This window comes from Spirillospora sp. NPDC127506, assembly GCF_040302145.1.
GTDB lineage: Bacteria > Actinomycetota > Actinomycetes > Streptosporangiales > Streptosporangiaceae > Spirillospora.
On sequence record NZ_JBEORG010000006.1, the window covers coordinates 1 to 56,525 of the forward strand.

The 56,525-nt window shown below is 73.6% G+C and carries 48 protein-coding genes and 2 rRNA genes (1 of these 50 running past the window's edge); 28 read left to right on the forward strand and 22 right to left on the reverse strand.

Translation table 11 applies throughout. From position 1 onward, the window contains the following. Both ABTW95_RS08470 and rrf read left to right on the forward strand, forming a co-directional pair. Nucleotides 1–203, forward strand: a 23S ribosomal RNA gene (locus ABTW95_RS08470); the annotation flags it as partial. Nucleotides 204–353: 150 nt separating this feature from the next. Continuing rightward, a 5S ribosomal RNA gene (gene rrf / locus ABTW95_RS08475) occupies nt 354–470 on the forward strand. Between the two features lie 119 nt (nt 471–589). Here the strand turns inward: rrf and ABTW95_RS08480 are convergent. Then, nucleotides 590–1,522 (reverse strand): LysR family transcriptional regulator, encoded by a 933-nt coding sequence (locus ABTW95_RS08480; protein ID WP_500225682.1) that lies wholly within the window; start codon nt 1,520–1,522, stop codon nt 590–592. A gap of 132 nt (nt 1,523–1,654) precedes the next feature. Between ABTW95_RS08480 and ABTW95_RS08485 the strand changes: the two genes are divergently transcribed. Next, nucleotides 1,655–2,905 carry an MFS transporter gene (locus tag ABTW95_RS08485; RefSeq protein WP_500225685.1) on the forward strand — a complete coding sequence of 417 codons (1,251 nt, stop codon included), beginning with the start codon at nt 1,655–1,657 and terminating at the stop codon, nt 2,903–2,905. A gap of 28 nt (nt 2,906–2,933) precedes the next feature. Here ABTW95_RS08485 and ABTW95_RS08490 read toward each other — a convergent pair whose 3' ends face one another. Then, nucleotides 2,934–3,431, reverse strand: coding sequence for an FBP domain-containing protein (locus tag ABTW95_RS08490; protein WP_396450592.1), 498 nt, complete (start codon nt 3,429–3,431; stop codon nt 2,934–2,936). Nucleotides 3,432–3,504: 73 nt separating this feature from the next. Between ABTW95_RS08490 and ABTW95_RS08495 the strand changes: the two genes are divergently transcribed. Further along, a complete protein-coding gene (locus tag ABTW95_RS08495; RefSeq protein ID WP_500225689.1) occupies nt 3,505–4,074 on the forward strand; it encodes a TetR/AcrR family transcriptional regulator in 570 nt (189 codons plus the stop codon). A 42-nt stretch (nt 4,075–4,116) separates the two neighbouring features. Here the strand turns inward: ABTW95_RS08495 and ABTW95_RS08500 are convergent, their stop codons facing one another. The 4 genes from ABTW95_RS08500 to ABTW95_RS08515 form a co-directional block, all read right to left on the reverse strand. Next, nucleotides 4,117–5,769, reverse strand: a complete 1,653-nt coding sequence (locus ABTW95_RS08500; protein WP_396450628.1) for a DNA repair helicase XPB — start codon at nt 5,767–5,769, stop codon at nt 4,117–4,119. Between the two features lie 170 nt (nt 5,770–5,939). Further along, on the reverse strand, nt 5,940–6,344 hold the full coding sequence (locus ABTW95_RS08505) for a hypothetical protein (RefSeq protein ID WP_396450596.1): 405 nt from the start codon (nt 6,342–6,344) through the stop codon (nt 5,940–5,942). A gap of 94 nt (nt 6,345–6,438) precedes the next feature. Beyond that, nucleotides 6,439–8,802 (reverse strand): helicase-associated domain-containing protein, encoded by a 2,364-nt coding sequence (locus ABTW95_RS08510; RefSeq protein WP_500225695.1) that lies wholly within the window; start codon nt 8,800–8,802, stop codon nt 6,439–6,441. Between the two features lie 103 nt (nt 8,803–8,905). Beyond that, a complete protein-coding gene (locus tag ABTW95_RS08515; protein WP_396450600.1) occupies nt 8,906–9,523 on the reverse strand; it encodes a TetR/AcrR family transcriptional regulator in 618 nt (205 codons plus the stop codon). A 169-nt stretch (nt 9,524–9,692) separates the two neighbouring features. Between ABTW95_RS08515 and ABTW95_RS08520 the strand changes: the two genes are divergently transcribed. Continuing rightward, entirely contained in the window at nt 9,693–10,175 is a 483-nt protein-coding gene (locus tag ABTW95_RS08520) for a GNAT family N-acetyltransferase (RefSeq protein ID WP_396450601.1), read from the forward strand. Nucleotides 10,176–10,244: 69 nt separating this feature from the next. Here the strand turns inward: ABTW95_RS08520 and ABTW95_RS08525 are convergent, their stop codons facing one another. Further along, entirely contained in the window at nt 10,245–10,736 is a 492-nt protein-coding gene (locus ABTW95_RS08525) for a hypothetical protein (protein ID WP_500225698.1), read from the reverse strand. Between the two features lie 229 nt (nt 10,737–10,965). Between ABTW95_RS08525 and ABTW95_RS08530 the strand changes: the two genes are divergently transcribed. After that, nucleotides 10,966–11,619 carry an HAD family hydrolase gene (locus ABTW95_RS08530; RefSeq protein ID WP_396450604.1) on the forward strand — a complete coding sequence of 218 codons (654 nt, stop codon included), beginning with the start codon at nt 10,966–10,968 and terminating at the stop codon, nt 11,617–11,619. A gap of 157 nt (nt 11,620–11,776) precedes the next feature. Continuing rightward, the gene (locus ABTW95_RS08535; RefSeq protein WP_396450606.1) at nt 11,777–12,172 is read left to right on the forward strand and encodes a cold-shock protein; all 396 of its coding nucleotides are present in this window, start codon (nt 11,777–11,779) and stop codon (nt 12,170–12,172) included. Between the two features lie 83 nt (nt 12,173–12,255). Here ABTW95_RS08535 and ABTW95_RS08540 read toward each other — a convergent pair whose 3' ends face one another. After that, the gene (locus tag ABTW95_RS08540) at nt 12,256–13,653 is read right to left on the reverse strand and encodes an MFS transporter (protein ID WP_500225702.1); all 1,398 of its coding nucleotides are present in this window, start codon (nt 13,651–13,653) and stop codon (nt 12,256–12,258) included. 170 nt (nt 13,654–13,823) lie between these two features. On the opposite strand from ABTW95_RS08540, the gene ABTW95_RS08545 reads away from it, so the two are divergent. Together ABTW95_RS08545 and ABTW95_RS08550 are read left to right on the forward strand one after the other, a co-directional pair. Then, the gene (locus tag ABTW95_RS08545) at nt 13,824–14,681 is read left to right on the forward strand and encodes a DUF3027 domain-containing protein (RefSeq protein ID WP_396450609.1); all 858 of its coding nucleotides are present in this window, start codon (nt 13,824–13,826) and stop codon (nt 14,679–14,681) included. Between the two features lies 1 nt (nt 14,682). Beyond that, on the forward strand, nt 14,683–17,688 hold the full coding sequence (locus ABTW95_RS08550) for a sacsin N-terminal ATP-binding-like domain-containing protein (RefSeq protein WP_500225707.1): 3,006 nt from the start codon (nt 14,683–14,685) through the stop codon (nt 17,686–17,688). Here ABTW95_RS08550 and ABTW95_RS08555 read toward each other — a convergent pair. Continuing rightward, a complete protein-coding gene (locus ABTW95_RS08555; protein WP_500225710.1) occupies nt 17,685–18,035 on the reverse strand; it encodes a DUF2530 domain-containing protein in 351 nt (116 codons plus the stop codon). The genes ABTW95_RS08550 and ABTW95_RS08555 overlap by 4 nt on opposite strands. 161 nt (nt 18,036–18,196) lie before the next feature. On the opposite strand from ABTW95_RS08555, the gene ABTW95_RS08560 reads away from it, so the two are divergent. From ABTW95_RS08560 to thpR, 3 genes are all read left to right on the forward strand, one after another. Beyond that, nucleotides 18,197–18,664 carry a MarR family transcriptional regulator gene (locus tag ABTW95_RS08560; protein ID WP_396450614.1) on the forward strand — a complete coding sequence of 156 codons (468 nt, stop codon included), beginning with the start codon at nt 18,197–18,199 and terminating at the stop codon, nt 18,662–18,664. Between the two features lie 529 nt (nt 18,665–19,193). Continuing rightward, nucleotides 19,194–20,441, forward strand: a complete 1,248-nt coding sequence (locus ABTW95_RS08565) for an MFS transporter (RefSeq protein WP_396450630.1) — start codon at nt 19,194–19,196, stop codon at nt 20,439–20,441. 52 nt (nt 20,442–20,493) lie between these two features. Next, nucleotides 20,494–21,117, forward strand: a complete 624-nt coding sequence (gene thpR / locus ABTW95_RS08570; RefSeq protein ID WP_396450616.1) for an RNA 2',3'-cyclic phosphodiesterase — start codon at nt 20,494–20,496, stop codon at nt 21,115–21,117. Here thpR and ABTW95_RS08575 read toward each other — a convergent pair. From ABTW95_RS08575 to ABTW95_RS08585, 3 genes are all read right to left on the reverse strand, one after another. After that, complete coding sequence (locus ABTW95_RS08575; RefSeq protein WP_500225717.1) at nt 21,054–23,231, reverse strand: hypothetical protein; 2,178 nt, start codon at nt 23,229–23,231, stop codon at nt 21,054–21,056. The genes thpR and ABTW95_RS08575 overlap by 64 nt on opposite strands. A gap of 128 nt (nt 23,232–23,359) precedes the next feature. After that, complete coding sequence (locus ABTW95_RS08580; RefSeq protein ID WP_396450620.1) at nt 23,360–24,370, reverse strand: hypothetical protein; 1,011 nt, start codon at nt 24,368–24,370, stop codon at nt 23,360–23,362. 50 nt (nt 24,371–24,420) lie between these two features. Further along, nucleotides 24,421–24,573: a hypothetical protein gene (locus ABTW95_RS08585; RefSeq protein ID WP_396450622.1), complete on the reverse strand. Its 153-nt coding sequence runs from the start codon at nt 24,571–24,573 to the stop codon at nt 24,421–24,423. A gap of 16 nt (nt 24,574–24,589) precedes the next feature. On the opposite strand from ABTW95_RS08585, the gene ABTW95_RS08590 reads away from it, so the two are divergent. Next, nucleotides 24,590–25,498 (forward strand): class II glutamine amidotransferase, encoded by a 909-nt coding sequence (locus ABTW95_RS08590; protein WP_500225723.1) that lies wholly within the window; start codon nt 24,590–24,592, stop codon nt 25,496–25,498. Between the two features lie 183 nt (nt 25,499–25,681). Here ABTW95_RS08590 and serC read toward each other — a convergent pair whose 3' ends face one another. Together serC and ABTW95_RS08600 are read right to left on the reverse strand one after the other, a co-directional pair. Further along, nucleotides 25,682–26,818, reverse strand: coding sequence for a phosphoserine transaminase (gene serC, locus ABTW95_RS08595; protein ID WP_396450625.1), 1,137 nt, complete (start codon nt 26,816–26,818; stop codon nt 25,682–25,684). Between the two features lie 44 nt (nt 26,819–26,862). After that, complete coding sequence (locus ABTW95_RS08600) at nt 26,863–27,198, reverse strand: hypothetical protein (RefSeq protein WP_396450627.1); 336 nt, start codon at nt 27,196–27,198, stop codon at nt 26,863–26,865. Between the two features lie 102 nt (nt 27,199–27,300). Between ABTW95_RS08600 and ABTW95_RS08605 the strand changes: the two genes are divergently transcribed. After that, on the forward strand, nt 27,301–30,183 hold the full coding sequence (locus tag ABTW95_RS08605; protein WP_500225728.1) for an ABC transporter substrate-binding protein: 2,883 nt from the start codon (nt 27,301–27,303) through the stop codon (nt 30,181–30,183). A 100-nt stretch (nt 30,184–30,283) separates the two neighbouring features. On the opposite strand, the gene ABTW95_RS08610 is transcribed toward ABTW95_RS08605, so the two are convergent. Further along, nucleotides 30,284–31,387: a citrate synthase 2 gene (locus tag ABTW95_RS08610; RefSeq protein ID WP_396451360.1), complete on the reverse strand. Its 1,104-nt coding sequence runs from the start codon at nt 31,385–31,387 to the stop codon at nt 30,284–30,286. A 183-nt stretch (nt 31,388–31,570) separates the two neighbouring features. On the opposite strand from ABTW95_RS08610, the gene pdxH reads away from it, so the two are divergent. Continuing rightward, nucleotides 31,571–32,236: a pyridoxamine 5'-phosphate oxidase gene (pdxH, locus tag ABTW95_RS08615; RefSeq protein ID WP_396451362.1), complete on the forward strand. Its 666-nt coding sequence runs from the start codon at nt 31,571–31,573 to the stop codon at nt 32,234–32,236. A gap of 122 nt (nt 32,237–32,358) precedes the next feature. Continuing rightward, the gene (locus tag ABTW95_RS08620) at nt 32,359–33,594 is read left to right on the forward strand and encodes an MFS transporter (RefSeq protein WP_396451364.1); all 1,236 of its coding nucleotides are present in this window, start codon (nt 32,359–32,361) and stop codon (nt 33,592–33,594) included. Nucleotides 33,595–33,634: 40 nt separating this feature from the next. Here ABTW95_RS08620 and ABTW95_RS08625 read toward each other — a convergent pair whose 3' ends face one another. After that, complete coding sequence (locus ABTW95_RS08625) at nt 33,635–34,339, reverse strand: UdgX family uracil-DNA binding protein (protein ID WP_396451366.1); 705 nt, start codon at nt 34,337–34,339, stop codon at nt 33,635–33,637. A gap of 98 nt (nt 34,340–34,437) precedes the next feature. Between ABTW95_RS08625 and ABTW95_RS08630 the strand changes: the two genes are divergently transcribed. The 3 genes from ABTW95_RS08630 (at nt 34,438) to ABTW95_RS08640 (ending at nt 38,666) form a co-directional block, all read left to right on the forward strand. Further along, nucleotides 34,438–35,139, forward strand: a complete 702-nt coding sequence (locus ABTW95_RS08630) for an iron-dependent transcriptional repressor DtxR (protein WP_396451368.1) — start codon at nt 34,438–34,440, stop codon at nt 35,137–35,139. 192 nt (nt 35,140–35,331) lie between these two features. Beyond that, nucleotides 35,332–37,668, forward strand: coding sequence for an ATP-binding SpoIIE family protein phosphatase (locus ABTW95_RS08635; RefSeq protein WP_500225731.1), 2,337 nt, complete (start codon nt 35,332–35,334; stop codon nt 37,666–37,668). A 2-nt stretch (nt 37,669–37,670) separates the two neighbouring features. Then, complete coding sequence (locus ABTW95_RS08640) at nt 37,671–38,666, forward strand: zinc-dependent alcohol dehydrogenase family protein (protein ID WP_500225733.1); 996 nt, start codon at nt 37,671–37,673, stop codon at nt 38,664–38,666. Nucleotides 38,667–38,709: 43 nt separating this feature from the next. On the opposite strand, the gene ABTW95_RS08645 is transcribed toward ABTW95_RS08640, so the two are convergent. Further along, entirely contained in the window at nt 38,710–39,558 is an 849-nt protein-coding gene (locus ABTW95_RS08645) for a class I SAM-dependent methyltransferase (RefSeq protein WP_396451374.1), read from the reverse strand. A 149-nt stretch (nt 39,559–39,707) separates the two neighbouring features. Beyond that, nucleotides 39,708–39,869, reverse strand: a complete 162-nt coding sequence (locus tag ABTW95_RS08650) for a hypothetical protein (RefSeq protein ID WP_396451376.1) — start codon at nt 39,867–39,869, stop codon at nt 39,708–39,710. Between the two features lie 107 nt (nt 39,870–39,976). Between ABTW95_RS08650 and ABTW95_RS08655 the strand changes: the two genes are divergently transcribed. From ABTW95_RS08655 to ABTW95_RS08675, 5 genes are all read left to right on the forward strand, one after another. Then, a complete protein-coding gene (locus ABTW95_RS08655; protein WP_396451377.1) occupies nt 39,977–40,375 on the forward strand; it encodes a hypothetical protein in 399 nt (132 codons plus the stop codon). Nucleotides 40,376–40,460: 85 nt separating this feature from the next. After that, on the forward strand, nt 40,461–42,491 hold the full coding sequence (locus ABTW95_RS08660) for an MFS transporter (protein WP_500225741.1): 2,031 nt from the start codon (nt 40,461–40,463) through the stop codon (nt 42,489–42,491). Nucleotides 42,492–42,601: 110 nt separating this feature from the next. Continuing rightward, nucleotides 42,602–43,735 (forward strand): acetyl-CoA C-acetyltransferase, encoded by a 1,134-nt coding sequence (locus ABTW95_RS08665; protein ID WP_396451380.1) that lies wholly within the window; start codon nt 42,602–42,604, stop codon nt 43,733–43,735. Between the two features lie 68 nt (nt 43,736–43,803). Further along, the gene (locus ABTW95_RS08670; RefSeq protein ID WP_500225744.1) at nt 43,804–44,598 is read left to right on the forward strand and encodes an enoyl-CoA hydratase/isomerase family protein; all 795 of its coding nucleotides are present in this window, start codon (nt 43,804–43,806) and stop codon (nt 44,596–44,598) included. A gap of 108 nt (nt 44,599–44,706) precedes the next feature. After that, entirely contained in the window at nt 44,707–44,958 is a 252-nt protein-coding gene (locus tag ABTW95_RS08675) for a hypothetical protein (RefSeq protein WP_500225745.1), read from the forward strand. Between the two features lie 208 nt (nt 44,959–45,166). Here the strand turns inward: ABTW95_RS08675 and ABTW95_RS08680 are convergent, their stop codons facing one another. Further along, nucleotides 45,167–45,811 (reverse strand): dihydrofolate reductase family protein, encoded by a 645-nt coding sequence (locus ABTW95_RS08680; protein WP_396451386.1) that lies wholly within the window; start codon nt 45,809–45,811, stop codon nt 45,167–45,169. A 158-nt stretch (nt 45,812–45,969) separates the two neighbouring features. Here ABTW95_RS08680 and ABTW95_RS08685 point away from each other — a divergent pair, with 158 nt between their 5' ends. Further along, the gene (locus ABTW95_RS08685) at nt 45,970–46,767 is read left to right on the forward strand and encodes a hypothetical protein (protein ID WP_396451387.1); all 798 of its coding nucleotides are present in this window, start codon (nt 45,970–45,972) and stop codon (nt 46,765–46,767) included. A gap of 103 nt (nt 46,768–46,870) precedes the next feature. On the opposite strand, the gene ABTW95_RS08690 is transcribed toward ABTW95_RS08685, so the two are convergent. Further along, nucleotides 46,871–48,556 carry an LLM class flavin-dependent oxidoreductase gene (locus ABTW95_RS08690; RefSeq protein WP_500225746.1) on the reverse strand — a complete coding sequence of 562 codons (1,686 nt, stop codon included), beginning with the start codon at nt 48,554–48,556 and terminating at the stop codon, nt 46,871–46,873. Between the two features lie 182 nt (nt 48,557–48,738). On the opposite strand from ABTW95_RS08690, the gene ABTW95_RS08695 reads away from it, so the two are divergent. After that, nucleotides 48,739–49,770 (forward strand): CaiB/BaiF CoA transferase family protein, encoded by a 1,032-nt coding sequence (locus ABTW95_RS08695; RefSeq protein WP_396452197.1) that lies wholly within the window; start codon nt 48,739–48,741, stop codon nt 49,768–49,770. Between the two features lie 57 nt (nt 49,771–49,827). Next, nucleotides 49,828–52,698: a helix-turn-helix transcriptional regulator gene (locus ABTW95_RS08700; RefSeq protein ID WP_500225925.1), complete on the forward strand. Its 2,871-nt coding sequence runs from the start codon at nt 49,828–49,830 to the stop codon at nt 52,696–52,698. A gap of 271 nt (nt 52,699–52,969) precedes the next feature. Here the strand turns inward: ABTW95_RS08700 and ABTW95_RS08705 are convergent, their stop codons facing one another. Next, nucleotides 52,970–53,791, reverse strand: coding sequence for a class I SAM-dependent methyltransferase (locus tag ABTW95_RS08705; protein WP_396452201.1), 822 nt, complete (start codon nt 53,789–53,791; stop codon nt 52,970–52,972). Nucleotides 53,792–53,982: 191 nt separating this feature from the next. Next, a complete protein-coding gene (locus tag ABTW95_RS08710; RefSeq protein ID WP_500225749.1) occupies nt 53,983–55,917 on the reverse strand; it encodes an acyl-CoA dehydrogenase family protein in 1,935 nt (644 codons plus the stop codon). Nucleotides 55,918–56,063: 146 nt separating this feature from the next. Here ABTW95_RS08710 and ABTW95_RS08715 point away from each other — a divergent pair, with 146 nt between their 5' ends. Further along, nucleotides 56,064–56,525: the 5' portion of an IclR family transcriptional regulator gene (locus tag ABTW95_RS08715; RefSeq protein WP_396452204.1), read on the forward strand. Its footprint extends 297 nt past the window's final position; 462 of the gene's 759 nt are visible here — the first part of the coding sequence; the start codon lies at nt 56,064–56,066; its stop codon lies off the right edge, out of view.

The following is a 56,525-nucleotide window of genomic DNA, read 5'->3' on the forward strand; positions in this document are numbered from 1 at the left end:
CCCGCCAGGGGCACGGCTGGTTGGCTACGTCCGGTAGGGATAACCGCTGAAAGCATCTAAGCGGGAAGCCTTCCTCGAGATGAGTTCTCCCACCCCGTTGTGGGTGTAAGGCCCCCGGTAGACGATCGGGTTGATAGGCCGGAGATGGAAGCGCGGTGACGTGTGGAGTCGACCGGTACTAATAGGCCGAGTGGCTTGAACACACACAACGTTCAAAGCAAGTCGCTGTGATGTTCGCGTCCCTGTGTGGTTCTCAGGAAACAACCTGGGTGCCGCAGAGTATAAGAGAATACCGAGCCTGGCCGGCTTGGACGGGTCTTCCCGCACCTGTGAAGGGGTGTCGGGGTTGGTCGTTCGGTGGTTTTGGCGAAGGGGAAACACCCGGTCCCATTCCGAACCCGGAAGTTAAGCCCTTCAGCGCCGATGGTACTGCATGGGAGACTGTGTGGGAGAGTAGGACGCCGCCGGACTCATATTGCAGAATGGCCCCGCCGACATCGGCGGGGCCATTCTCGTATCTGCGAGAAAACCTTCCCGCCCTCGACCGGCCAATGGCCGGGGGCCGCCCGTGGTCTCACTGTCCCTCCGGCTATCTCGGCCTCGCCCAGGACGGCAGCCAGACTGGCCCCGGAAGCGCCGGCAGGCCCGCGAAGTACTCGATGATCGCCCGGAGTCCCGGATGCGGATTCGCCTTCGGCAGCATCAGGGAGAGCGGGTAGGCGAGCGTCGGCTTCGCGATCGGGATGCGGCGCAGGTCGTAGTTCGCCGGCCAGATGTACCGGTCGCGCGCCGCGACGAGGGTCGCGACCTCCGCGGATTCCGCGAGGGTGTCCAGGAGCACCTCGTTGCCGAAGTTCGGGCCTGTCGCGTCGACGCGGAGGTCGAAGTCGGTGACGAGTTCGTCGTAGAACTCCGCCCATTCGCTTCGGGGGACGATGCCAGGCACCCAGATCCGGAGGTTGCGCAGCCGGTCCGGTGTCAGCGTCCGTGCGGACGCGAGCGGGTGCCCGGGGCCGACGAGCAGTTCCAGCGGCGAGTCGAAGGCGTGGATCATGTGGACGTCCCGCGGCAGCGTGGCCGGATCGGTGACGGTACGGAACGAGGCGTCGACGTCGCCGGCCTGCACGGCGGCGGCCGCCATGTGCGGGTCGTCGACCTTGAGGGTCACCACGTCGAGGTCGGTTCCGGGATGCGACCGCCAATACTCGTGCAGGAGGACGGCCTGCGCGCTCCGCAGGCCGAGAACATCGATCCGCAGGGCGCGCGAGCCCGGCCTCACCGCGGTGACGGCGCGATCGACACCCGCGACGATGCTCCGTGCGTGCGGGAGGAACGCCTGCCCGTCGAGCGTCAGCTCGACCCCTCGGGCGGTGCGGGTGAACAGGCGAACCTTCAGCTCGCGCTCCAGGGAGGCGATCCGTTTCGAAACCGCCTGCTGTGTCACGCCGAGCTCGTCGGCCGCGTGCTGCACCTGCCCGAGGTCGGCCGCCCGGACGAACGACCGCACCGCCTCACTGTCCACCGATCCAGGCTAGGCCTGCACAACCGAACGTTGTGGCTCGCTGGGACGCGGTTGTTTGAAACCGGTCCGTCATAGCTGCTGTGCTTCATCCCTGCTTCAGGACCCGACCGCCGGTTGTCGCGAGGGAGTCGCGTGCGCGTGAAATTGGGGGCCGGTTTCGGCTGGCTGTGGTCGGCCTACGCCGTCAGCACGTACGGCACGTGGCTCGCGTTCGGAGCGTTCCCGCTGATCGCGGTGCGGGTGCTGGACGCGCCGGCGTTCGCCGTCTCGCTCCTCGAAGCCGCCGGACTCGCCGTCGCGGCCGTCGCCGCGGTCCCGCTCGGGCCGTGGGTGGATCACCGGGCCAAGCGTTCCGTGATGATCGGGATGGACCTGGTCCGCTTCCTCGCGATGGCGAGCGTTCCGGCGGCGTACTTCCTCGGCCTGCTGTCCTACGTCCAGCTGCTGGTCGTCTCGGTCGTCTCCGGAACCGCGGGCATCGCGTTCACCGCCGCGTCCGGCGCGTACCTGAAGCACCTCGTCCGGGGCGAGCACCTCCTCGTGGCGAGCGGGAGGTTCGAGGGGACGAGCTGGGCGGCGACCGCGGTGGGGCCGCCGCTCGGCGGTGCGCTCATCGGGCTGCTCGGCCCGGTCGCCACGATCCTGGCCGACGCCTTCAGCTACCTGCTGTCGGCGCTCGCGGTCCGCCGGATCCGCGGCGGGGACGTCGCGGCGCCCCGCGACCCGTCGTCCGGGCCGCGCGGGACGGACCTGCTCGACGGCTGGCGGTTCATCTTCGGCGACCCCGTCCTGCGGCGCCTGTTCCTCAATTCGGTCCTGGTCGGCGGCCTGATCATGGCCACGGCCCCGCTCGTGGCCGTCCTCCTGCTGGGCGAGTACCGCTTCACGGCCCTGCAGTACGGACTGGCCTTCGGCGTCCCGGCGGTCGGCGGCTTCGCCGGCGCCCGCCTCTCCGCGCGCCTTGTGCGGCGGTGCGGCCGGCACCGGATCATGATCGTCTTCGGCTGGCTCCGGTCGGTGTTCCCGCTCGGCCTCGCGTTCGTCCGACCCGGCGTCACCGGGCTCGTCACCGTGATCGTCGTCGAGGGTCTGCTGATCACGTGCATGGGCGTCTTCAACCCGATCTACGCCGCGGAACGCCTGCGGAGGGCGCCGGCGACCCATGCCGCAAGGGTTCTCAGCGCATGGAGCGTCAGCGGCAAGCTCTCGCAGGCCGGCCTCATGGTGGTCTGGGGCGTCCTCGCCACGCTGACCAGCCCCCTCGCCGCGATCACCGTCTCCGGCGTCCTGCTGCTCCCCACCCCTCTCCTGCTGCCCAAGCGGACACCCGCGGTGGACGATCCCACCACTGTGCGACCCGCCGAAGACGTCGCGGCCGCATGACGCAGCCGCTCCCATGGGGCGGAGCGGGTCAGCGGGTCACCTTGTCGAGGAACGCGTGCAGGTTGGCGAGCAGGCGCGCGGTCTTCTCCTCCAGGCTGAGGGACTCATCGAGGCCGCTGCCCGCGACGGACTGCTTCTTGCCGCGAACGTAAAGCGAGCAGTCCAGGTCGCCGCACAGGTACTGCCCCACCGAATTGCCCTGCCGGCCCGCCTCGCCGGTCCGCCGCGCGGTCATCAGCGCCACGCCGCCGCCGGTGCGCGGGGTCAGGCACAGCGAGCACATGCTGCGCGAGGTGAAGCCGCGGAACGCACCGGAGGCCACGCGCAGCGAGATGCCGGCGAGCCGGCCGCCGTGCTCGGCGACGAGGTACGCGCGGCCGGGCGCCCCCGGATCCTGCCAGCCGAGGAAGTCCAGGTCGTCCCAGGGCAGGCCGGCGAAGTCCTTGGGCAGGTTCAACCGCTTGGCCTCGCCCTTGGAGCAGTTGACGAAGGACGCGCGGAGGTCCCGTTCGGTCAGGGGTCTCATGGGCGGCGAGGCTACGTCTTCCTAAGGGTCTTAGGCAAATTCTTTGATACATTAGGCGAATGGGAGGGGAGCCATGGTTCGCGCGGGGGTGACCGTCGAGCGTCTGACCCGGGCGGCGGCGGAACTGGCCGATGAGGTCGGCTTCGACAAGGTGACGGTCGCGGCGCTGGCGCGCCGGTTCGGCGTCAAGGAAGCCAGCCTGTACTCGCACATCAGGAACGCGCACGACCTGAAGACGCGGATGGCGCTGCTCGCGCTGGCCGAGCTCGCCGACGAGGTCGCGGCCGCGATCGCCGGACGCGCGGGCAAGGACGCCCTGGTGGCCTTCGCGGGCGCGTACCGGAGCTACGCGAAGCGGCATCCGGGCAGGTACGCCGCGGCCCGCATGGAACTCGACCTCGAGACGGCGCGCGCGAGCGCGGCGGGGCGGCACGCGGAGATGACGCGGGCGATCCTGCGCGGCTACGAACTGGCCGAGCCCGACCAGACGGACGCGGTCCGGATGCTGGGCGGCATGTTCCACGGTTTCGTGAGCCTGGAGACCGCGGGAGCCTTCCAGCACCACCCGCGCGATATAGAGGCGTCCTGGAACAGGACCTTGGACGCCCTCGACGCTGCGCTGAGGAACTGGCCCCCGGCCTGACACCACGGCGCCCCACCGGCCGCCCGTCCAGTGGCGGGTGGCCTAGAACTCCTTGCCGGCCAGGACGGTGTCGGCGTCGACGATGCGGTACGCGTAGCCCTGTTCGGCCAGGAAGCGCTGCCGGTGGGCGGCGTAGTCCTGGTCGAGGGTGTCGCGGGCGACCACGGCGTAGAAGCGGGCCCCGGTCCCGGACGCCTTCGGGCGCAGGAGGCGCCCCAGGCGCTGGGCTTCCTCCTGGCGCGAGCCGTAGGCGCCCGACACCTGCACGGCGACCGACGCCTCCGGCAGGTCGATGGAGAAGTTCGCCACCTTCGACACGACCAGGACGCTGATCTCGCCGGAGCGGAACGCGTCGAAGAGGCGCTCCCGTTCGCGGACGCGGGTCTCGCCCTTGATGACCGGGGCGTCCAGGAGCGCGCCCAGCTCGTCGAGCTGGTCGATGTACTGGCCGATGACGAGCGTCTGCTCGCCGCGGTGCCGGTCGACCAGCGCCTTGATCAGCTCGGTCTTGGTGTCGGTCGTGGCGCAGAAGCGGTAGCGCTCGTCGGGTTCGGCGGTCGCGTAGGCGAGGCGCTCGGAGTCGGTGAGGGTGACGCGGACCTCGACGCAGTCGGCGGGCGCGATCCAGCCCTGCGCCTCCATGTCCTTCCACGGCGCGTCGTAGCGCTTCGGGCCGATCAGGGAGAACACGTCGCCTTCGCGGCCGTCCTCGCGGACGAGGGTGGCGGTGAGGCCGAGCCGGCGGCGCGCCTGCAGGTCGGCGGTCATGCGGAAGATCGGCGCGGGCAGCAGGTGCACCTCGTCGTAGACGACCAGGCCCCAGTCGCGGGCGTCGAAGAGCTCCAGGTGCGTGTAGGCGCCCTTCCGGCGGGTCGTCATGATCTGGTAGGTGGCGATGGTGACCGGCCGGATCTCCTTCTTCGTGCCGGTGTACTCGCCGATCTCGTCCTCGGTGAGGGACGTGCGGCGGAGCAGCTCCTGCTTCCACTGGTGCGCCGACACGGTGTTGGTGACGAGGATCAGCGTGGTCGCCTGCGCGCGGGCCATGGCGGCGGCGCCGACGATGGTCTTGCCGGCGCCGCAGGGCAGCACGACGACGCCGGAGCCGCCGTGCCAGAACGCGGAGGCGGCTTCCTCCTGGTAGGAGCGCAGCTCCCAGCCGTCCTGGACGAGGGAGATCGCGTGGGCCTCGCCGTCCACGTAGCCGGCGAGGTCCTCGGCGGGCCAGCCGAGCTTGAGCAGCGCCTGCTTCAGCGCGCCCCGCTCGCTCGGGTGGACGAGCACCGCGTCGTCGCCGACCCGCTCGCCGATCATGCCCTTGACCTTCTTGGCGCGCAGGACCTCCTCCAGCACCGACCGGTCGGAGGACGACAGGACGAGCCCGTGCACGGGGTCCTTCTCCAGCCGCAGCCGCCCGTACCGCGCCATCGTGTCGGCGACGTCCACCAGCAGGGCGTGCGGGACGGGGTAGCGGGAGTACCTGATCAGCGTGTCGACGACCTGCTCGGCGTCGTGGCCGGCGGCGCGGGCGTTCCACAGCGCGAGCGGCGTCACCCGGTAGGTGTGGACGTGCTCCGGCGCCCGTTCCAGCTCGGCGAACGGGGCGATCTCCTTGCGGCAGGCGTCGGCCAGCTCGTGGTCGACCTCCAGCAGCAGCGTCTTGTCGGACTGGACGATGAGCGGACCGTCGGTCAAAGCAGAAGCCCCCGTCGCGATGTCGGTGATCGATGCCACGTCCGGACACCCGTTGCCGCACGGTACCCCAGGAGCGGCGGCGCGGCGCACGGTCCGGGCGCGGACGCATTCCTTCAACGGCGGCGGACGCCCCGCTCTTCCCGCCCCGCGGGCCGCCCGGCGCGGGCGGCCTAGACGCCGGAGGTGGAGCTGTAGCCGGAGTCGGCGTTGACCACGACGATGATGTAGATGATGGCGATGGCGATCCCGGAGACGATCGACAGGGCGAACAGGACCCAGCCCGCGATCGTCAGCTTGCGGGCCGACTCGGGGTCGTTGTGGACGCGGCCCATCGCGATCGCCGACACGATGGCGCCCGGGATGCCGAGGATGCCGCAGCACAGCAGCACGCTGGCGATGTTGCAGACCAGGCAGGCGGTGGTGGAGGCGTTGCTCGTGGGCCGGACGGGCACGCCCGGCGGCCCGTAGGCGTAGCCGGGCGGCGGCGCGGGGGAACCGGGATACGGTGATCCGCTCCAGCCCTGGCCCCCGTAGGGGTCGTTCCAACCGGGCGGGTTGCCGCCGTATCCGCTCACAGACGGGCCTCCTCCGCGCTCCGGTGTGACCTACAAGACTAGGACCTCCGGGACGCGCCACGGGTTCCATTCGCCCGGAAGATCACATCCGCGGCTAGGCGCCGGAGTCGTCCAGTTCGGAGACGCCGGTGATGCGGTGCAGCGCGAAGCGGTGCACGGCGGCACGGGTGGCGTCGTAGCCGGTGAGGAAGCCGCCCTCGACGCGCACGGGCGCCACGATGCGGCTGGACGCCTGGCCCTGCTGGTCGAGGTAGCCGATCCAGACCCGCCCGCCGCGGTCGACGGCGGCGCGGAGCCGCTCGATGGTGGCCATCGCCGGCGAGCGGGGCGGCTCCCCGGCGGGCGCCTGCCGGGCGTGCTCGGCGCCGTGCCGGGACGCCTCGTCCCCGGCCCGCAGCGCGCGCACCGCGGCGGCGACCACGGACGCGTCGGTGCGGGCGTCCGGGCGCAGCCGGACGATCTCGGCGGTCGGCGGCGGGTCGGCGCGCTGCGCGTCCGGCCGGGTCACGATCACGCCGCCGCCGGGCGCCTCGGCGACCGGGGCGAGGCCCATGGCGCGCAGCCCGTCGAGCAGGTCGGCGCGCTGCAGCGCCGACGCGAGGACGGTCGGCGCGAGCCGGTGCAGCCGCAGCGGCTCGGCGCGGCGGTCGGCGAGGATCTCGTCGAGCGTCGCGGCGGAGTCGGTGCGGACGTAGGACGCCAGGGCGCCGACGCGCAGGTGCCCGTGCCGCCGCGCCACGTCGTCGATGAGGTAGGTGAGCGGCTGCGGCAGCGGGGTCGCCGAGTGCCGGGTCAGCAGGTCGGTGATGTCGGCGGCGGAGCGTCCGGCGTCCAGCGCGCGGCGCACCGACTCGGGGGTGAACCGGTAGACGGTGGCGCCGCCGGTGGACTCGACGTCGGCGATGAGGGCGAGCTCGCGGGCGAGGCCGGTGACGAGCGGGCCGGGCGCGACCGCGGTCAGGTCGGCCTGGATGAGGATCTCGTCGACGGGCTCCGGCAGGTACTTCTCCAGCGCCGGTTCGGGGTCGTCGCCGGCGAGGAGGTCGCGGGCGAACGGGACCAGCTCCCCGAACCCGGTGAGGCCGAGCGCGGCGGCCTCGCGCAGCGTCCAGCCGAGGAGCCGCTCGCGGGTCGGGCCGCCGCGGCGGGGCCGCAGCCAGCCGAGCCGGGTGCGGAGCGCGTCCTCGTCGACGAGGGCGCCGCGCCCGGCGTCGGCGAGGACCTCCAGGATCTCCCGGCGGACGGCGGGGGCGGTGGACCGCACCATCGCCTCGCTGAGCGCGTTGATCAGCCGGTCGCGGTCGTCGCGCTCCCCGGCCAGCCCGGCGGCGCGGTCGGACTTCAGCCAGCCGCGGGCCAGCTCGGTCCAGCGGCCGGCGGTGTCGCGCATCAGCCACAGGTCGTAGGCGGGGGTGGGCAGCCATTCGCCGTCGAGGTCCCCGCTGCGGGTGAGCAGGCCGGCGGCGTAGGCGGTCTCGGCGAGCAGCGCCGCCTTCCACTCCGGGACGTCCAGCAGCGTCGCGGCGGTGCGCAGGTCGCGGACGGCGAGGCCGCCGCTGCGCAGCACCGGCGGCGGTTCGAGGCCCCAGCGCTCCAGCAGCTCCTCGACGAGCCGGACGGCGGCCGCCGCCTCGCCCGCGGCGGCGCGGACGACGACGTCCTCGGCGCGGGGCTCCCCGGCCCGGGACGGCAGCGGCGGCGGTTCGGCGGGGACGTCCCGGAAGAGGCGCCCGCCGCGCAGGTGCAGCGCGACCTCGCGGGGCAGGGTGACCGTGCGGTCGTCCTCGGCGGCGAGGAGGCCGCGGGCGAGGAGCCGCTCGATGGGGGTGGTCGCGGTGGCGACCCGGACGGGGCGGCGCGCGTCCGCGACCCGCCCGACGGGCGGCCCCCACGCCAGCTGGTCGAGGGCGGCCGCCGCCTCGGGCCCGGCGTCCTCGATGAGCGCCGCCGGCTCCGCGAGCAGTTCGGCGAGCCGGCGCAGCAGGCGCGCGGCGTCGGGGAACCCGCGCGGCGCCTCGCCCTCCAGGTCGGTGATCAGGTCGGTGAGCCGTTCGGCGGGGTAGCCCGCGAAGACCTCCCGGACGGGCGGGCCGAGCCCGGCCGGGTGCGGCAGCGCCTGCCGGACGCCGGGCGCGGTGGCGAGGGTCCCCTCGCCCCAGGCCAGCCCGTAGCGGCGCAGCGTGCCGAGCGCCTCGCCGACCTGCGCCGCCGTCGCGCCGAGGCCGGCCGCGAGCGCGTCCGGGTCGGGCGCGGGCAGGACGAGGAGGGATTCGAGGACGGCGAGCGTGAAGCGGTCCAGCCGGTCGAGGGCGCGGGACACCGCGGCGGGCGTCGCGGCGCGCGCGGCGAGCGCGGTCAGGTCGGCGGGGACGGGGGCGAGGAGTTCCGGACGCGCGGTCAGCAGCGCGCGCAGCTCGTCGTCGTCTCGCGCGCGAAGCCAGTCCGCATACGTTTCCATGCTTTCCCCAACCTTATGACGCGTGCACGCCGCGGTACGCGGGTCTCCAGGGTAGGAGCCCGCGGGACGTGCCCGGCGCCGGTGGGGCCCGGGACGTCGCAGGTCAGGTGGCGGGTGTGCGCTCCAGGTGCACGAGCCCGAGACCGAGCCGCGCCCAGCTCTCCACGAACCGCTTCTCGTCGATGCGGGTCGGAGGCTCGTACATCGACTCGTTCGCCAGCCAGTAGTTCACCACCGCGCCGCCGAGGATGGAGGCGATCGCGGGCCAGTCCTCGTCGGCGCCCTCGAACTCGGGCTGGGCGGCGAGCCAGGTCGCGATGCCGTCGTAGAGCGGGTTGACGATGCCCTCGCGCATCTCCGCGACCAGGTTCGGGAACTGGTCGAGGTCGCGGAACAGCACGCGGATGAGGTCCTGCTCCTCGCGCATCTTGGCGAGGCCGGCCTGGCAGGTCATCCGCAGCCGGATCTCCAGCGGGCGGTCCTCGAAGACGGTCGCCTGGGCGAGGACGTCGCTGATCTGCCGGCGGGTCCGCTCGATGTGCTCGCGGATTGCGGAGGCGAGCACCTCCTCCTTGGACCGGAAGTGCCGGTAGAGGCCGCCCGCGCCCGGGGACAGCCCCGCCGCGGCCTCGATCTCCGCGACCGACGTCGCCGCGTAGCCCCGGTCGGCGAAGAGCCGGAGCGACTCGGACACGATGCGGTCGCGCGTGGATGGCGTCATGGTGATGAATTCCTCCGGAAGAACACTAAGGCATGTTGGGGGCGGCGGGCGCCGCCCCGGCCCCGCGGCACGCCCGAATTCGCGATGCGCCGCCTCCGCGGGCCGGGAGGACTAGAGTTCGAGGGCGCACGCCCCGTCGCCGGAAGGGGCGTCGCCGGAAAGGTCGACGATGTTCAAGTCTCCGCGGAAGGCGGCGGGCGGGGCGTTCCTGCCCGAGGACTTCGTGGTGCCCACGCTGGTGGCGGGGCCCGACTTCCAGATCCGCCCGATCACCGTGCACGACGTGGTGAAGGACTACGGCGCCGTGATCGGCAGCCTGGACCGGCTGGCCGGCCGGTTCGGGCCCGAGTGGGGGTGGCCCGACCGCGAGTTCACCTTCGAGCAGGCCCTGATCGACGTCGCGTGGCTGCAGAAGCAGGGGCAGCTGCGGCGCTCGTTCAGCTACGTGGTGATCACCCCGGACGGGGAGCGGCAGCTCGGCCGCATCCACGTCGCCCCGTCCGACGAGCCGGGCGCGGACGCGGTCGTGGTGTTCTGGGTCCGCGCGGACGAGGAGAACTCCGTCCTGGAGAAGGAGCTGGAGACGTTCGTCCGGCAGTGGGTGACGACGGCCTGGCCGTTCGAGAAGGTCCGCTTCCCCGGCCGCGACTAGCCGCGGGGGCGGCCCGCGGGGCGGGCCGTGCGAGCGGGCCGCGGACCGGGCCGCGGGTCAGGCCGCCGGTCAGGCCCATCGCCTGACGATGCCGACGATGATCCGGCCCACCACCAGGTAGACGAGGGCCGCCAGGCCGTAGTTGACGGCGACGTCGGCCTTGTGGTTCGCGGGCTGGAAGACGTCCTTGAACTGCCAGCACAGGTCGGTGGCCCGGTCCCCGAACCAGCGGACGATGTCGTTGGCCGTGTTGGCCTCGAACGCCACGAACACGATGTGCACGGCCAGGATCGCCACGACGACCGTGGTCGCCACGGAGATCGCGGTGGCCAGCGCTCCGACGGCGCAGCGCCGCGCCCCGGCCGCGCGGGCCGCGAACGAGGGGCGGGTGCGGGGCGCGCGGTGCTCGCCGCCCGGCTCGCCGCCCGGCTCGGTGCGGGTCATGGCGTGCTCCTGCACGGCATGCTCCCGCACTGCGCGCTCCTGCCCGTCGTGCTCCTGTGCGGCGTGCTCCTGCGCGGGGGCGGCCCGGCCGGCCGGCCGGTCGGGGTTGTCTGCCATCTGCGGCCTCCTTCACCGGGGGCTGTGCCGGGGGCGGACGGCGGTGATCGTCCTTGGCGTCGGGGTGGGGTGTTCGGGGACTGCGTTTTCCCTGGTCATCTGGTTTGTGGTCGGGGGCTCGGGTATATCCGCATCACGGTCCCGTGCTCTCCTACTCGGATCCCGTCGCATCGCCACTACCAGGAGAGCGCGGGTCCTTTCATGTGTCCAGCCCCTTACCCTGTGGGACGTGCTCGATCTCGTCCCTCCCGCTTCGTCCGGTTCCGAGTCCGGTGCCGGGTTCGCCGTCGGTTTCGACCTCGACCTGACCCTGGCCGACACGCGGGCCGCGATCGGCGCCGTGTACGCCGCCCTCGCCGCGGAGACGGGCGTCCCGATCGACACCGAGGCCGTGGTCGGGCGCATCGGGCCGCCGCTGGAGGAGGAGCTCGCCCACTGGTTCCCGGCGGACGAGGTGCCGGCGATGGCCGCCCGGTACCGGGCGATCTACCCCGACATCGCGATCCCGGCGACCGTCCTGATGCCGGGCGCCGCCGCCGCGCTCGACGCGGTGCGGGCCAGGGGCGGGCGCGCGGTCGTCGTGTCGGGCAAGAACCAGGCCGACACCGAGCGCACCGTCCGGTTCCTCGGGCTGCGCCCGGACGCCGTGGTGGGCGGGCTGTTCGGCGCCGAGAAGGGCGTGGCGCTGCGCGAGCACGGCGTGCGCGCCTACATCGGCGACCACACCGGCGACGTCGACGCGGCGCGGGCCGCGGAGGCGGTGGCGGTCGCCGTCGCGACCGGCGCGTTCGATTCCGCCGCGCTCACCGCGTACGGCGCGGACGTCGTCCTGCCCGATCTGCTGGCCTTCCCCGAATGGCTCGGCGGATTCCGGGCAGCCTGATCTGCGACGCGATATCCGGGTGCCGACGGCGGACGTCCCGGATAGCGTCTGAGGCGTTGCCCCACGGGCGTCGCGAGGGTACCCGGAATGTTCACCGGCCCTCGGCGAGGCACTAATCTTGGGGGCGATTCAGGACGATTACCGAACGAGGTCTCCGGTGCCGACTGGCAAGGTCAAGTGGTACGACTCCGAAAAGGGGTTCGGCTTCCTCACCCGCGATGACGGCGGGGAGGTCTTCGTGCACTCATCGGCGCTGCCGGGCGGCGTCACGTCGCTCAGGCCGGGCCAGCGCATCGAGTTCGGCGTGGTCGAGGGGCGCCGCGGCCAGCAGGCCCTCCAGGTCCGCGTGCTGGAGTCGCTGCCCTCGGTGGAGAAGACCATCGCCAAGCAGCGGCGCAAGAAGCCGGACGAGATGGTCGTGATCACCGAGGATCTCATCAAGCTGCTGGACGGGATCTCCAACACCTACCGGCGCGGCAAGCACCCGTCCCCGGCGGAGGCCAAGAAGATCGCGACGGTGCTGCGGGCGGTCGCCGACGACCTGTCGCCCTGACCCGGCTCCCCGGGCCCGCCGTCCCGTCCGCTTGAGCGGAATGACCTGAGCGGGATGACCTGAGCGGGGCGGCTTGAGCCGGGTCAGGCGTGCATCTCCGGGTGCGCGTCCTTGATCTTCGCGGACGGCGCCGGGCGCCGGGTGCGGCGGCGCGTCCCCGCCTGGCGGGACACGAGCAGCCCGAACGCGACGGCGAGCGCCGCCGCGACGATCGCGAGCGCGACCCGGCCGTCCGCGACGATCGACATGCCGAGGCCGAGCAGCCCGCCCAGCACCCAGCTGAGCTGGTGCAGCGTCTCCGACACCGCGAACGTGGACGAACGCATGTCCTCGCCGATCTCGCGCTGCACGACCGCGTCCATGGACAGCTTGCCGAGCACCTGGCCGAGCCCGGCCGCGGTCGCCACCGCGAGGGCCGCCCACAGGCCGAAGAACGCGGCGCCCGCCGCCGTGACGCAGGTGACCGACGCCAGCGTCGCCGACACGATGAACCGGGGCGCCCGCGCCTTCATCCAGGCGCCGAGCGCCGTGCCGATCAGCCCGCCCGCGCCCGCGCACGCCGCCAGCAGGCCCAGCGCGACATGGTGCGACACCGGGTCGAACCGCTCCTGCCGCAGCAGGAACGCCAGATAGATGATCAGGAAGCCGGAGAAGGCGCGCAGCACCGCGTTGGCCTTCATCGCCTCCGCGACGACGGGACCGACGCGCGGCAGCGCCCGGAAGCGGCGCGGCCGCTTCGCGGCGGCCTCCGGCCGCGGCTGCTCCTCGGGGACGTCGACGTGGCCGGGCAGCCGCATGGTGAACACGACGCCCAGCAGGAACACGACCGTGCCGAGGCGGAGCACCCAGCCCGCCCCGATGAGGACGGCCAGGCCAGCCGCGACGGGCGCCGTGACCGACGCCGCGATCAGGCCCGCGAACGAGGCCCGCGCGTTCGCCGTCACCAGCGTGATCTCGTCCGGCAGGACGCGGGGGGTGACCGCCGCCCGCAGCACCCCGAACGCCTTGGACAGCACCAGCACCCCGAACGCGGCGGGCAGGAACGTGACCTGGTCGCCGTGCGGGAGCGCGCTCGCCATCGCCCAGCACAGCAGCGCCCGCATCACGAACGTGCTCGCGATCGCGTACCGGCGGACGTGCCGCGCCCGGTCCAGCGCCGGGCCGATCAGCGGCGCGACCAGCGCGAACGGCGCCATCGTGACGACAAGGTAGAGGGCCACCTGGCCGCGCGCCTGGTTGACGTCCAGGCCGAAGAACAGCGTCCCGGCCAGCGCGACCGTGACCATGGCGTCGCCCGCGGAGTTGAACGCCGACGCCTCGATCAGGCTGCCGAGCCCGCTGCGCCCGGCGCCCTGCGCGTGCGTGACGCGGCGGGTGAGCCGGCCGGTGCCGAGCACCGCCGAGCGCGCGCCGCGCCCCGCGCGCGCCGCGCCCGCGGCGGCGGCGCGCAGCGACCGTCCGACCCTCGCCCGTACTGCCATGCGCCCTGTTCTCCCCAGCGTCCTCTCTCAACGGCCGCTCCGGCTCGCCGCCGGGCGCGGCCATAGGAGCCGCTCGCTTGAGGGTACGTTCCCCGCCGGAATGAACGCTCACCTCCGCCGCGGCCCGGGCGGGTGTCCGGCCACGTCCTCCGATGGGCGAGAATTGACGTGTGAGCCCACAGCGCCAGTCCAGCCCAGCGCGTCCCGCCGCCGCGCGCAGCACGTCCGGGCCCGCCCGCCGGACCCGCACTCCCGCCGTCGACCCCGCCTGCGCCGAGGCCGTCGACCTCGCCCGCGGCGCCGCCGAGGAGACCGCCCGCCCGCTCGGCGTCGGCGAGCACCTCGGCCTGCGCGCCGAGGGCGACCGGGTGGTCACGCACTATTTCGCGTGCCTCGCCCCCGGCTACCGGGGCTGGCGCTGGGCCGTCACCGTGACCCGCGCCGCCCGCGCGAAGAACGTCACGGTCAGCGAATGCGTCCTGCTGCCCGGCGACGGGGCGCTGCTCGCGCCGCCGTGGGTGCCGTGGCTGGAGCGGCTGCGCCCCGGCGACCTCGGCCCCGGCGACCTGCTGCCGACCGCGCCCGACGACGTCCGGCTCGCGCCCGGCTTCACCCAGGTGGACGACGCCACCGACCACGCGGCGCAGTGGGAGCTCGGCCTCGGCCGGGTCCGGGTGCTGTCGCGGGAGGGCCGCGACGAGGCCGCGACCCGCTGGTACGAGGGCGTCGCCGGGCCCCGCGCCCCCATCGCCGCGTCCGCCCCCGCGCAGTGCTCCACCTGCGGCTTCTTCGTCCCCCTGGCGGGCGAGCTGCGGCAGCTCTTCGGGGTCTGCGCCAACGAGTACGCCCCCGACGACGGCCGGGTGGTCTCCGCCGACCACGGCTGCGGCGCCCACTCCGAGGCCGTCTCGATCCCGGCGGCGTCCGAGCACAACCCGCCGGTGATCGACGAGCTGGGCTACGAGGTCGTCCCGTCCGCCGACGAGGACGCCGCGTCCCTGGACGACGAGGCCCTCGGTCACAGCTGACATGCCGGACGCCTTCGGCACGCGGGCCCTGCGCGAGCGCGTGCTGCGCGCCTGGGCCGAGTCCCCGGCGCGCTTCCGCGAGGACGCCAACGCCGAGGAGGACCACGCCCTGGGCGGCTACCGCGACCGCGCGGTCATCGAGCTCGCCCAGAACGCCGCCGACGCCGCGTCCCGCGCCGCCGTCCCCGGCCGGCTGCGGCTGACCCTGCGCACGGCGGCATCGGGCGCCGGGCCGTCGGGCGCCGTCCTGACCGCCGCCAACACGGGTGCTCCGCTGGACGCTCCCGGTGTGGAGTCGCTGTCCACGCTGCGCGCCTCGTCGAAACGCGGCGAGAGCGGCGCGACCGGCCGGTTCGGCGTCGGGTTCGCCGCCGTCGCGGCCGTCACCGACACGCCCGCGATCGCGTCCGCCCTCCCGGCCGGCGACGCGGCCGGTCCGCGGCGGGCGACGGGGGTCGAGTGGTCGCGGGAGCGGGCCCGGGAGCTGGTCGAGGGCGTGCCCGCGCTCGCCGAGGAGGCCGCGCGGCGGGGCGGCCACGTGCCGGTGCTGCGGCTGCCTTTCGCGCTGGACGACGCGCCGGAGATTCCGGACGGGTTCGACACCCTCGTGCGGCTGCCGCTGCGGGAGGACGCGGTCGCGTCCGTGCGGCGGCAACTGGAGGACGTCGGGGCGGCGCTGATGCTGGCCTTGCCGGCGCTGGAGCGCGTCGAGATCGATGTCGAGGGGGACGTCCGCGAGCTGTCCGCGGAGCGGCGCGGCGGCGGCGAGGTCGTCATCAACGGGGCCTTGTGGCGGACCGTCGAGGCGCACGGGGAGATCCCCCGGGCGCTGCTGCGCGACCGTCCGGTGGAGGAGCGGGCGCGGCCGTTCTGGCAGGTGCGGTGGGCCCTGCCCGAGGACGGCTGGCCCGAGGGCACGCCGAGCGTCGTGCATGCCCCCACGCCCAGTGACGAGCGGCTCGACCTGCCCGCGCTGCTCATCGCGTCGTTCCCGCTGGCGCCGGACCGGCGGCATGTCGCGCCCGGGGCGCTGACCGGGTTCCTCGTGGAGCGCGCCGCCGAGGCGTACGTGCGGCTGCTGGCCGAGCCGCCGGTGTCGCCGCGCGTGCTCGATCTCGTGCCGGGGCCGGTGGGGGCCGGGGAGCTCGACGCGCGGGTGCGGCGGGAGATCCGGGGGCGCCTGCCCGAGGCGCCCGTGCTGCCGCATCGGACGCGCGGCCGGGACGCCGTCGCGGTGGACGCGCCGGCGGCGTTCGTCGAGGTGCTCGGCGGCGCGGACGCCGTGGTCGGCGGGCTGCTGCCGCCCGAATGGCCGGCGCGCAGCCCGGCGCTGGCGGCGCTCGGGGTGCGGCGCGTGGAACTGGCCGACGTGATCGACGAGCTGGCCGCTGTGGACCGCGAACCGGCGTGGTGGCACCGGGTGTACGGGACGCTCGACGGGGCCGCCAGGGACGCTCTGGGGGCCTTGCCGGTGCCGCTGGCGGGCCGGGCGGGCCGGGTGGCGCGCGGGCCGCGCGGGCTGCTGATCGCGGACGGCGTCGACCCGGCCGGGCTGGACGTGCTCGGGCTGCGGTTCGTCCATCCCGAGGCCGTCCACCCGCTGCTCACGCGGCTCGGCGCGATCGAGGCGGGGCCGCGGACGGTGCTCGCCGACCCCGCCGTGCGGACGGCCGTCGAGGAGTCGTTCGAGGCCGATGACCCGGACGCGGTCGCCGAGGCCGTGCTGGGGCTCGTGGCGGCCGCGCACCTCGATCCCGGCGACGAGCCGTGGCTGGCGGAGCTGGCCCTGCCGGGGGACGACGGGGAGCTCTACCCGGCGGGCGAGCTGCTGCTGCCGGACAGCCCGCTGCGCGGCCTCATGGCCGATGACGCGCCGTTCGGCGTCGTGGACGGCCGGGTGCTGGAGCGGTGGGGCGCCGACACGCTCGCGGCGGTCGGGGTCCTGGACGGGTTCGCGCTCGCCAGGGCCGAGGACGTCAGCCTCACGGGCCTCGCCGACGAGGCCGAGACCCTCGACCTGGCCGACGAGGACCTGTGGGCCGATGAGGTCCTGACGCGCATCGGGCCGCAGGACCTTCCGCCGCTGGTGCCCGAGTTCGCGGCCGTCCGCGACCTCGAGCTCGTCGACGACTGGGCGGCGGCGCTGAGGCTGCTCGCCGCGCCGCCGTGGCGGGCCGCGATCGTGGATCCCGCCCACGTCACGCTGCACGACGGCAGGCGCGCCGCCGTCCCGTCGTACACGGCGTGGTGGCTGGGGCGGCACCCGGTCCTGGACGGCCGCAGGCCGGGCGACTTCCGGCTGGGCGGGGACGAGGCGCTGGCCGGGCTCTACGACGTCGCGCCGGAGGGCCTGGACGAGCGGTTCCTGCTCGCCCTGGGCGTCCGTACGTCGCTCGACGAGCTGCTGGAGGAGCCCGGCGGCGCCCAAGAGCTGCTCGATCGGCTCGCCGACCCTGATCGGCCCGTGACCCGGGCCCAGCTGGGCGTGCTTTGGACGGCCCTGGCCGACGCCGCGGAAGTGGCGGTCGAGCCACCCGACCACGTCCGGGCCGTAGTGGACGGCGAAGTCGAGGTCGTGGACGCGGGGGACGCCCTCATCCTGGACAGCCCCGACCTCCTCCCGCTCCTGCAAGGGCAGCCCCTCGTCATCGCCGCCCAGGGACGTGACACGCGCCTCGCCGAACTGCTCGATCTCCCGCTGGCGGGGGACGAGATTCCGGGCGAGGTCGAGTCAGAAGCCGAGAAGCGCCCCGTGCCGGACGCGGTGAGAGCCGTCCTGCCGGGCGCTCCGGCCGACTACCTCGCACACGGTCGCCTCATCGTGGACGGCCAGGACGTCCCCTGGTGGACGAGGGACGGCGAGATCCACGCGACCGGAGTCCGCGGCCTGGCGCGGGCGCTCGCCTGGTCGACCGGGAACTGGGCCGACCGCCTCCTGGTCGAAGCGGTCCTGCGCGACCCGGAGGCGCTGCCCGTCCTGCTGGCCGAGGCCGACCTGGAGCCCTAGTCGACCCGCTCCCGCTCCGCGGGGGGATCCGCGGTGGGCTCCGCGGCCGTGGACCCCTCCGCCGTGGACCCCTCCGGCGGGGACACGGCCCGGCGTTCGGCGCGGCGTTGGGCGCGGGCGGCTTCGGCGCGGGCGCGTCCGGCCTGGAGCCTGGGGATGTACCACATGGCGAACAGGCCGATCCCGATGCCGGTGGCGCACACCCACAGCCACCAGCGGTCCTCGGACGGCAGCCCGACGATGAGCAGCACGACCAGCGCGATCGCCCACGCGACCGTGCCCGCGGCCGCGATACGGACGTCGTTGGTCTGCATCGGCGGGGGATCCGGGCGGCGCGGTCGGCTCATGGTCCTCAGGCTACGTGGAAGGAGCCGGGCCGTCCTCAGCCGACCAGGGTGATGAGCAGCTCAAAACGGGCCTCCTGGACGGTCGGGGCCTGCGGCGTGGCAGCATGGGCGGCAGCACCGGGAGAGCAACCACATGACCACGCGACCATGACCACGCGACCATGACCACGTCACCGATCCGGGGGCGGACGGCGTCCGCGCCGGGGCTGGCCGAGGAGCTGCGCATCTCGATCGCGCGGCTCACCCGCCGCCTGCGCAATCTGCGCCCGCCCGCGGCGGGGGACGGCGGCCGCCCGCTGTCGCTCACGCAGTTCGCCGCGCTCGCCGCGATCGAGCGGCACGGGTCGATGACGCCGCGCGAGCTGGCCGACCACGAGAAGGTGCAGCCGCCCTCGATGACCCGCGTGATCGCCCACCTGGAGGACCGCGGGCTCGTCGCGCGCAGCCCGCACCCGACCGACGGGCGGCAGGTCGTGCTGCACGCCACCGCGGCGGGGTCGGCCCTGCTCGCGGACGAGCGGCGCCGCAAGGAGGCGTGGCTGGCCAAGCGGCTCGCCGAGCTGACCGCCGAAGAACGCGAGATCCTGCGCCGGGCGGCCCCGATCATCGACCGCCTCAGCCGCTCCTGACTCCCGGTGCGGGAGTGTGGCCGGGTTCATGGCCCTTGCCGGAATGAAGATCGCCCGATTAACGTTAGCTTTGGTAATGACTTCTGCTAACGAAACCCCCGATGAGCCGGAGGGGACCGCGACGCGCGGCGCCCGCCGCCGCCGCGCGCATCCCGCCCGCGCCGCCGCTCCGGTGACCCCCGCGCCCCTGAAGGCGGCGGCCGCCGTCCGCTCCCGCCGCCGGCCGTCCCCGGCGCGCCCCCTCGCCCCGGCGCCCGTCCACCCCGCCTCCCGCACCGGTTCGGCCCCGCAGGTTGATCGGCCGGCGCAGCTCGACGGGCATGCGCCGGGTGATGAGTCTGCGGGCGCCGCCGAGGCGGCGACCGCTCAGGCGGGCCTCAAGGCCGGCGGAACGTTCCAAGACGGCCCCCTCGACGAGCCCGCGCCGGACGAGCCCGCTTTGGAAGGGTCCGCGCTGGACGAGTCCGCGCGGTCCGCCGAGCCGGAGCAGGCGGCTCCGGAGGGCGGGCGGCAGGCGCGGCGCGGCGGGATGTTCCGGTCGCTGCGCAACCGCAACTACCGCCTCTACGCGGCCGGGCAGGTCGTCTCCAACACCGGCACCTGGATGCAGCGGGTCGCGCAGGACTGGCTCGTCCTCGAACTCGCGCACGGGAGCGGCACCGCGCTGGGGATCACCACCGGGCTGCAGTTCCTGCCGATGCTGCTGTTCGGGCTGTGGGGCGGCGTCGTCGCCGACCGCTACCCCAAGCGGCGCGTCCTGATGCTCACCCAGATCTCCATGGGCGTGCTGGCCCTGGTCCTCGGGCTGCTCGCGGTCAGCGGGAACGCCCAGGTCTGGCACGTGTACCTGCTGGCCTTCGGCCTCGGCGTCGCCACCGTCGTGGACAACCCGACCCGGCAGGCGTTCGTGATGGAGATGGTCGGCAGGCGCGACCTGCCGAACGCGATCGCGCTGAACAGCGCCACGTTCAACGGGGCCCGGCTGCTCGGCCCGGCGGTCGCCGGAGTGCTCATCGCGCTCATCGGCACGGGGCCGGTGTTCCTGGTGAACGCGGCCTCGTTCGGCGCCGTCCTGTTCGGGCTCTACGCGATGCGGACCGACGAGCTGCACGACGTGCCGGCCGTCAAGCGCGCCAAGGGGCAGCTGCGCGAGGGGCTCCGCTACGTGCGCGGCCGCCGCGACCTCATGCTCGTCCTGATCCTCATCGGGTTCCTGGCGACGTTCGGGATGAACTTCAACACGACGGTCGCGCTGGTCGCCAAGGAGGTCTTCCACACCGACGCGTCGGCGTTCGGGCTGGCGTCCAGCATGCTGGCGCTCGGCGCCCTCAGCGGCGCGCTGCTGGCCGCCCGGAGGGTCGCCAAGCCGCGGCTGCGGCTGCTGGTGGCGATGGGCCTGGTGTTCGGGGCGCTGGAGGTCGTGACCGGGCTGATGCCGACGTACTGGCTGTTCCTGGCGCTGCTCGTCCCGACCGGCATCGCGATGATGACGATCACGACGGCGGCGAACGCGACCATGCAGCTCGGCGTGTCCCCTGAGATGCGCGGCCGGGTGATGGCCCTCTACATGCTGGTGTTCCTCGGCACGAACCCGGTGGGCGCGCCCGCGGTCGGCTGGCTGGCCGAGCACTTCGGGGCGCGGATGAGCCTCGTCCTCGGCGGGCTGGTGTCCGTCCTCGCCGCGCTCGCCGTCGGAGCGGTGGCGGCCAGGGGCGCCGGGTTCGCCGGGCTGCGGCGGCTCCGCCCCGGCCGGAGGATGACGGCCCCGATCGCGTGACAACGGGTGCCGTCTGCTGGAAAGCTGGCCGCGTGGCCCTCCGGACGCTCCCATGAGGCTTTTCGTGGCGCTCGTGCCGCCACCGGACATCCTGGACGAGCTTGAGGAGGCCGTCCGCCCGCACCGGGACGCGCAGCCCGCGCTGCGCTGGGTGCGGCGCGACCTGCTGCACGTCACGCTGACGTTCCTCGGCGAGGTCGACGACCGCACCCTCGACCGGCTGCTGCCGCGGCTGGAGCGCGCCGTCGGGCGGCACGAGCGGATGACCCTGTCGCTGGCCGGCGCGGGCGCCTTCCCCGGCAGCGGCGCGCACGCCCGCGTCCTGTGGACGGGCCTGTACGGCGACCGCCGCGGGCTGGCGCGGCTCGCCGCGTCCACCACCGCCGCCGGGCGCCGCGTCGGGACGCTCCCGGACAAGCACCGCGGCTTCCGCCCCCACCTGACGCTCGCGAGGTCCCGGCGGCCGGTGGACGTGCGGGCGCTCATCGACCCGCTGTCGGCGTTCGCGGGCTCCCCGTGGACGGCGCACTCCGTCCAGCTGATGCGCAGCCACCTGCCGGGCAAGGACCAGAGCCAGGTGACGTACGAGTCGCTGAAGACGTGGTCGCTGCGTCAGAGCTCCGGCGGGGGCGGCGCGGGACGGTCGGCGTCCGGCGGCCCCCACGGGACGCCGTAGCGCTCGCAGGCGCGGCGCAGCTCGTCCAGGTCGGGCGGGAACGTGATCTGCCGCAGCACCCGCCCGGACGGCGCCCACACCACGAGCCGCGGCATCCGCTCCGCCGACTCGTCGATGCCGACGCCGCCGACGCGGTCGCGGGCCAGGTCCCATTCGACCTTGCCGCGCCTGGTGACGACCGCGAGGCCGGCGGACGACACGCGCAGCTGCGAACGGTTCCGGTCGTACAGCCAGTAGCCGATCAGGCCGATCACCAGCCCCGCGGGCACCGACCAGCTCGCGGTCGCGTTGAAGCCGCCGAGGTCGGGGCCGAGCCAGACCGCGCCGAGCAGCGCCACCGCCTCGCACAGCAGCACGCTCATCCCGTACGTGCCGACGCGGGACCGGCGGGTGGCGTCCAGGAGGGCGCCCGGCGCCGTGACGGGGCTCGGCGGGGCCGAGACGGGGAACGTGACGTCCTGCGGCAGGCGCGCCGGGACGTCCCGCGGGCCGTCCGCGCCGCCGCCCTCCGGGCCCGCGGGCTGCGCCGGGAGCGCGGCCGCCGCCCGCTCGGGCTCGGGCGCGGCCAGCGTGGACACGGCGGAGTGGAACGCGGCGCTCATGTACGCGTCGTACTCGGCGTCGTTGACGGGCAGGCCCGCGCGGCGCGCCGAGTCGCGCAGGTCGGTGCGGGAGATCCGCAGCGCCGACAGCGGCGCGGCGAAGAACTCGTCGCCGTCGGAGTCGTACAGCCGCACCCACGCGTGCCCGCCGATCGTCAGCAGCTCGATGCCGCCGATGCGGTCCTCCGGCATCTTCAGCACGACGTCGCCGGCCGCGTCGGCCCAGCCGAGCCCGCCGTCGGTGACGACGAGCCGGCCGCCGGGCACCTGCGCGAAGATCTCCGGCAGGCCCTCCAGGCCGTAGTCCGGGCGGCGCGGCGCCCGCGCCCCCGGCGTGATCACCCGGTAGCCGTGGTCGTCGAGGGCGTGCGCGAGCTGGAAGCCGTCCAGGCCGTGCGCGGGCAGCCGCGCGACCAGCTCCAGCCGGTGCCCGAACGCCAGCGCGGCGAGGTCGGCGCGGCGCGGCTCCCCGCTGACCGGGTCGAGCCGCAGGCCGGGCCCGACGACGACCGCCGCGACGTCGCCCGCGGGCAGTTCCTGCACCTCGCGGCGGCGGCCCGGCCGGGCCCGCACCCGCAGCCGGTCGGCGGTGATCGTCCAGCGGATCTGCGCGGCGCGCAGCAGCCGGCGGCGCGCCGCGAGGACGCCCGCGATCGCCGCCAGCACCCAGCAGCCCGCGGCGAGCCGGGCGCCGAACTCGCTCGTCCCGTCCAGCGCGATCCGGACGATCATCACGGCGCCGAGCAGCGCGGTCAGCGCGCCGAGCAGCATGATCCGGCGGCGGCTCGGCAGCGGCTCCGGCGTGTCCAGCCGCTGCTCCCCGGCCCGGCCGCCCCTGCCGCGGCCCGGCCGGCCCGCGGCGGACCCGTCCCCGGACCCGTCCCCGGACGCCTCCGTGGACGGCTCGGCGGGCGGCTCGTGCGCCGCCGCCAGCAGCGCGGCCTCCTGGTCCAGCAGGCGCTTCTCGGCCGCGTGGTCGCGCGGCAGCGGCCCGCTGCCCGGAATGTCGTCCTCCAGCCCGGAGGCGCGCAGCGCCTCGTCGAGCGCCGGGTCGAGCAGGTCGGTGGCCTCACCGTCCAGGACGTGCATGGGGATGCCGAGCCGCCGCGCCGTCACGAACACCGCGAGGGGCTCCAGGCCCATCGCGGTCAGGCCGCCGACCGCCGTCCGCCCGAACCGGTGGAAGACGGTCAGCACGCCGTCCCCGGTCGTGATGGCCAGGCCGTCGATCCGGGACCGCTCGTAGGACGTCATGACGAGGCCGCCCCGGCCGATCCGCTCCAGGCCCGCCGCCGACAGCCGCCAGTACGGGCGGGGCCTGCGGCGGCGCGCGTCCGGGAGCGCGCCGAGCAGCCACGGGACGGCGGCGACGGCGCCGATCAGCGCGGCCCACAGCCACACCGGCCGGATCGGCAGCAGCGCCAGCGCCACCGCGAGGACGGTGAACGGGCCCGCGGCCACGGGGCGCCACCGGCCGCCGGAGCCCGCGAGGCCCACCAGCTCATGCTCCACAGTCCGCATCCTCACACGTGTCCCGGCGGGACCGTCGCCTCCTTTCGCGATCCGGTCGTCCTCCGAAAGCCTTTTCCATCGTGCCGGTCAGGTTGTACGGGCGGCTCACGTCGCACGGTTCCCGCCGGTCACCGTCGCCTCCTCAGCAGCCCGTAGCCCACCGCGCCCGCGATCCCCAGCGCCAGGAACAGCCCCACCCGCGTGTTGGTGGCGTCCCGGTGGCCCTCCTCGGTCCCGCCCGCGGTCTGCGCCTCCTTCGGCGGCGGCGCCGGCGACGGGCGCGCCTCGTCCGGCAGCGGCACCCGGTAGACGGGCTGGTTCTTGCCCTCAGACCCGACCAGCAGCGACGTCCCGTCCGCGGTGTAGGTCACCGACTCGCCCTGCGCCTGCACGGGCAGGTCGATCGACTTCAGGGTCCTGCCGGGCCTGCCGTCCGGCCGCACAGAGTACAGCCGGGCCCCGAAGTACGTGCGGATCACGCAGGTGCGGCCGTCGGGGGAGAACGCGCCGTCGGTCGCGATGGCGGGCGCGTCGCCGACCTTGCGCATGACGTTGAAGCCGCTGGTGCGCAGCCGCCTCGGCGCCTCGTAGATCTTTCCGCCGAACAGCTTGCTGGCGATGTAGAGCCGGTTGGTCTTCGGGTTGATCATCAGGGTCTCGGCGTTGCGCGGCCCGTCCGCGTACTTGATCTTGAACGCGGTGGCGCGCAGCGTCCGGCTGCGCAGCCGCGCCGGCTCCGGGATCCGGTACACCGTCACGTACGGCCAGGCGCCGCCGAGGTTGTCGCCGATGTCCGCCACGAAGATCGCCGGGCGGCCGCGGTCGTCCTTGCCGAGTGCGATGGCCTCCCAGTCGCGGGCGCTCGCGCCGCCCACCGTGAGCACGGCGCGCACCCGGCCGTCCGGGCCGAGCGCGAAGATCTTCGGGACGCCGCCGGAGTCGTTGTGCGTGTAGACGACGCCGGGATGCAGGGCGCTCGCCGCGAGCCCGCTGGACTCGGTGATCCGCGGGTCCCTGATCGTGAACGCCGTCCGGTCGCCGTCGGCGGCGTGCGCCGGGGCGGGGGACAGGACGCCGGCGGACGCGCCGGCGACGGCGAGCGCGGCACCGGCGCGAGCGACGATGCGGCTTGCTGACATGGCCTGATCATCCCCGTTCCGCGCCCCGTCGATCATATGACCCGCGCCGGTCAGCTCAGCAGCGCACCGATGACCACGGCCAGGACGAGCGCGGTCAGCACGGTGGGAAGCAGCCAGCGGGGCGCGCGGTTCACGGGTCTGAGCTTATTCGTCCCGATGGACGACTCGAACCGTCCGCCCATGATCTGCATCTCATGTGACATGTGCGGATTGTTCGGGATGGTACGTTCGCCGTTCGCCGACGACCCGGGGATCGCCTCGGACGTGTTCGTCACGCTGGGCATGCTCGCGGAGGAGCGCGGCACGGACTCGGCGGGCTTCGCGTTCCTCGGCGCCTGGCCCGGCCTGGGCGGGTTCCCGGGCCTCGGCGGGCCCTCGGGCGGCTGCCGGGTGGTGAAGGGCCGCGGCCGCTTTGCGGAGATCTGGCGTCCCGCGTACGTCTCGGAACTCGACCGCTCGCCGGTCGTGCTCGGCCACACCCGCTGGGCCACGCAGGGCTCGCCGCGGGAGCCGCGCAACGCGAGCCCGATGGCCGTGCGGGACGTCGTCGCCACGCACAACGGCGACATCGACGTCGCCGACCTGCGGTCCCGCTTCGCCCTGCCGCCCGCGGCCGGCGCCACCGACAGCGAGCCGATCTTCCAGCTGCTCGCCGAATGCCGGCGGCCGTCCGACGTGACCGCGGTGCTCGAAGCCGTGGTCGGGCGGGTCGCGCTCGCCTGGGTCCACCGCGACCGGCCCACCGAGGTGCACCTGGCGCGGGGCGCGCTCAGCCCGCTGACCGTCGCCGTGGACACCGACCAGAACATCTACTGGGCGTCCAACCCGCGCTGGTTCCGGGACGCCGAGCGGCACACGAGCGTCGAGTTCGCCAGCGTGGTCATGCTCCGCGAGGGCACCTACGTGAAGGTCGGCATGGAGCGCCGCCCCGGGCGCCGCGACGCCCCCGAGGTGCTCGCGACCGCGAACTTCGTGCCCACGGCCCGCGACACCGACATGGACCCCCGCGTCTGGACGGGCTTCACCCGCGCCGACCAGGAACGCGACCGCGCCGGCCTCCTCCACCGCGCCGTCGAACGCGCCGGCGGCACCGGCGGCGCGGACTCCCCCCTCGCCGTCGCCGGCTGAGCCCCGACCCAGACAGATCAACGCCCAACCGGCGGTCACGGGCAGGCACGCGGAGCGAGCTCTGCGAGCGCAGCGGGCATGCCCGGCGCGCCGCGTCCCCGCAGCGGCGGGAGCGCCGGCGACCAGAGCGAGGAGACCCGTGCCGCGCAGCCGGGGGGTTTGGGGGGTCGCCCCCCCAATGAGCTAGAGCCGCTCTACCACGTAGTCGACGCAGGCGGTCAGGGCTTCGACGTCGTCGGGGTCGATGGCCGGGAACATGCCGATGCGCAGCTGGTTGCGGCCCAGCTTGCGGTACGGCTCGGTGTCGACGATCCCGTTGGCGCGGAGCGTCTTGGCGACGGCGGCGGCGTCGACGTCGTCGTTGAAGTCGATCGTGCCGACGACCTGCGACCGCTGCGCCGGGTCGACCACGAACGGCGTCGCGTACGAGGTCTTCTCCGCCCAGGTGTAGAGCCGCTGGGACGAGTCGGCTGTGCGGGACGTCGTCCACGCCAGCCCGCCCTGGCCGTTCATCCATTCGATCTGCTCGGCGAGGAGGAGCAGCGTGGCCACGGCCGGGGTGTTGTAGGTCTGGTCCTTGGCGGAGTTGTCCGCGGCGGTCTTCAGGTTGAGGAACTCCGGGACGTACCGGTCGGACATGGCGATCTCGTCGATCCGCTCCAGCGCCGCCGGGGACGCGAGCGCCACCCACAGGCCGCCGTCGGCCGCGAAGCACTTCTGCGGCGCGAAGTAGTAGACGTCGGTCTCGGACACGTCGACGGGCAGGCCGCCCGCGCCGGAGGTGGCGTCCACCAGGACGAGGCCCTCGCGCGCGGTGGTGCCCGCCGGGCGCTTGATCGGCATGGCGACGCCCGTCGAGGTCTCGTTGTGGGTGAGGGCGTAGACGTCGACGTCCTCCTCGGCGGACGCCTCCGGGTGCGTTCCGGGCGGGCCGGAGATGACGGTCGGGTCCCCCAGCCAGGGAGCGCTCGTGGTGACCTTGGCGAACTTGCTGGAGAACTCACCGAACGTCAGGTGCTGCGAGCGCTGCCGGACGAGCCCGAACGCGGCCGCGTCCCAGAACGCCGTGGTGCCGCCGTTGCCGAGCAGGACCTGGTACCCGTCGGGGAGGGAGAACAGCTGGGACAGCCCCTCCCGGACGCGCCCGACCAGGGACTTCACCGGCTTCTGGCGGTGCGAGGTCCCCATGTAGGCCGAACCCGACTCGGCGAGGGCGGCGAGCTGCTCGGGGCGGACCTTGGAGGGGCCGCACCCGAAACGGCCGTCCGCGGGCTTGAGATCGGCTGGGATGTCAATGGTTGGATTCGCGCTGTCGGTCACTTGTAGAAGGCTATCTGACCTGCAACGAAGATCGCGGGCCGGGTTCACATGCCGAGACGCCGGCGCCGCCACGCCCAGGTCAGCAGGGCCGCCAGCGCCGCCGCGCACACGCCGGCGACCACGGCGGGCGGGTAGATCCAGTCGTCGCCCCTGGCGTGCGCCTCGATGGCCGTGCCGACGGAGTCGTAGACCAGGAAGCCGAGGAAGAGCGCGGTGACGACGACGGCGATCCGCCCAGACACCGCGTTGGTGCGGCGGCGGCGCTCCTCGCGCTCCGCCTCGTACCGGCGCAGCTCCTCGGCGGCGTCGGCCTTCGCGCCGGACGCGTCCCTCGCGGGGCCGACGTCACCGTCAAGTGGCTCGTCGGGGGGTTGGCTCATGCCGCCAATGATGACAAATTCGATCCGTTTGATCGTCCGCTGCGTCCAATAGCGGCGGCCGGGGGCGAAGGAGAGTGCGAACGGGAAGCGAGGCGTGTGCGTATGGCGGGCGACGGCGACCGGATCCTGAGCGAGGATCGGCTGCGCGGAGTGCTCGACCTGTTCGAACGGCTGCGGGAGCGGCCGAAGTGGCGGCTGCGGGAGCGGCTGCGGCCGCTGCTCCTGCTGCTCGGCCCCGCCCGCGCCACCTCGCACGCCGCCGAGATCCTGAAGGCCCGCTGCGAGGACGAGCGCGCCCCGGTGTCGCACATCGCCGCCGACACGCCCGCCACCGACGTCGCGGGCGTGCTGCGGGAGGCGAAGCGGGAGCTGTCGCAGCCGAGCAGCCACGGCCGCGGCGAGCCGGGGATGCGGTTCCCGCTGCTGGAGATGGCGCTGTGGCTGCGCGACCTGCGCGAGATCCGGCTCGCGGGGGACCGCCCGGTCCCGCGCGGCGCCTCGGCCGCCGAGCGGGAGAACCACCGGCTGGTGCGGCGGCTCACGCATCCGCCGGTCGGCGACAACGAGAACGCGCGGCGCCGCGAGCTGAACCGGGTGATCCGCCGCCGCGGCCGGGACGTCCTGCGCGACCTGGAGGAGACGCGCGGCCGGCCCACGCAGTTCCTGTCGTTCCTGGAGCAGATCGCCCCGATCGGGATCGCGGTCGTCGCGCTGGTCAGCGCCGGGACGGCGGCGGCGCTCGACCTCGCGTCCGCCGTGCTGGCGGCCGTCATCGGTCTGGGGTTCGTGACCGTGCAGATCGTCGCCCGGACGCGCGGCTGGTACGGGGTGCGGCGGTTCCGCTGGTTCCTCCGCCAGCCCTACATGGACCGCGACTCCACCGGGTTCCTCGGCTTCGCGCTCGGCGTGTTCGACCCGCGCCCGGTCGAGCCCGACGACCACGGCGAGCAGCTCGACCTGCTGCTGGTCGCCGCGTTCCTGGAGGATCTGCGCCGCAACTACCGGCGCGACTACCGCCGGGCGGCCTGGGCCCGCGTCCGCTACCCGGTGCTGATCTTCGAGCATCTGGCGGCCCGCCACCCCGGGGTGGCGTTCGTGGAGCTGGCCGAGCGGGTCCGCGCCGACTGCCAGGCGAGCGACCGGGTCTCCGGCTTCGACCCGCTCATCGTCGTGGCGGGCGTCGACCCGAACGCGCCCGCCGGCGACGAGCCGTCCGCGCCGCTGCTCCTCGACCGGCTGTCGCAGGCGATCCGGGTGGACGTGTCGTCCGGTGAGCCGCAGAGCGTCGTCGCCGCGCGCGGTCTGTGGGACCGCTACACCCGCGAGCAGCGCCGTGTCGGCGCCCTCGGCTCCCGCCGCGAGCTGCGCGTCGACGTCACCCGCGACCCGGGCGGTGACCTGCCGCCCGTCCGGCCGGTGCGGCGCCGCCCGCGGCTCGCGCACCCGGCCCTGCCGTGGATCGCGATGGTCGCGGTCGCGGCGGCGTCGATCACGGTGGTCTCGGTGCAGGTGGTGAAGTACTGCTCGCCCTTCGGGATCAGGCGGATGGCGAACGGCGAGTGCGTCGGCATCACCGACGGGTCGTTCCGCTTCGGCGAGGACTCCGGCGGCGAGAACAACGACAACCGGCTGAACAGGGTGCTCGACCGCATCGAGGCGCTGAACGACCACGTGCGGGAGTCCGGCAAGCCGTACGCGACGGTCGTCTACCTCGGCCCGGTGACCGCCGACCCGTCCATCAAGAACAAGCGGATCGACCTGCTCGCCGGGGTGCAGGGCGAGCTGATCGGGCTGGCGATCGCGCAGAAGCGGTTCAACGACGCCGCCGAGGGCGACGATCTGCGGCTGCGGGTGCTGGTCGCGAACGCGGGCGCCAAGTTCAGCTACGCCGAGCACGTCGCCCGGCAGATCAGCCGGCGCGCGCTGGAGGACCGCTCGATCGTCGCGGTGGTCGGCTTCGAGCAGAGCCGCCGGCAGACGCAGGAGGCGATCAAGCTGCTGGCCAAGTCGGCGCTGCCCCTCATCGGCACGGCCAACAGCTACGACGGGACGGCGCTGCTCGACGGCGACGCCGGCTTCTCGCCATACTACTTCCGGCTCGCGTCGCCCAACGCGCGGACCGCCGAGCACGCCGCCTACTGGGCGCGGCACGGCGACGTGGGGGGCCGGAAGGCGGACGACGCGGTGGTCATCTACGACGGCGACCCCGACGACCTCTACAGCCGGAACCTGGCCGAGGACTTCCGGAAGGCGTTCCGGCCGGGCAAGGCGCGCATGCGCCCGTACGGGAACCCGGGGGAGCTGAACAAGGCCGTCCGGGAGGCGTGCCAGGACCAGCCCGACATGTTCTACTACGCCGGGCGCTCCGACGAGTTCCGCTCGTTCATCAACGTCCTGGAGCTGTCGTGCCCGAAGCGGCCGCTGGTCATGGCGGACGACGAGATCGCGAAGTACGTCAGCGACAACGCCGCCGAACTCGGCCGCAAGGACACCTTCGACCTGTACTTCACGCCGCTCGCCGCGCGGGAGGCGTGGACGTGGCGGTGGATCGGCGACCAGGCCCCGCAGACCTTCTACTCCGACTACGACCCCGCCGTGCGGGAGATGACGGACGAGGACGCCGCCACCGGCCGGCGGCCGTCCATCACCCGCGCCGCCGTCGCCTACGACGCCGTGACGCTCGTCGCGACCGTGGCGAGCAGGGTGTACTGGCAGGAGAAGGCGCTGCCGTCGGCGGGATCGGTGTTCGCGGCGCTGAACGACCCCGACCACGACGTCCTGCGGAACGGGGCGAGCGGCGTCATCCGCTTCAGCACGCGCACCACCGGCCACCAGGTCCTCGACAAGCCGGTGCTGCTGGCGACGATCAAGCCGGACGGGACGACCGAGGTCAAGCAGGTGTGCGGCCGCCTGATCGCCGGCGAGCAGGGCGAGGCGTCCTGCCCGCCCGGCCACGCCGGGGACCGCGGGGCGGCCTCTCAATAGCGGGCGCGCGGGCGGCGGGCGCGCGGGCGGCGGGCGCGCAAAAGGCCCCCGGGATCGGTCCGGGGGCCTCAAGGCGAGTCGTTGCGGGGGGAGGGGTCCTTCAGCCCTTGAGGATTTCCGCCGCTCCCGTCACGTCGTCGATCGAGCGGCTGCCCGGCCCGGTGTACTTCGCGCTCGGGCGGACGAGGCGTCCCGTGCGCTTCTGCTCCAGGATGTGCGCCGCCCAGCCGGCGGTGCGGCCGCAGGTGAACATGGCGGGCATCATCGCGGTGGGGACCTCGGCGAAGTCCAGGATGACCGCGGCCCAGAACTCGACGTTGGTCTCGATCGGGCGGTCCGGGCGGCGCTCGCGCAGCTCGGCGAGGGCGGCGTCCTCCAGCGCCTTGGCGGCCTCGAAGCGCGGCGCGCCCAGCTCCTTGGCGGTGCGGCGCAGCACGCGGGCGCGCGGGTCCTCGGCGCGGTAGACGCGGTGGCCGAAGCCCATCAGCCGCTCGCCGGAGTCGAGGATGTCGGTGACGACCTTGCGGGCGTCGCCGAGCTGCTCGACCTTCTCGATCATCGGCAGCACGCGGGCAGGCGCGCCGCCGTGCAGCGGGCCCGACATGGCGCCGATGGCGCCGGACATGCTGGCCGCGACGTCCGCCCCGGTGGAGGCGATCACCCGCGCGGTGAACGTGGAGGCGTTCATGCCGTGCTCGGCGGCGGAGACCCAGTACGCGTCGATGGCCCGGACGTGCTTGGGGTCGGGCTCACCGCGCCAGCGGACCATGAACCGCTCGGTGATGGTCGCGCACTCGTCGATCCGCTTCTGCGGGACCATCGGCACGCCGACGCCGCGCGCCGACTGCGCCACGAACGACAGCGCCGTCACCGACACGCGGGCGAGGTCGGCGCGGGCCTCCTCGTCGGAGATGTCGAGCAGCGGCCGCATCCCGTAGGCGGTGGCGAGCGTGGGGAGCGCGCTCTGCACGTCCACCCGCACGTCGCCGGAGGTGACCGGGAGCAGATGCGGGTCCGCCGGGGCCAGCCCGGGAGTGAAGCTGTTGTCCACCAGCAGCCCCCAGGCGTCGCCGAAGGAGACGCGGCCGACGAGCTCCTCGATGTCGACGCCCCGGTAGCGGAGGGCGCCGCCCTCCTTGTCCGGTTCGGCGATCTCGGTCTCGAAGGCCACGACCCCCTCAAGACCGGGTTTGAAGTCGGACATGTCGTCCTGCCTTTCGTCCCCAAGAGTGATAAGGCGGTGCCGTGCCATTGAACCCTGTCCGCCTTACTGACCAGTACCCAGGGGTCATGCCCGTTGCACAACCTCCAGGTGAGAGGCTCTGACGCTGTGAGTTCCCCAACGCCCGATCCCGCGCGGCTCCGGAGATCTTACGAGTCGGGCGAATTGTCCGAGTCGGCGCTCCCCTCCGATCCGCTCGCGCTGTTCGCCGCGTGGTTCGCCGACGTGCACGCCTCCGGGCTCGTCGAACCGAACGCGATGGTGCTCGCGACCGCGTCCGCCGACGGCGCGCCGAGCGCCCGGCTCGTCCTGCTGAAGGGCTACGGGCCGCAGGGATTCCGCTTCTTCACGAACCTCACGTCCCGCAAGGGGCGCGATCTCGCCGAGAACCCGCGCGCGGCCCTGGTGTTCCCCTGGCACCCGCTCTACCGGCAGGTGCGGGTGGAGGGCCCGGTGACCGAGCTGACCCGGGACGAGTCGGCCGCCTACTTCCGCACGCGCCCGTACGGCTCGCGCCTCGGCGCCTGGGCCAGCGAGCGCCAGTCGAGCGTCATCCCGGGCCGCGACGTGCTGGAACGCGCCTACGCCGCGGCCGCCGAGCGCTGGCCGGATCCGGCCGCGGGCCAGCCGCCGGGGGCGCCCGGCGAGGAGGGCTCCGACGTCGTCCCCCTGCCCGACTTCTGGGGCGGCTACCGCGTCGTCCCGGAATCGATCGAGTTCTGGCAGGGCCGCCGCGACCGGCTCCACGACCGGATCCGCTACCGCCGCGAAGTATTTCCGGGGGGTGCGGACGACCACGGCCCCTGGACGGCCGACAGACTGTCCCCGTGACATCGGAACAGCAGCCGTCCCCCGCTGACGCTCCTGACGCCGTCGCCGAGTCCGCTGCCGCCCCCAGGGAGGAGGAGAAGCCCCCGGAGCCTCGCGGATCGGTGCGCGGCCGGTTGCGGCGGATGGCCATCGACACGCGGCCGCTCGGGATCCCCGCGTACCGGCGGCTGTGGCTGGGGCAGGGCGTCTCGTTCGTCGGGTTCCAGGTCACCGCCGTGGCCGTCCCGGTCCAGGTGTACGACATGACGAAGTCGTCGCTGTGGGTCGGGGTGCTCGGCTTCGTCAACCTCGTCCCGCTGATCGTGTTCGGGCTCTGGGGCGGGGCGATCGCCGACCACATGGACCGGCGCAGGCTGCTGTTCGCCTCGTCCTGCGTGATGTGGGCGGCGACGCTGCTGCTGCTCGTCCAGGCGCTGCTGGGCATCGGCAGCCTCGCCCTGATCATGGGCGTGGTGGCGATCCAGGCGATCGGGTTCGCGGTGGCCTCGCCGACCCGCAGCGCGATCGTCCCCAGGCTGGTCGACCGGACGCTCGTCCCCGCGGCCAACACCCTCAACTTCACCGCCAGCCAGTTCGGGATGCTGGCGGGGCCGCTGTTCGCCGGCGTGCTCCTCGCCCACTGGCACTACGCCGCGGCCTACGCGCTCGACGCCGTGCTGTTCACCGTCGTGCTGTACGCGGCGCTGCGGCTGCCGCCGATCCCGCCGCTCGGCGACGTCACCGGCGCGCCCGGCCTGCGGTCGGTGATCGACGGGCTGCACTACCTGGCCACGCAGCCGGTGCTGCTGATGTCGTTCGTCGTGGACATCATCGCGATGGCGATCGCGATGCCCCGCGCCCTGTTCCCCGAAGTGGCCGAGACCCGGTTCGGCGGCGGCGGCGCGGTCGGCTGGCTGTTCGCCGCCATCGCGATTGGAGCGTTCCTCGGCGGGCTGTCGTCCGGCTGGATCGGGCGGGTCCGCAAGCAGGGCATCGCGCTCGTCGTGTCGATCGTCGTCTGGGGGCTCGCCGTGGCCGCCGCCGGGCTCGCCGGGCGGCTGTGGCTCGCGGTGGTGCTGCTCGCCGTGGGCGGCGCGGCCGACCTCGTGTCGGCGGTGTTCCGCCAGTCGATGCTGCAGACCTACGCGCCGGACAAGCTGCGCGGGCGGCTCCAAGGGGTGTTCACCGTCGTCGTCGCGGGCGGCCCCCGGCTCGGGGACGTGCGGGCCGGCGCGACCGCGAGCGTCGCCGGCGCCACCGCGTCCTGGGTGGGCGGCGGCCTGGCCTGCGCCGCGCTGGTGATCCTCGCCGCGCTCGCCGTCCCGGCGCTGCTCCGCTACGACGTCAGGACGACCGAGACCGTCTCGGTGGAGGACTGAGCGGCGGGACCGAGCGGCGGGACCGAGCGGCGGCCGCGGCTCAGCGCAGCGCCGCGGCGGCGATCTCCAGGTCGTGCAGGAGGCCCGCGTAGGTCTCGTCGCGGTCCTCGGCGCGCAGGACGGCGGACGGGTGGATCGTCGCGAGCAGCCGCGCCTCGGCCTGCTCGGGCGGCGCGCCTTCGACCTGCCGCGCGGCGGCCGGGGTGCCGATCGTCTCCAGGTCGGGCATCGGCATGAGCACCCCGCGCTGCTTCGTCACCCGGAACGACGAGCCGAGCAGCGCCCTGCCCGCCGTGGCGCCCAGCGCGACGACGACGTCCGGGTCCAGGACGCGCAGCTCGGCCAGCAGCCAGGGCCGGCACGCGCGCATCTCGGCCGCGTTCGGGGCCTCGTGGATGCGCCGCTTGCCGCCCTCCTGCCGCTTGAACTTGAAGTGCTTGACGGCGTTGGTGACGTAGACGTCGCCGCGCTCGATGCCCGCCTCCTCCAGCGCCCGGTCGAGGACGCGTCCGGCGGGGCCGACGAACGGGCGGCCCCGGCGGTCCTCCTGGTCGCCGGGCTGCTCGCCGATCAGCATGACCCGTCCGCCCGGCGAGCCCTCCCCGAACACGGTCTGCGTGGCGTCCTCGTGGAGGCGGCAGCCCCGGCAGCCGGCCGCCGCGCGCCGCAGCGCCTCCAGATCGGCGCGCTCGGCGGGGGGCCCGGGCAGGAACGGCTCCGCGTCCTGGGAAGGTTTCGCGTTCATCTTGCGTTCCCCCTACCCGGCTTCGGGTGATATTCGCGGGGCCCGGCGGGGCGGGGTCCGAGCAAGTAGACTCGATGGCCATAAGACTGGAGGGAGCTGTGACCTCACACGGCCTTATCGATACCACGGAGATGTACCTCCGGACGGTTTTCGAGCTCGAAGAGGAGGGGATCATTCCCCTTCGCGCGCGCATCGCGGAGCGGCTCTCCCAGAGCGGCCCGACGGTGAGCCAGACGGTCGCGCGGATGGAGCGCGACGGCCTGCTCCGGGTCGAGGGCGATCGGCACCTCACGCTGACCGAGAGCGGTCGCGGTCTCGCCACGCGCGTCATGCGCAAGCACCGCCTCGCCGAATGCCTGCTGGTCAACGTCATCGGGCTGCCCTGGGAGGACGTCCACATCGAGGCGTGCCGGTGGGAGCACGTCATGTCGGAGGACGTCGAGCGCCGCCTCGTGGCGCTGCTGGACAACCCGACCACCTGCCCGCACGGCAACCCGATCCCCGGCCTGGACGAGCTGGGCGGGCACGGCGACGACGGCGACCACGCGCCGCTGTCGGTGATGACCGCGGTGGCGAGCCCCGCCGGCGCGGAGGCGGTGATCCGGCGGATCAGCGAGCAGGTGCAGAGCGACAGCGACCTGATGCTTAGACTCAAGCAGATAGGGATACAACCGGGACGAGAGGTGATTCTCCGGGCGACCGATGACGGGGTACGGGTGATCAGTGACGACGAGGACGAGGGGCCCGCGACGGAGCTGCCGCGCGACATCGCCGAACACGTCTTCGTCAGCAGGCGCTGACACGGTCGGCGTGCGCGCACCGGCCCCGGCGGTCTATACCGAAGATCTCCATACCAGGGCGCCTTTCGGGCGTATCCCGGCGGCGGGTTCGTCGTTCAATACGACGAGGCGAACTCATGCGGCGGCCGTTCCAGCGCGCCCGGTGACCACCGGGAGGGGGACGGCGACCGCCGGCAGGATCGGGATGGGGAGATGAACCACTGGGGGGAAGCGCCTGACGAGGCGCGTCTGCCACCCGAGACCGTCCTCAGCCAGATGGAGATGGCGGTCATCGTCTGCGACCGCTTCAGCAACGTCATCTACGGCAACGCCTTCGCGCGCCAGCTGTTCGGGTTCGGCGGCGACGACATCATCGGCCACTCGATCCTCTCCCTCGGGATCGCCGAGGAGGACCACGAGCAGGCGACGGAGCTGGCCAAGCACGTCCTCAAGGGCGGCGTCTGGGAGGGCACGTTCTGCAACCTGCGCTCCGACGGCACCACCGTGTACACGCGGGCGCACGCGGTGCCGCTGCGGCACCCGTCCGGCGCGGTCGACGGCGTGGTCATCTTCGCGCGGGAGGCGCTCCGCTCCAACCAGCGCGAGCAGGAGCGCTACGGGCTCCTGGAGCGGATCGGCGAGCGGCTCGCCGGGTCCCTGGAGCTGGAGGACACCCTCCGCCGCGTCTCCGACACGCTCGTCCCGCAGTTCGCCGACCACTGCTTCATCGACCTGTACAGCGGCGACCGGCTCTACCGCCGGGTGTCGCGGCACGCCGGGGGCTGGGAGCCGCCGCCCGGCACCTGGGCGGAGGTCGGCGAGCCCGTCTCCTACCCGCCCGGCCACTTCAGCGCCAAGGCGATGGACCGCCGCGACGCAGTCCTCGTCGAGGACATGGTCCAGCACCGGTTCGACGCGCCCACCGAGTCGTCCAAGCGGCTCGGCGTCGAGATGGGCATCACCTCGGTGATCTCCGCGCCGCTGCTGGTGCGCGGCGAGCTGCTCGGCGTCATGTGCCTCGCGCTGTCGAACCTGACCAAGCGGCCCGACCCGCACTACGACGGCTTCGACCGCGACCTGCTCGGCGCGATCGCCAGCCGGGTCGCGCTCGCCGTCGACAACGCGCTGCTGTTCGAGGAGGAGCGCGACACCGCGCTCGCCTTCCAGAAGCACCTGCTGCCCGGTGACCGGCCGCCCGCGCTGGACGGCCTGCAGATCGCCTGGCGGTACGAGCCGGCCCGCCCGCTGGAGTCGCACGGGCACGGCATCCAGACGCAGGTCGGCGGCGACTGGTACGACGTGATCCCGCTGTCGGCGGGGCGGGTCGGCCTCGTCATCGGCGACGTCGAGGGGCGCGGCGCGCGCGCCGCCGCCGTCATGGGGCAGCTGCGGGCCGCGCTGCGGGCGTTCGCGCAGGACGACAAGCCGCCCGCCGACATACTGCGCAAGCTCGACGAGTGGGTCCGGACGATGACGCGCCCCGAGCGGATGCGGTCCGGGTGGAACAGCGACGACCTCGTCCGCCCGCCGCTCGTGTCGTGCACCTACTTCGTGTACGACGCGTGGTCGCGGGTCCTCGAGTTCGCCAACGCCGGGCACGACCCGCCGCTCCTCATCGTGGACGGCGAGGTCCGCGAGCTGGAGTTCGAGAGCGAGGGCGGCATGCTCGGCCTGCGCGCCCCCGGCATGGGCGGCGAGATCCTCTTCAACGAGGAGACGACCGAGCTCAAACCGGGCTCCACGCTCGTCCTCTACACCGACGGGCTCATCGACCGGCGGCCCCGGGACGACGGCGACTACTACACCCGCGAGGAGTCGCGGGAGATGGTCCGCACCGCCGTCGCGAAGGCGGCGGGCGGCGGCGTCGAGGCGGTCGCGAACGCCGCCTACGACGCGGTGCCCGGCGACATCGACGACGACGTCGCGATCGTCGTGATCCGCACCGCGGGCGACGAGCTGGCCGTCGAGGAGCGCACCTTCACCGCCGAGCCGATCATGGTGTCGGAGGCGCGCCGGATGGCCGCCGACACGTTCGCCGGCTGGGGGATGCTCGACGAGCAGGCCGAGCTCGCGTGCCTGCTGGTGTCCGAGGTCGTCACGAACGTCGTCCTGCACGCCGCCGCGACGCCCACGCCGCGCCGCGAGATGGTCGTCCCGGTGCCCGCCGGCCCGCCCGGCCGGGGCGGCGAGCCGCTCGGCGCGCCGCCGCCCGTGCAGTTCAACACCGAGTTCGGCGGCGGCGTGGAGGACGACCCGTTCGACCGCTTCGACGGGCAGGACTTCAACGAGGACGACTGGAACCTCGGCGCCGACCTCGGCCGCCGCGAGCCGCCGACCAAGGACTTCCGGCTCCGGCTGCGCCGCGGCGCCGACACGGTGTGGGTGGAGGTGTTCGACTCCGACATGCGCCTGCCGCGCATCCGCAGCGCCGGCGAGACCGACGAGGGCGGCCGCGGGCTCTACCTGGTCGACCAGCTCGCCACCCGGTGGGGCGCCCGGCCGACGCCGGACGGCAAGGCCGTCTGGTTCGAGCTGCCGCTGACGCCGTAGCCGTGCGCGCCTGGGTGGTGGAGAAGCCGTCCCCGATCGCGTCGGGGCCGCTGCGCCGCGCCGACCGCGAGGTGCCCTCCCCGGGCCCCGGGGAGCTGCTCGTGCGGGTGCTGGCGTGCGGGGTGTGCCGGACGGACCTGCACGTCGCCGAAGGCGACCTGCCCGTCCACCTGCCGGGGGTGACGCCCGGCCACGAGATCGTCGGCGAGGTCGTCTCCGCCGGCCCCGGGTGCCTGCACGGCGCCGGCGACCGGGTCGGGGTGGCGTGGCTGCGCGGGACGTGCGGCGCGTGCCGGTTCTGCCGGCGCGGCGCCGAGAACCTGTGCCCGCGGTCGGTCTACACCGGCTGGGACGCGCACGGCGGGTACGCCGAGTACGCGCTGGCCGTGGACGCCTACACCTACGCGCTGCCGCCCGAGCTGGACGACGTCCGGGCCGCGCCGCTGCTGTGCGCCGGCATCATCGGCTACCGGGCGCTGCGGCGCGCGGCGCTGCCGCCGGGCGGGCGGCTCGGCATCTGGGGGTTCGGCGGGTCCGCGCACCTGGCCGCGCAGATCGCCCTCGCGGAGGGCGCCGACGTGCACGTCTTCACCCGCAGCCCGGCCGCCCGCGAGCTGGCCCGGGAGCTGGGGGCCTCGTGGGCGGGCGACTCGTTCGACGCCGCTCCCGCGCCGCTGGACTCGGCGATCGTCTTCGCGCCGGCGGGGGAGCTGGTGGCGGCCGCGCTGGAGCGGCTCGACCGCGGCGGGACGTGCGCGATCGCCGGCATCCACCTCAGCGACGTCCCGGCGCTGGACTACCAGCGGTACCTGTTCCAGGAGCGCCAGGTCAGGTCGGTGACGGCGAACACCCGCGCGGACGGCGAGGAGTTCCTGACGCTGGCCGCGCGGCTGGACCTCGCCGTCACGACCCGCCCGTACGGGCTGGACGAGGCCGACCGTGCGCTGGCCGACCTCGCCGCAGACCGCTTCACCGGCGCCGCCGTCCTCGTCCCCTGATCGGGGGAGTTCCGGGCCGCCCGCCGGCGAAGTCGCCGGGTGCTCAGGGGATCGGTTCGGCGGCGACGTGGGCCCACGTCTGGGTGAACCACAGCTCGCCGCCGATGATGCGCGGTTTCGCGCCGGTCTTGGGGCCGCCGTCGACCTCGTCGATGAGGGCCTCGCGGATGCGGTCGGCGGTGGCGTCGTCGCAGGCGCCGGCGAGCCACGGCTCGATGGGGCGTTCCACGGTGAACACGTCCAGCCGCCGGATGCTGCCGCCCGCCGAGGTGATCATCTCGGTGAGCCGGGCGATGGACGGGGTGCCGGGGTGGTCGGGGTCGCGGAGCCGCTGGATCCGGTCGCGTTCGGGGCCGGCGAGGTTGCCGCGGACGAGGTCGGCGATGACCACCCGTCCGTCCGGGCGGCACACCCGCAGCAGCTCGCGCAGCACGCCGTCGGGGTCGCCCAGGGTGTAGAGGGAGAACCGGGCCGTGACGAGGGAGAACGAGTTGTCCCGGTAGGGCAGCGCGGTGGCGTCCGCCTTGATGGTCGGGCGGTCGGGGCCGATGGGGTGCCGTACGCGGTCCTCGCGGGTCGCGGCGGCCGGGAGCGCGTCGCCGTCCGGTCCGCCGTCCGGTCCGCCCTCGCCGGTGATGCGGACGGGGCCGGTGCCGAACTCGATCGTCGACATGCGTCCGGACGCGCCGGCGCGGGCGGGCGGCTCGGGCATCGCGTCCACCGCGGTCACGTGCCGGACCCGGGGGGACAGCGCGGCGGGCATCGGGCCGCGGCCCCGCGCGACGTCCAGGCAGACGTCGTCGCGGCCGGGCTCGACGAACTCCAGCAGGCGCCTCAGGTGCGGGGCGATGGTGCCGCCGCTGCGCTGGACGGCGGGCGCCGGTTGCGGCACGGGTGCACTCCCTCGGCTCGGGCCGGCTTCCCTGGTCGGGCGTCGCCGGGCGGGGCGTGAAGCCGGGTTTCGTCAGTTATGACTCACCGGCGGGGGAGGAAGTTCAGCCCGCCGCATGAGAATTTCCGAACCTTTCGCCCCGCGCCGGCTCACCCCTGCAGATGCCGCCCGTACAGCGCGAGGACGACGAGGACGAACACGGTGATCACCGCGACGCGGGTGGGCATGGGCACCCGCAGCCGGACCGCGGCCCAGCGCACGCAGAACGCGGCGAGCAGGGACACGACGACGAGGGCGAGGATGCCTTCCATGGGTCACCTTCCGAGCGGGGGGAGTGCCGCCTCTCTGCACGATAGACGTGTAAGGAACGGGTTACCCGCCGGTCGGCCGCCGGGGCGGGCCCGCTAACCTCACCTTTGTGGCAGATGCAAAGGAAGTAGACGGCCGGGACAAGGTCGACGGCATGATGACGAACCTGGCGCGCGGGCGGATCGCCCTCGGGCTCGCCGCCCTCGCCGCGCCGCGGCTGACCGTGAAGCTGATGGGGCTCGGCGGCGCCGCAGACCCGGGCCGCGACTACGTCGCCCGGATGTTCGCCGCCCGGGAGATCGCCCTCGGCGCCGGCTACCTGCTGAGCGACGACCACGGGCGGCGGCTGTGGGCGCGGCTCGGCCTCGCCGTCGACTCGCTCGACGTCGTGAGCGGGCTGAAGACCCGCGGAGCACTGCCGCTGTGGGTGACCGCGGGAGCGGTGGGCGTCGCCGCCGGCGCCGCCGGGGTCGGCGCCGCGAAGGTCGCCTCCGACCTCATGGGCTGACCCGCGGCTCCGGGACCGGGTGATCCCGCCCGGCCCCTGGGTAGACCCCCGCACGGGAACAGCGTCTTCCGGGCGGGGGCTGGGCATGACGACGGTCAGGGACGCGGCGCCGGACGAGCGGGCCATGCCGAAGGGCCGCGACCTGTACGTCATCCTCGGCGCGCTCATGCTCGCCATGCTGCTCGCCGCGCTCGACCAGACGATCGTGTCCACGGCGCTGCCCACGATCGTCAGCGACCTCGGCGGGCTCAACCACCTGTCGTGGGTCGTGACGGCGTACCTGCTCGCCTCGACGGCCTCGACGCCGCTGTGGGGCAAGCTCGGCGACCAGTACGGGCGCAAGCGGCTGTTCCAGGCGTCGATCGTCCTCTTCCTGATCGGGTCGGCGCTGTGCGGCCTGTCGCAGGACATGTTCGAGCTGATCCTGTTCCGCGCGCTGCAGGGGCTCGGCGGCGGCGGGCTGATGGTGCTCGTCGTCGCGATCGTCGGGGACGTGGTGCCGCCCCGCGAACGCGGCCGCTACCAGGGGCTGTTCGGCGCGGTGTTCGGCGTGTCCAGCGTGTGCGGGCCGCTGCTCGGCGGCTGGTTCGTCGACAACCTGTCGTGGCGCTGGGTCTTCTACATCAACCTGCCGGTCGGCGTGCTGGCGCTCATCGTGATCGCCGCCGTGCTGCCCCGGACGGGCGAGCGGGAGCGGCACCGCATCGACTACCTCGGGACGCTGCTGATCGTCGGCTGGGCCGTCGGGCTGGTGCTGGTGACGACGTGGGGCGGGACGACGTACGCCTGGTCGTCCGCGCCGATCATCGGCCTCGCCGCCGCGTCGGTGGTCCTCATCGGGGTGTGGGTGCTCGTCGAGCGGCGCGCCGCCGAGCCCGTCCTGCCGCCGGCGCTGCTGGTGAACCGGGTGTTCGCGCTGGGCGCGGCGATCAGCTTCGCGGTCGGCTTCGCGATGTTCGGCGCGCTGACGTTCCTGCCGATCTTCCTGCAGGTCGTGCACGGGGTGTCGCCGACGCTGTCCGGGGTCTACCTGCTGCCGATGATGCTCGGCATGCTGGTCAGCTCGATCGGATCCGGGCAGCTGATCACCCGCTTCGGCCGCTACAAGGTCTTCCCGGTGGTCGGCACGCCGATGATCGCGGGCGCGCTGTACCTGCTGTCGAGGCTGGACGAGACGTCCTCCACCCTGGAGATGAGCCTGCGGTTCGCGCTGCTCGGGTTCGGGCTGGGGCTGGTCATGCAGGTGCTCGTCATCGCCGTCCAGAACGCCGTGTCCTACGAGGACCTCGGGTCGGCCACGTCCGGGGTGACGTTCTTCCGGCAGATCGGCGGGTCGTTCGGCGTCGCCGTGTTCGGCTCCATCTTCAGCAACCAGCTCGCCTCGCACGTCGAGAGCCTGGCGCCGGTGCTGCCGCCCGGGTTCGACCCGGCGGCCGTCCAGGGGAACCCCATTCTGCTCGACAGGTTCCCCGCCCAGGTGAAGAACGCCGTCCTGCACGCCTACGCGCAGTCGATCGACTCGGTGTTCCTGTGGGCCGTGCCGGTGGCGGCGTTCGCGTTCGTGCTGACCTGGTTCCTGCGCGAGGTCCCGCTGCGGGCGACCTCGCAGACGCGCGACTACGGCGAGGGCTTCGGCGCGGCGCCGACCGTCCGCTCGTCCAGGCACGAGATAGAGCGCGCCCTGAGCCAGCTGATGCGCCGGGACCCGAAGGCGGCCGAGCTCTACGGGCGCCTGGCCGGCCTGTGCGGGGTGCAGCTGCCGTTGGGCAGCGTGTGGGCGCTGTGCCGGATCGCCAAGGACGGCGAGGTCGCCCGGCAGGAGCTCGCCGACCGCGCCGGCGTGACGGTCGAGGAGGGACGCCCGTACATCGACCGGCTGGTCGAGGCGGGGTACGTCCAGCGCCGGGAGGGTACGCTCGCCATCACCGCGTCCGGCCGGCGCGTCGCGGACAGCCTCTTCACCGCTCGCCGCGAGGGGCTGTGCCGGCACGTGGAGGGCTGGGATCCCGAGGAGCACCCCGAGCTGGCGGACCTCCTCACCCGCCTGGCCGAGGCGTCCCTCGGCGACGACGCGGACGGCGAGCTGCTGCGGCCCGCGCCCGTCCACAGGACGTAGGCGGAGACTCAGCTCACATGGCGTTGCGCCATGATGGATGTAATCTCATACTGACTAACCGAATCTCACTCGGTTTCCGGGACGGAACCACCCCACAATTTGGAGGCGTAGTGGCCGAGGCGTACATCGTCGGCGCGGTCCGTACCCCCGTCGGTACCAAGAAGGGCGCCCTGAAGGACGTCCACCCGGCCGACCTCGGGGCCCACGTGCTCAAGGAGCTCGTGAACCGCACCGGCGTCGACCCTTCCGCGGTCGAGGACAACATCATGGGCTGCGTCATGCAGGTCGGCCCGCAGTCCCTCGACATCGCGCGCACCGCGTGGCTGTCGGCCGGGCTGCCGGACAGCGTGCCCGGCGTGACCATCGACCGGCAGTGCGGCTCGTCGCAGCAGGCGATCCACTTCGCCGCGCAGGGCGTGCTGTCCGGCACCCAGGACCTGGTCGTCGCCTCCGGTGTCGAGCAGATGGCCAAGGTGCCGATGGGCTCCAGCATCGTCAAGGGGATGGACTTCCCGTACGGCGAGGGCTGGGCCGAGCGGTACGGCATGCAGGAGATCTCCCAGTTCCGCGGCGCCGAGCTGATGGCCGAGAAGTGGGGCTTCACCCGCGAGGACCTGGAGAAGTTCGCGCTGGAGAGCCACCGGCGCGCCGCCAAGGCCATCGAGGCCGGCTACTTCGACCGGGAGATCGCCCCGATCAACGGGCTGTCCCACGACGAGGGCGCCCGCCCCGACACGACCCTGGAGAAGATGGCGGGCCTGAAGGTCCTGCGCGAGGGCGGCGTCATCACCGCGGCCGTCGCCTCGCAGATCTCCGTCGGCGCCTCCGCGCTGCTCATCGCGTCCGAAGAGGCCGTCAAGCGGCACAACCTGACCCCGCGCGCCCGCATCCACACGCTCGCGGTGTGCGGCTCCGACCCGGTCTACATGCTGACCGGCCCAATCCCGGCGACCGAGAAGGCCCTCGCCAAGTCCGGCCTGAAGGTCGACGACATCGACGTGTTCGAGGTCAACGAGGCGTTCGCCCCGGTCCCGCTGGCGTGGGCGCACGACACCGGCGCCTCGCTGGAGAAGACCAACCCCAACGGCGGCGCCATCGCGCTCGGCCACCCGCTCGGCGCGACCGGCGGCGTCCTCATGACCAAGCTCCTCCACGAGCTGGAGCGCACCGGCGGCCGCTACGGCCTGCAGACGATGTGCGAGGGCGGCGGCCAGGCCAACGCCACGATCATCGAGCGCCTCTGACCACGCCGTAGTCTGCCCCTGGAGCCGCGCTCCAGGGGCGGACGCCGTTCTCGACCGGGAAGAGGGGCATGTACGAGACGATCATCTACGCGGTGGACGAGCGGATCGCCCGCATCACCCTGAACCGCCCCGAGGCCCGCAACTCGCTCAGCGACCGGATGATCGGCGAGCTGCTGGACGCCTTCGACCGGGCGAAGGCCGACGACGGCGTGCGCGTCATCGTGCTGACGGGCGCGGGCGACCGGGCGTTCTGCGCGGGCGCCGACCTGGGCGGCCTCGGCGAGGCGCAGGCGGACGGCCGCTCCGTCGCCGACGCCTCCGCCATCCGCGAGAGCGCCCCGTTCCGGCTGTTCACGGCCTTCCCGCGGCTGGGCAAGCCGATCATCGCCCGCCTCGCCGGCCACGCCGTCGCGGGCGGCCTGGGCCTCGCCGCCGCCTGCGACCTGGTGATCGCCGCCGACGACGTCAAACTGGCCACCCCGGAGGTCAACGTCGGCCTCTGGCCCATGATGATCATGGCGATCATCAACCGGAACGTCGCCCCGAAGCACGCCTTCAAGCTCTACTACACGGGCGCCCGCATCACCGCCGCCGAGGGCCGCGACATCGGCCTGGTCACCGAGGCGGTCCCGCGCGCCGACCTGGACGCCCGCGTGGACGAGCTGGCGCGCGCCATCGCGTCCAAGAGCCCCGTGGGCCTGCGCCGCGGCCGCGACGCGTTCTTCGCGATCGAAGGCCGCCCCCTCGAAGACCAGGTGGCCCATCTCCTCGGCGAACTGGTCTCCCTGACCGCCACCGAAGACGCCAAGGAGGGCATAACCGCCTTCCTGGAAAACCGCCCCCCGAACTTCCAAGGCCGCTGACCCCTCAGTCTGCCTGCGGCGAGGTGGGTTGCCCACGAAGTCGGTTACGGCCGGCAGGGTCCGGACTTCCGGGGGCCGCTGCCCGCCGGAACGGGTGATACTTCGGGGATGGAGATCGGGGAAGCGGTTCGGCGGATGGGGCTGGCCCGCACCCACCGAGACCGGTACTGGAACCGGGCGGTCAAGGTCACCGACGACACCGTCCAGAAGGCGGAGCCGGCGTGGCTCGAAGCGCTGCTCCGGGCGCTCCTGCGGATCCCGGAGGCCAAGCTGTTCCGGGTGGACCGCCCTTTGGCGAGCGAGGGTTTCGGGCGTCCCTCCTGCGCGTCCTTCCGGCGGACAGCACCGGTTCCACGGTGACCGGCGCGCGGCGGGTGGCGACCACCGACGTCCTCAGGACGCTCTTCTACGGTGCTGCCGGCGGGGGTGCGGCCGCCAGGCCGTCGAGCCGTCGCCGAGATCAGCGGAGAGCCGGGGCCGAGGCTCGCGGCCACGGCGTCCCGGCCGGATTGCAGGTCACGACTCGGTCGACTGACCGGCGGGTGAGACCGGTCGAGGCGGCGTGGTTTCAGCCGTCGCGTCCGACACCGCGGTCGGGTTCGGTCATGTCCCCGGTCCTGGGCGTGCCTTCGGCGAGGGCGTAGCGCAGGTGCACGGTGCCCGCCGGGCTGGCGGCCGGCGGTTCGAGGAGCGTGACGTTCGTGGGCACCTCGCCGCCGTCGAACACCTTCTTGCCGACGCCGAGCACGATCGGGTGCACCCAGAGGTTCAGGCGGTCGAACAGCTTCTCGTGCAGGAGGGTCTGCACCAGGTTCACGCTCCCGACGACTTTCACGTGCTCGTGCCGGTCGCGGACCTCGCGGACCGCCTCGGCCAGGTCCGGCCCGAGCAGTTCGGACCCTGCCCACGGCAGGTCGGGCTTGCCGCGGGACGCCACGTACTTGGGGACGCGGTTGAACAGCTCGGCGATCTTGTTGTCCTGGCCGCCCTGCTGGTGGGGCCAGTAGGCGGCGAAGATGTCGTAGGTGCGCCGGCCGAGCAGGAGGGCGTCGGTGCCCTCGTAGGAGGCTTCGATCTGCGCACCGGTGACCTCGTCGATCAAGGGCGCCTGCCAGCCGCCGAACGGGAAGCCCTCCGGGTCCTCCTCGGGTCCGCCGGGCGCCTGCGCGACGAGGTCGAGGGTCGTGAACAGCTCTATGTGGATGAGGCCCATGTCCTGCTCCTGATGGTCGGTCGTGCCAGTCAGGAGGTTGACCTGCGGGCGCCGCCGTATTCATCGCTCCGCCCACCAGATCTCCAAACGGACAGGTCAGACGGTGTTGTTCGTGCCTGTGCGAGGTACTTTCGCGTCGCCGCGGGAATGGGGCCCATGTGGGGGAGTGGTTCACACGGGAGATCGCGGACACCGGGCGGCTGCGGCTGTTCTGTTTCCTGCTCGCGTTCATCGCGGGGTTCCTGTTCATCCGGTTCAGCGTGCGGATGATCCGGCGGCAGGTCCGGTGGTGGCCGGGCAACGTCACACCCGGCGGGCACCACGTCCATCACGTGGTGTTCGGGCTCGTGTTCATGTGCGTCGGCGGTGTGGGCGGGCTCTCCGTCCAGGACGGCTCGTCCGGGTGGGCGGCGGCCACCGCGGCCGTGTTCGGAATCGGGACGGCGCTGGTCCTGGACGAGTTCGCGCTCGTCCTGCACCTGGAGGACGTCTACTGGAGCGAGCAGGGCCGCCTGTCGGTCGAGGTCGTGTTCATCACGATCGCGCTGTGCGGGTTGCTGCTGCTGGGCCTGCGGCCCATGGGCGTCGACGACGTGGCCGGGGACGGGCTGTGGGCGCTCACGGTCGTCCTGCTGTTCGATCTGCTCGTCGCCACGGTCGCCCTGCTGAAAGGCAAGGTCTGGACGGGGCTCATCGGCCTGTTCATCGGCGTGGTCGCGCTGGTCGGGGCCGTCCGGCTGGCGCGGCCCGGCTCGCCCTGGGCGCGGCGGAGGTACCGCCCGGGATCGCGGAAGGAGCGGCGGGCGCAGGTGCGCGAGCGCCGCTACCGGCTGCCCGTGCAGCGGCTCGGGGACTGGCTGAGCGACCTGATCGCCGGACGGCCGTCGATCAGCGGGGGCACCGGCGGAGCGGACGAGGGCGAACCCCGTCCCGGGAGGAGCCGGCGATCGAGCTGATTCCGCGGAGGTTTTTCGCCGGGGCGAGAACTCTCGCGGGGGCGTGCACGTCTGACTATTCGGCGGCCGTGGTCATCGGGGGACCACGGCCGCCGCCGAGCGGTCAGTACGGGGACGGGCCGCCGAACATCTCGCTGAGCCGCGGGGCCAGCTCGAAGTCGCCGCGCAGTTCCAGGCGGCCGTCCATGAGGAGGGTCGCCGGGTTCGCGTCGCCGGCGAGTATCCGCAGGAAGTCCGCCGTTTCCACGATGAGGGTCAGTGCCGGGTCATCGGCCGGCCCGGGGTGGGCGCGGGCCCGGTTCTCGCCGATGACGAGCGTCCACGTGGTGCGGGTCAGCCGGAACTCCAGCTCGCCCGTGAAGCCGCCCGCCGCGGACGGGTCGTAGGCGCGGGCCATCCCCGCGAAGAACAGGCGCTGCGCGCTCGGACCGAAACGCCGTTCGATCTGCTCGTCCGTCCGGCCGTGGACGAGCCTGTAGAAGCCCTGCCGGAACCGCCTGCGGCTCGCGGTGCGGACCTCCTCGCGCAGCGGGCGGCGCGACCGGTTCGCGCGGGCCACCTCCGCCTCCTCGTCGATGCGGTAGCCGGGCGGCGCCGCGCGGGCGGGGGCGCGGCGGGCGAGGGCGGCCTCGATGGCGGGGGCCAGCCGCTCCGCCTTCGCGGCCTCGCGCTCTTCGCGCCCCTCGGTGAAGTGCGGCAGGACGGCCTTCCCGAACAGTTCGAGCGACTCGCAGATGTGCTCGTGCCTGTTCGGCCCCGACTGCAGGACGAACGAGATCTGGTCGACGCCCGCCGACTCGTAGCGCTGGATCAGGTCGATGACCTGCGCGGGCGTCCCCACGGCCCCGCGCAGCGACCCGACGTTGACGTTCAGCGTCTCCGCGTTCGCGATGATCTGCTCGCGGGAGAAGCCGCGGGCCTCCCTGCGCTGCTGGAACTCCTCCCACACGTTCGTGCGCCCCGGATCGTGCGGGGTGGGGCCGTAGTAGTGCGCGAGCGCGAACGCGAAGAAGTGCGCCCCGTCGATGCCCCGCTCGATCGCCGTGGCCTCGTCCTCGTGCAGCATCATCGGCAGGACGACGGTCACGTTCGGGTTCACCGCGAACCCCGCCGGGACGCATTCCTCCGACGCGATGATGCGGTAGTACTCGTCCACCCACTTGCCGGCGTCCTCGGGCTCCACGAAGGAGAACGAGAGCGCCCCGATGCCGTTGCGGGCCGCGAACTGGATCGTCTCCCTCCGCGAGCACGCCACCCACAGCGGCGGATGCGGCTTCTGCACGGTCTTGGGCAGCACGTTCCGGGGCGGCATCCGGATGTACTCCGACGACCACCCGGCGAACGGCTCTTCGACGAACATCCGGGTGATGGCGTCGATGGCGTCCTGCCACTGGGCCCGCTTCTCGGTGCGCCGCACCCCGAACCCGCCGAGTTCGGCGCTCGAACTCGACTCCCCCGTCCCGAAGTCGACCCGCCCGTTCGACACCAGATCGAGCGTCGCGATGCGCTCCGCGATCCGCGCCGGATGGTTGACCGCCGGCGGCAGCTGGACGATCCCGTGCCCGAGCCGTATCCGCTTCGTCCGCTGCGACGCGGCGGCGAGGAAGACCTCCGGCGCGGACGAATGCGAGTACTCCTCAAGGAAGTGGTGCTCCACTTCCCACACGTAGTCGAACCCCACCCGGTCGGCGAGCTCCACCTGGTCGAGGGCGTCCTGGTAGAGCTTCAGCTCCTGCCCGTCGTTCCAGGGCCGCGGCAACTGGTGCTCGTAGAAGAGTCCGAAGCGCATGGGGACACCTCCCTCGGCGTTGACCAGGGATGACCGCCCGACCACCCGGTCCTGTCCCGCCAGCCTCTCCCGCATTGGACATCGAGTCAACATGCTCCAGGCCGGACGACGACCAAGCGCTCGCTTGACTGATGGCGCGCCCGACCGGCACCGTGAGGCCACCGGCCTGCGAGAGGAGTTCCATGGCGCCGCTGGACGGACTGCGGGTCCTCGATCTGACGATGTGGCGGCCCGGACCGTACGCGACGCAGCTGCTCGCGCAGCTCGGCGCGGACGTCATCAAGGTGGAGCCGCCCGGCGGGGAGCCGATGCGGATGTTCCGCGACCATTTCGACGTCCTCAACCGGCACAAGCGCAGCGTGGTGCTCGACCTGAAGTCGGACGGCGGCCGCGCGTCGCTCATGTCGCTGGCGGAGGGCGCCGAGGTGTTCGTCGAGGGGTTCAGACCCGGCGTCGCCGAGCGGCTGGGCGTCGGGCACGAGGCGCTGCGGAAGCTCAACCCGCGGCTCGTGTACTGCTCCATCTCCGGATACGGGGCCGAAGGGCCGCTCCGCGACGTGCCCGGGCATGACATCAACTACCGCGCGTACGCCGCCGCGCTCCCGCCCGACGCCGTCTCCCCGGAGGCGGACGAGCTGCCGCTCGCGGACATGTCGGCCGCCACGATGGCCGCGTTCGCGATCACCGCGGCCGTGCTCAAGGCCCGCGCGACCGGGGTGGGCGACCGCATCGACCTCGGGATGGCCGACGTCCTGGCGCACTGGGTCGGCACCGTTCCGGAGGCGACGCGGCGGTCGGGCGCCGGGCCCGTCCCCGGCTACGGCGTCTACCCCACGAAGGACGGCCGGAAGATCACGCTCGGTGTCGTGTCGGAGGAGCGGCTGTGGGCGGCGACCTGCCGCGCGCTCGGCATCGAGGAGCACGCCGGGGTCCCGTTCACGGAGCGGCTCGGCCGGATCGGGGAACTGGACGGGGCCGTGGCCGCCGCCGTGGCGAAGCTCACGATGGCGGAGGCCATGGAGCGGCTGAGCGCGGCCGGGGCGCCCGTCGCGCCCGTCCTCTCCCGCGCGGAGATGATCGCCCTCGACCACTTCGAGCTGCGGAAGATCCAGGAGGAGGGGCCCGTCCGGACGACCGTCCACCCGCCGCTGCCGGGCGGGACGGCCCCTGAGCTGGACGAGCACCGCGGCCGGGGCTGGCGTCTCACGCAGTGAAATTCAGGTGGGATTGTCCTACCTGTTTGGCATGCTTGTGACGTGAACGCGCGTGCGATGAGTCCGGTCCTGGTCGGCAGGGCGGCGGAGCTGGGGGAGCTGCGGGACGCGCTCGCCGCCGCGCCCGGAGCGGTGCTCGTCGGAGGCGACGCGGGGCTCGGCAAGACGCGGCTGATCAGGGAGTTCGCCCGTACGGCGGACGCGAACGTCCTGGTGGGCGGCTGCCTGGAGCTGGGCTCCGACGGCCTGCCGTTCGCGCCGTTCACGACCGTGCTGCGCGGCCTGGTGCGCGACATCGGCATCGAGGGGGTCGCCGGGCTCGTCCCGCGCGGCGACACCGGCGGCCTCGCCCGGCTGCTGCCGGAGTTCGGGGAGCCCGAGTCGGACGCCGCGTCCGGCGAGGAGCGGGCCCGGCTGTTCGAGGTCGTCCTGACGCTGCTGGAGCGGCTGGCCGAGAAGGGCCCGGTCGTGCTGGTCATCGAGGACGCCCACTGGGCCGACCGGTCCACCCGCGACCTGCTGGCGTTCCTGGTGCGCAACCTCGGCGTCGGCCCGGTGCTCATCGTGCTGACGTACCGGACGGACGAGCTGCACCGCGCCCATCCGCTGCGGCGGCTGCTCGCCGGGCTGGAGCGGCTCGAACGCGTCCGCCGGATGGAGCTCGGCAGGCTGGCCCGCGCCGACGTGTCCGCGCTGGTCACCGAGCTGCTCGGGCAGAGCCCGCCGCCCGGCCTCGTCGAGCGGATCGACGCCCGCAGCGAGGGCAACCCGCTGTTCATCGAGGCGCTGCTCGACGACGACGGCGAGCTGGCGTGCGAGCTGCCGGAGTCGCTGCGCGACCTGCTCCTCGCCGGCGTCCAGCGGCTCCCCGAGGAGACGCAGGACGTCCTGCGCGACGCGAGCGGCGGCAGCACCCGCATCGAGCACGCGCTGCTCGCGGCCGTGTCCGGGCTCGACGACGCCGCGCTGACCCGCACGCTCCGCCCCGCCGTCGCCGCGAACGTGCTCGTCGTGGACGGCGACGGGTACGCGTTCCGGCACGCGCTGATCCGCGAGGCCGTCCACGACGACCTGCTGCCGGGCGAGCACACGCGGCTCCACACCCGCTACGCCGAGGCCCTGGAGAACGATCCTTCGCTCGTGCCCGCCGGGCGGCTGTGGGTCGAGCTGAGCTACCACTGGAAGCAGGCCCACAACAGCCTGTGGGCGCTCGTCGCGTCCTGGCGCGCCGCGGGGGAGGCGCGCAAGGCGCTCGCCTACGCCGAGTGCCTGGCGATGCTCGAACGCGTCCTCCAGCTGTGGGACCGCGTCCCCGACGCGGTGGAGCGCATCGGCGCCGACTACGTCCGGGTCCTGATGGACGCGGCGACCGCCGCCGACCTCGCCGGCGAGTTCGACCGCGGCATCAAGCTCGTCACCGCCGCGCTCAAGGAGATCGAGGCGGCGGACGGCGAACACGACACCGAGCGCCGGGCGATGCTGCTGGAGCAGCGCGGCCGCATGCGGTACCAGATGGCGCGCCCCGGCTTCGTGGAGGACCTGCGCGCCGCGGTGCGGGCGCTGCCGGCCGACCCGCCGTCCGCGCTGCGCGCCCGCGCGCTGTCGACGCTCGGCAACTACGTGCGCATCACCACCGACATCGACGAGGCGCGCAACGTCGCGCGGGAGTCCCTCGCGATCGCGCGCAAGCTCGGCGACCCCGTCGCCGAGGCCGAGGCGCTCATCACGCTGTTCTGCGCCGACACCGACTACGGGTACGACGACGACCTCGCCGAGGTCGAGGCCGCCGCCGACCGCGCCGGCAACCACCCGGTGCTGCTCCGCTACTACGTGATCAAGTCGCATTTCCTGGAGGGCGCGGGGCGGCACGCCGAGGCCGCCGCCGTCGCCGCGCGCGGCAAGGAGCTGGCGCGCGAGTACGGGGTGGCGCGCACCCAGGGCACGTTCCTGTGCATCAACCAGGCCGAACCGCTGGTCTCCCTCGGCCGGTGGGACGAGGCGATGGCCGTGATGAACCACGCCCTGGAGCAGGACCCGGCGATCACCACCCGGACGTCCCTGCTCGTCCTGACCGGATGGGTGGCGCTGGCGCGCGGCGACCTGGCGACCGCGAAGGAGCGGCTCGAAACCTCCCGCGAGATCAAGAAGCTGAAGATGAAGTGGCTGAAGACGCAGGACTACTTCAGCACGCTCTGGCTGGAGGCCAACATCGCGCTGGCGGAGGGGCGGCCCGCCGCCGCGCTGGACGCGGTGCGGCCCGTCCTCGGCCACGCGGGCCTGCCGGACGACGCCCGCTACGCCTGGCCGGTGCTTGTCGCCGGCGCGGTGGCGTGCGCGGAGCTCGGCGACGCCGCCGGTGAGCTGGCCCGGATCGAGGAGCGCGCCGCCGGCCTGCGCTCCAGCGGGCCGCTGCAGCGCGCGCACTCCCTGACGTTCGACGCCGAACTGGCCCGCGCCCGGGGCGTCCTCGACCCGGGCGCGTGGGAGAAGGCCGCCGCCGCGTGGGAGGAGCTCGGCAACCCGTACCAGCGGGCCCGGGCGCTGCTCCGGTTCGCGGAGGCGACGCTGGCGGGCGGCGACCACGACGGCGCGGCGGCCATGCTGCGCACCGCCGCCGAGCTGGCCGGGGAGCTGGGCGCCCGGCTGCTCGCCGAGCAGATCGCCGACCTGCTGCGCCGCACCCGGGCGCCGCGCCGCGGCGACGCGTCGGCGCCGCTCGGGCTGACGCCCCGCGAGTTCGAGGTGCTGCGCCTCGTCGCCGAGGGGCGCAGCAACCGCGAGATCGCCGAGGCGCTGTTCATCTCGGTGAAGACGGCGAGCGTCCACGTGTCGAACATCCTCGGCAAGCTGGACGTGGCGAGCCGCGGCGAGGCCGCCGCCACCGCCCACCGCCTGGCGCTGTTCGCCGAACCCGGCACGCGCGTGTGATTCGGCGGCGGGGGACCTCCCCTCCCGGATCCCCCGCCCCGAACCGTCGGACCACACGGGAACTTCGTGGCCGGCCGTCCGGGGCGCGTCCCGCGGGAGCAGGCGGTGCTCCTCCGTGCGGAGAGGCGGTCCGAGACCCGTCCGGCCACTGCCCAGTGTCGTGCGCGCGGGGCCCGGAAGGGGCGCGGGACATACCCTTTGGGACGAAAGAAAAAAGCGACGGCGACGGGCCGCATTCCGTGACCCGTCACCGTGGCCGCGATCGGGCGGGTCAGCGCGGGACGCGCGCCACGCAGAACACCGTCTGCCCGAACGGCGGCCTCACGAACCGCTCGATGGTGCGGGTCAGCGGCACGACCGTCCGGTCGTAGATCTTGACGAGCTTCGGGTCGGGGTACCCGGCGCCGCCGCGGCGGACCGCGAACCACCAGGCGATGCCGCCGAGGAAGTTGATCGGCTTCAGCACTTCGGGGACGAGCCCCGCCTCCCGGACGGACGCCTCCAGCGTCGCCGGCGTGTACCGGGTGACGTGCCCGACCTTGCGGTCGAAGTCGCCGTAGAGCTGCATGTAGCCGGGCACCCAGATGACGATGCGGCCGCCGGGCTCGGTGACGGCGGCGAGGTCGCGGAGCGCCTGCACGTCGTCCTTGATGTGCTCCAGGACGTTCATCATCACGACCGTGTCGACCTTCCGCCGGATCTCGATCTCGGCCGGCAGGGCCAGGTCGATGACCTCGACGTCGTCGTTGCCGTCGTAGCGCTTGCGCAGCTCGCCGACGCAGTACGGGTCGTTGTCGCTGACGACGAGGTAGTCGAGGCGCCCGGCGAACTGCTCGGAGAAGTGCCCGAGGCCGGAGCCGACCTCCAGCATGGACCGGCCCACGTGCGGTGCGACGGTCTCGTACTCGTACTTGCGGTAGTTGCGGGCCTCGTCCCCGCCCAGATGGTTCTCCAGCGCACCCTCCCCGGCGGCCGGCTGGACGACGTCCCCGTCGGGTGCCGGCGCGGCGGCCGGTGCGGCCTTCTTCGGGCCGCTGCCGAGAAGGTTGAGGAGGGTGCCTGCGATGGACTTCTTCTGACCAGGTGACTGCATACTTCCCGCTCGCTGGGTGCGTTGGCGTTCGGCTTCTCGTTCGCCGGATCGAAGAACCGGCCCGCGCGGGGCGCGTCCGATCTCAGGCGCGAAGGTCGGGTCAGTCTATCCATGCGTGCACGCGGCGCGGCCCGCGGTGACCGCGCCGGACCCGTCCGCGGCGGCGTGTCGCCCGGCCGGCGGCGGACGGGTCAGCCGATCGTGCGGTGCACGGACTCCTTCTCGCTCGGGCCCGGCTCGGACGGCGCGATCCACGGCCCCGGGATGGACGGGTCGAGGACGCCCTCCTCCACCCAGGCGAAGTCCCCGGCGAGGACGGCCCGCGCCAGCTTCACGTCCATCGCGTCGGTGTTGCGCCACAGCCCGTCGAACAGCTCCTCGACGCGGACGCGCGCCTGCCGGCAGAACGCGTCGGCGAGCAGCAGCGCCGACTTGCCGGGCGCCGCGCCGCCGATGCCCCCGTCCGGCGAGGCGTCGGCGTGGGCGCGGACGCACACCGCGCTCATCGCGTACAGCTCGGCGCCGATGTCGACCATCCGGCCGAGGAAGCCCTGCTTGCGCTCCAGCCCGCCCTGCCAGCGGCCGGCCGCGTAGAAGATCGACCGGGCGAGCTTGCGGGACGCCCGCTCCACGTACCGCAGGTGCTTGGCGAGCGGCCCGAACTCGGTGTAGGAGTTCGGCCGCTGCCCGGCGCCGGTGACGAGCGTCGGCAGCCAGCGCGCGTAGAAGCCGCCCGCCCTGGCCGCCGCCCGCGCCTTCTGCCCGGGGGACGCGTCCGGGTCGATGATGTCGCCGGCGACCGACAGGTGCGCGTCCACCGCCTCGCGGGCGATCAGCAGGTGCATGATCTCGGTGGAGCCCTCGAAGATCCGGTTGATGCGCAGGTCGCGCACCAGCTGCTCCACCGGCACGCCCCGCTCGCCGCGCGCCGCGAGGGACTCGGCGGTCTCGTAGCCGCGGCCGCCGCGCACCTGCATCAGCTCGTCCGCGGCGCGGCACGCCATCTCCGAGGACCACAGCTTCGCGAGGGCCGCCTCGATCCGGATGTCGTTGCGCTCGTCGTCCGCCAGCTGGCCGGACAGGTCGAGCATCGCCTCCATCGCGTACGCGGTCGCCGAGATGAACGCGATCTTGCGGGAGATGGCCTCGTGCTCGCCGACCGGCCGGCCCCACTGCACCCGCTCCTTCGACCATTCGCGCGCGATCTTCGCGGCCCATTTGCCGCTCGCCGCGCACATGGCGGGCAGCGACAGCCGCCCGGTGTTCAGCGTGGTGAGCGCGATCTTAAGGCCCGCGCCCTCGGCGCCGACGAGGTTCTTCTTCGGGACGCGGACGTCGTGGAACCGCGTCACGCCGTTCTCGATGCCGCGCAGCCCCATGAACGCGTTGCGGTTCTCCACCGTGATGCCGGGCGTGCCCATGTCCACGATGAACGCGGAGATGCCGCCGCGGTGCCCGTCCGACTTCGGGACGCGGGCCATCACGACGACGAGGTCGGCGATGACGCCGTTCGTCGTCCACAGCTTGACGCCGTTGAGGACGTAGTCGTCGCCGTCCGGGACGGCGGTGGCGCGCAGCCGGGCCGGGTCCGAGCCGACGTCCGGCTCGGTCAGCAGGAACGCGCTGACCTGCCGGGCGCAGCGCGGCAGCCACTCGTCCTTCTGCTCCGGCGTGCCGAACTTCGCGACCGGCTGCGGGACGCCGATGGACTGGTGCGCCGACAGCAGCGCGCCGAGCGCCGGCGACACCGACCCGGCCACCATCAGCGCGCGGCCGTAGTAGAGCTGGCTGAGGCCGAGCCCGCCGTACTTCTCCGGGATCTTCATGCCGAGCGCGCCGAGGTCCCGCAGCCCCTGGACCACCTCGTCCGGGATGCGCGACTCGCGCTCGATCAGCGCCCCGTCCACCCGGGTCGCGCAGAACTCGGTCAGCCGGGCGAGGAACTCCTCGCCCTTGCGCCGGTCCTCGGCGTCCGGCCGCGGGTGCGGGTGGATGAGGTCGAGCCGGAAATCGCCGAGGAAGAGCTGCTTGCCGAAGCTCGGCAGCCGCCATTCGGTCTCCCGCGCCTCTTCGGCGACCTTCCGGGCCGTCCGCTCGTCGACATGCGTGTGGGTCTGCTGGCTCATGCTGATCGCATTTCCCGTGGCCGGGGCGGGAAACCATGGCCGGATCGGGAAACCCCGCCCGGATCGGCGTCCGGGAGTGGTCCAATGGGACCGGGCCGCCGCCGCAGGCTCCACCGGATTGGGCAAAGAGGGGTTCGCCGAGCGAAATGGGTGAGACGCGCAAACCCACGCTCATCGCCTCGGTGCAGCGCGCCCTGCGGCTCATGGAGGCGGTGGCGTCCCATCCGAACGGCGCGCCCGCCAAGCAGCTGGCGCGCGAGGCGAAACTCCCCCTCGCCACCGCCTACCACCTGCTGCGCACCCTCGCCCACGAGGGCTACGCGACCCGGCTGCCGGACGGCTTCTGGGTGCTCGGCGACCGCGTCGAGACGCTGCACGAGCGGAGCCGGACGCAGCAGCTCCTCACCCGGCTCCGCCCCACCCTCGTCGAGCTGCGGGACGAGCTGGGCGTCGCGGCCTATTTCGGCATGAACGTGGACGACGAGATCCGCCTCATCGACGTCGCCGACGGCCCCCGCGCCCCGCGCGTCGACCTGCGGGTCGGCTTCGAGGACGCCGCGCACGCCACCGCGATCGGCAAGTGCGTGCTGAGCCAGTTCGACGAGGAG

Coding starts and splice junctions, on each gene's coding strand:
- ABTW95_RS08490 (WP_396450592.1), bottom strand. CDS start 3,431: ATGAGACCCCTGACCGAACGGGACCTCCGCGCGTCCTTCGTCAACTGC.
- ABTW95_RS08495 (WP_500225689.1), top strand. CDS start 3,505: ATGGTTCGCGCGGGGGTGACCGTCGAGCGTCTGACCCGGGCGGCGGCG.
- ABTW95_RS08510 (WP_500225695.1), bottom strand. CDS start 8,802: ATGGAAACGTATGCGGACTGGCTTCGCGCGCGAGACGACGACGAGCTG.
- ABTW95_RS08515 (WP_396450600.1), bottom strand. CDS start 9,523: ATGACGCCATCCACGCGCGACCGCATCGTGTCCGAGTCGCTCCGGCTC.
- ABTW95_RS08520 (WP_396450601.1), top strand. CDS start 9,693: ATGTTCAAGTCTCCGCGGAAGGCGGCGGGCGGGGCGTTCCTGCCCGAG.
- ABTW95_RS08525 (WP_500225698.1), bottom strand. CDS start 10,736: ATGGCAGACAACCCCGACCGGCCGGCCGGCCGGGCCGCCCCCGCGCAG.
- ABTW95_RS08540 (WP_500225702.1), bottom strand. CDS start 13,653: ATGGCAGTACGGGCGAGGGTCGGACGGTCGCTGCGCGCCGCCGCCGCG.
- ABTW95_RS08550 (WP_500225707.1), top strand. CDS start 14,683: ATGCCGGACGCCTTCGGCACGCGGGCCCTGCGCGAGCGCGTGCTGCGC.
- ABTW95_RS08555 (WP_500225710.1), bottom strand. CDS start 18,035: ATGAGCCGACCGCGCCGCCCGGATCCCCCGCCGATGCAGACCAACGAC.
- ABTW95_RS08560 (WP_396450614.1), top strand. CDS start 18,197: ATGACCACGTCACCGATCCGGGGGCGGACGGCGTCCGCGCCGGGGCTG.
- ABTW95_RS08565 (WP_396450630.1), top strand. CDS start 19,194: ATGTTCCGGTCGCTGCGCAACCGCAACTACCGCCTCTACGCGGCCGGG.
- thpR (WP_396450616.1), top strand. CDS start 20,494: ATGAGGCTTTTCGTGGCGCTCGTGCCGCCACCGGACATCCTGGACGAG.
- ABTW95_RS08580 (WP_396450620.1), bottom strand. CDS start 24,370: ATGTCAGCAAGCCGCATCGTCGCTCGCGCCGGTGCCGCGCTCGCCGTC.
- ABTW95_RS08585 (WP_396450622.1), bottom strand. CDS start 24,573: ATGTCACATGAGATGCAGATCATGGGCGGACGGTTCGAGTCGTCCATC.
- ABTW95_RS08590 (WP_500225723.1), top strand. CDS start 24,590: ATGGTACGTTCGCCGTTCGCCGACGACCCGGGGATCGCCTCGGACGTG.
- ABTW95_RS08600 (WP_396450627.1), bottom strand. CDS start 27,198: ATGAGCCAACCCCCCGACGAGCCACTTGACGGTGACGTCGGCCCCGCG.
- ABTW95_RS08605 (WP_500225728.1), top strand. CDS start 27,301: ATGGCGGGCGACGGCGACCGGATCCTGAGCGAGGATCGGCTGCGCGGA.
- ABTW95_RS08610 (WP_396451360.1), bottom strand. CDS start 31,387: ATGTCCGACTTCAAACCCGGTCTTGAGGGGGTCGTGGCCTTCGAGACC.
- ABTW95_RS08620 (WP_396451364.1), top strand. CDS start 32,359: ATGGCCATCGACACGCGGCCGCTCGGGATCCCCGCGTACCGGCGGCTG.
- ABTW95_RS08625 (WP_396451366.1), bottom strand. CDS start 34,339: ATGAACGCGAAACCTTCCCAGGACGCGGAGCCGTTCCTGCCCGGGCCC.
- ABTW95_RS08635 (WP_500225731.1), top strand. CDS start 35,332: ATGAACCACTGGGGGGAAGCGCCTGACGAGGCGCGTCTGCCACCCGAG.
- ABTW95_RS08650 (WP_396451376.1), bottom strand. CDS start 39,869: ATGGAAGGCATCCTCGCCCTCGTCGTCGTGTCCCTGCTCGCCGCGTTC.
- ABTW95_RS08660 (WP_500225741.1), top strand. CDS start 40,461: ATGACGACGGTCAGGGACGCGGCGCCGGACGAGCGGGCCATGCCGAAG.
- ABTW95_RS08670 (WP_500225744.1), top strand. CDS start 43,804: ATGTACGAGACGATCATCTACGCGGTGGACGAGCGGATCGCCCGCATC.
- ABTW95_RS08675 (WP_500225745.1), top strand. CDS start 44,707: ATGGAGATCGGGGAAGCGGTTCGGCGGATGGGGCTGGCCCGCACCCAC.
- ABTW95_RS08680 (WP_396451386.1), bottom strand. CDS start 45,811: ATGGGCCTCATCCACATAGAGCTGTTCACGACCCTCGACCTCGTCGCG.
- ABTW95_RS08690 (WP_500225746.1), bottom strand. CDS start 48,556: ATGCGCTTCGGACTCTTCTACGAGCACCAGTTGCCGCGGCCCTGGAAC.
- ABTW95_RS08695 (WP_396452197.1), top strand. CDS start 48,739: ATGGCGCCGCTGGACGGACTGCGGGTCCTCGATCTGACGATGTGGCGG.
- ABTW95_RS08700 (WP_500225925.1), top strand. CDS start 49,828: ATGAGTCCGGTCCTGGTCGGCAGGGCGGCGGAGCTGGGGGAGCTGCGG.
- ABTW95_RS08705 (WP_396452201.1), bottom strand. CDS start 53,791: ATGCAGTCACCTGGTCAGAAGAAGTCCATCGCAGGCACCCTCCTCAAC.
- ABTW95_RS08710 (WP_500225749.1), bottom strand. CDS start 55,917: ATGAGCCAGCAGACCCACACGCATGTCGACGAGCGGACGGCCCGGAAG.